Source organism: Bifidobacterium sp. B4081 (assembly GCF_026537335.1).
GTDB lineage: Bacteria > Actinomycetota > Actinomycetes > Actinomycetales > Bifidobacteriaceae > Bombiscardovia.
This window is the reverse complement of sequence record NZ_JAFNMM010000006.1, coordinates 57,672-115,342: the sequence shown is the minus strand read 5'-3', so window position 1 is coordinate 115,342 and position 57,671 is coordinate 57,672. Positions and strand designations below refer to the sequence as shown.

Annotated in this window: 36 protein-coding genes and 1 pseudogene (2 of these 37 cut by a window edge); 11 read left to right on the top strand and 26 right to left on the bottom strand. The window is 64.3% G+C overall.

Annotated elements, in window-relative coordinates:
• Both J3T92_RS08970 and J3T92_RS08965 read left to right on the top strand, forming a co-directional pair.
• A protein-coding gene (locus J3T92_RS08970; protein WP_267401176.1) for a GntP family permease crosses the window boundary here: on the top strand, nt 1–40 show its final stretch. 1,259 nt of this gene lie to the left of the window's left edge; 40 of the gene's 1,299 nt are visible here — the last part of the coding sequence; the start codon falls outside the window, past its left edge; its stop codon occupies nt 38–40.
• A 27-nt stretch (nt 41–67) separates the two neighbouring features.
• The gene (locus J3T92_RS08965; protein WP_267401175.1) at nt 68–1,198 is read left to right on the top strand and encodes a glycerate kinase; all 1,131 of its coding nucleotides are present in this window, start codon (nt 68–70) and stop codon (nt 1,196–1,198) included.
• Between the two features lie 132 nt (nt 1,199–1,330).
• On the opposite strand, the gene J3T92_RS08960 is transcribed toward J3T92_RS08965, so the two are convergent.
• Complete coding sequence (locus tag J3T92_RS08960; protein WP_220236959.1) at nt 1,331–2,449, bottom strand: zinc-binding dehydrogenase; 1,119 nt, start codon at nt 2,447–2,449, stop codon at nt 1,331–1,333.
• 227 nt (nt 2,450–2,676) lie between these two features.
• Between J3T92_RS08960 and J3T92_RS08955 the strand changes: the two genes are divergently transcribed.
• Complete coding sequence (locus tag J3T92_RS08955) at nt 2,677–3,408, top strand: SOS response-associated peptidase (RefSeq protein ID WP_267401172.1); 732 nt, start codon at nt 2,677–2,679, stop codon at nt 3,406–3,408.
• Here J3T92_RS08955 and J3T92_RS08950 read toward each other — a convergent pair.
• The 3 genes from J3T92_RS08950 to pepN all read right to left on the bottom strand — a co-directional run bounded on the left by J3T92_RS08950 (nt 3,357) and on the right by pepN (nt 8,167).
• Nucleotides 3,357–4,010 (bottom strand): peptide deformylase, encoded by a 654-nt coding sequence (locus J3T92_RS08950; protein ID WP_267401170.1) that lies wholly within the window; start codon nt 4,008–4,010, stop codon nt 3,357–3,359. The two genes, J3T92_RS08955 and J3T92_RS08950, sit on opposite strands and share 52 nt — an antisense overlap.
• Nucleotides 4,011–4,040: 30 nt before the next feature.
• The gene (glmM, locus tag J3T92_RS08945) at nt 4,041–5,417 is read right to left on the bottom strand and encodes a phosphoglucosamine mutase (protein ID WP_267401169.1); all 1,377 of its coding nucleotides are present in this window, start codon (nt 5,415–5,417) and stop codon (nt 4,041–4,043) included.
• Between the two features lie 134 nt (nt 5,418–5,551).
• Nucleotides 5,552–8,167: an aminopeptidase N gene (gene pepN, locus J3T92_RS08940; RefSeq protein WP_267401168.1), complete on the bottom strand. Its 2,616-nt coding sequence runs from the start codon at nt 8,165–8,167 to the stop codon at nt 5,552–5,554.
• A gap of 212 nt (nt 8,168–8,379) precedes the next feature.
• Between pepN and J3T92_RS08935 the strand changes: the two genes are divergently transcribed.
• Together J3T92_RS08935 and J3T92_RS08930 are read left to right on the top strand one after the other, a co-directional pair.
• Nucleotides 8,380–9,138, top strand: a complete 759-nt coding sequence (locus J3T92_RS08935; RefSeq protein WP_267401167.1) for a hypothetical protein — start codon at nt 8,380–8,382, stop codon at nt 9,136–9,138.
• A gap of 115 nt (nt 9,139–9,253) precedes the next feature.
• A complete protein-coding gene (locus J3T92_RS08930) occupies nt 9,254–10,318 on the top strand; it encodes a 2,3-butanediol dehydrogenase (RefSeq protein WP_220236953.1) in 1,065 nt (354 codons plus the stop codon).
• 87 nt (nt 10,319–10,405) lie between these two features.
• On the opposite strand, the gene J3T92_RS08925 is transcribed toward J3T92_RS08930, so the two are convergent.
• The 12 genes and pseudogenes from J3T92_RS08925 to J3T92_RS08875 all read right to left on the bottom strand — a co-directional run bounded on the left by J3T92_RS08925 (nt 10,406) and on the right by J3T92_RS08875 (nt 28,885).
• Nucleotides 10,406–12,259 carry a ribonuclease J gene (locus J3T92_RS08925; RefSeq protein WP_267401166.1) on the bottom strand — a complete coding sequence of 618 codons (1,854 nt, stop codon included), beginning with the start codon at nt 12,257–12,259 and terminating at the stop codon, nt 10,406–10,408.
• A gap of 62 nt (nt 12,260–12,321) precedes the next feature.
• Nucleotides 12,322–13,233 (bottom strand): 4-hydroxy-tetrahydrodipicolinate synthase, encoded by a 912-nt coding sequence (gene dapA, locus J3T92_RS08920; protein WP_267401165.1) that lies wholly within the window; start codon nt 13,231–13,233, stop codon nt 12,322–12,324.
• 269 nt (nt 13,234–13,502) lie between these two features.
• Nucleotides 13,503–13,907, bottom strand: coding sequence for a hypothetical protein (locus J3T92_RS08915; RefSeq protein ID WP_267401164.1), 405 nt, complete (start codon nt 13,905–13,907; stop codon nt 13,503–13,505).
• 518 nt (nt 13,908–14,425) lie between these two features.
• Complete coding sequence (locus tag J3T92_RS08910; protein WP_267401163.1) at nt 14,426–14,707, bottom strand: hypothetical protein; 282 nt, start codon at nt 14,705–14,707, stop codon at nt 14,426–14,428.
• Between the two features lie 37 nt (nt 14,708–14,744).
• A pseudogene (locus J3T92_RS09555) lies at nt 14,745–14,819 on the bottom strand (hypothetical protein); the annotation flags it as partial.
• A 279-nt stretch (nt 14,820–15,098) separates the two neighbouring features.
• Nucleotides 15,099–15,860, bottom strand: coding sequence for a hypothetical protein (locus tag J3T92_RS08905; protein ID WP_267401162.1), 762 nt, complete (start codon nt 15,858–15,860; stop codon nt 15,099–15,101).
• Between the two features lie 577 nt (nt 15,861–16,437).
• Nucleotides 16,438–17,343: a 4-hydroxy-tetrahydrodipicolinate synthase gene (gene dapA, locus J3T92_RS08900; RefSeq protein ID WP_267401161.1), complete on the bottom strand. Its 906-nt coding sequence runs from the start codon at nt 17,341–17,343 to the stop codon at nt 16,438–16,440.
• Between the two features lie 40 nt (nt 17,344–17,383).
• Entirely contained in the window at nt 17,384–18,121 is a 738-nt protein-coding gene (dapB, locus tag J3T92_RS08895) for a 4-hydroxy-tetrahydrodipicolinate reductase (RefSeq protein WP_267401159.1), read from the bottom strand.
• 32 nt (nt 18,122–18,153) lie between these two features.
• A complete protein-coding gene (locus tag J3T92_RS08890) occupies nt 18,154–19,464 on the bottom strand; it encodes an MFS transporter (protein WP_267401158.1) in 1,311 nt (436 codons plus the stop codon).
• The gene (locus J3T92_RS08885; protein ID WP_267401157.1) at nt 19,451–20,200 is read right to left on the bottom strand and encodes a GNAT family N-acetyltransferase; all 750 of its coding nucleotides are present in this window, start codon (nt 20,198–20,200) and stop codon (nt 19,451–19,453) included. Before J3T92_RS08885 ends, J3T92_RS08890 begins: the two co-directional genes overlap by 14 nt.
• Before the next feature lie 118 nt (nt 20,201–20,318).
• A complete protein-coding gene (locus J3T92_RS08880; RefSeq protein ID WP_267401155.1) occupies nt 20,319–24,359 on the bottom strand; it encodes an ATP-dependent DNA helicase in 4,041 nt (1,346 codons plus the stop codon).
• Nucleotides 24,356–28,885, bottom strand: coding sequence for a PD-(D/E)XK nuclease family protein (locus J3T92_RS08875; protein ID WP_267401152.1), 4,530 nt, complete (start codon nt 28,883–28,885; stop codon nt 24,356–24,358). Before J3T92_RS08875 ends, J3T92_RS08880 begins: the two co-directional genes overlap by 4 nt.
• A gap of 155 nt (nt 28,886–29,040) precedes the next feature.
• Between J3T92_RS08875 and J3T92_RS08870 the strand changes: the two genes are divergently transcribed.
• The 5 genes from J3T92_RS08870 (at nt 29,041) to J3T92_RS08850 (ending at nt 41,360) form a co-directional block, all read left to right on the top strand.
• Nucleotides 29,041–30,594 (top strand): serine/threonine-protein kinase, encoded by a 1,554-nt coding sequence (locus J3T92_RS08870; protein WP_267401150.1) that lies wholly within the window; start codon nt 29,041–29,043, stop codon nt 30,592–30,594.
• Nucleotides 30,595–30,759: 165 nt separating this feature from the next.
• Nucleotides 30,760–36,186 carry an Ig-like domain-containing protein gene (locus tag J3T92_RS08865; protein WP_267401148.1) on the top strand — a complete coding sequence of 1,809 codons (5,427 nt, stop codon included), beginning with the start codon at nt 30,760–30,762 and terminating at the stop codon, nt 36,184–36,186.
• A gap of 6 nt (nt 36,187–36,192) precedes the next feature.
• The gene (locus J3T92_RS08860; protein ID WP_267401147.1) at nt 36,193–37,698 is read left to right on the top strand and encodes an AAA family ATPase; all 1,506 of its coding nucleotides are present in this window, start codon (nt 36,193–36,195) and stop codon (nt 37,696–37,698) included.
• A gap of 3 nt (nt 37,699–37,701) precedes the next feature.
• Nucleotides 37,702–38,952 (top strand): DUF58 domain-containing protein, encoded by a 1,251-nt coding sequence (locus tag J3T92_RS08855; protein WP_267401146.1) that lies wholly within the window; start codon nt 37,702–37,704, stop codon nt 38,950–38,952.
• Nucleotides 38,949–41,360, top strand: a complete 2,412-nt coding sequence (locus tag J3T92_RS08850; RefSeq protein WP_267401145.1) for a transglutaminase-like domain-containing protein — start codon at nt 38,949–38,951, stop codon at nt 41,358–41,360. The genes J3T92_RS08855 and J3T92_RS08850 overlap by 4 nt, the downstream gene beginning before the upstream one ends.
• Before the next feature lie 155 nt (nt 41,361–41,515).
• Here the strand turns inward: J3T92_RS08850 and J3T92_RS08845 are convergent, their stop codons facing one another.
• The 4 genes from J3T92_RS08845 to J3T92_RS08830 form a co-directional block, all read right to left on the bottom strand.
• Nucleotides 41,516–45,679 carry a DNA-directed RNA polymerase subunit beta' gene (locus tag J3T92_RS08845; RefSeq protein WP_267401143.1) on the bottom strand — a complete coding sequence of 1,388 codons (4,164 nt, stop codon included), beginning with the start codon at nt 45,677–45,679 and terminating at the stop codon, nt 41,516–41,518.
• 88 nt (nt 45,680–45,767) lie between these two features.
• Nucleotides 45,768–49,334, bottom strand: a complete 3,567-nt coding sequence (rpoB, locus tag J3T92_RS08840) for a DNA-directed RNA polymerase subunit beta (RefSeq protein WP_267401141.1) — start codon at nt 49,332–49,334, stop codon at nt 45,768–45,770.
• Between the two features lie 194 nt (nt 49,335–49,528).
• Nucleotides 49,529–50,179, bottom strand: coding sequence for a hypothetical protein (locus J3T92_RS08835; protein ID WP_267401140.1), 651 nt, complete (start codon nt 50,177–50,179; stop codon nt 49,529–49,531).
• Nucleotides 50,180–50,209: 30 nt separating this feature from the next.
• Nucleotides 50,210–51,202: an A/G-specific adenine glycosylase gene (locus J3T92_RS08830; RefSeq protein WP_416378912.1), complete on the bottom strand. Its 993-nt coding sequence runs from the start codon at nt 51,200–51,202 to the stop codon at nt 50,210–50,212.
• A 112-nt stretch (nt 51,203–51,314) separates the two neighbouring features.
• Between J3T92_RS08830 and J3T92_RS08825 the strand changes: the two genes are divergently transcribed.
• Nucleotides 51,315–51,968 (top strand): tRNA (cytidine(34)-2'-O)-methyltransferase, encoded by a 654-nt coding sequence (locus J3T92_RS08825; RefSeq protein ID WP_267401139.1) that lies wholly within the window; start codon nt 51,315–51,317, stop codon nt 51,966–51,968.
• A 15-nt stretch (nt 51,969–51,983) separates the two neighbouring features.
• Here the strand turns inward: J3T92_RS08825 and J3T92_RS08820 are convergent, their stop codons facing one another.
• The 6 genes from J3T92_RS08820 to J3T92_RS08795 form a co-directional block, all read right to left on the bottom strand.
• Entirely contained in the window at nt 51,984–53,348 is a 1,365-nt protein-coding gene (locus J3T92_RS08820) for a PFL family protein (protein WP_267401138.1), read from the bottom strand.
• Nucleotides 53,349–53,358: 10 nt separating this feature from the next.
• Nucleotides 53,359–53,631, bottom strand: a complete 273-nt coding sequence (locus J3T92_RS08815; RefSeq protein ID WP_029677784.1) for an ACT domain-containing protein — start codon at nt 53,629–53,631, stop codon at nt 53,359–53,361.
• A 116-nt stretch (nt 53,632–53,747) separates the two neighbouring features.
• The gene (galK, locus tag J3T92_RS08810; RefSeq protein ID WP_267401135.1) at nt 53,748–55,010 is read right to left on the bottom strand and encodes a galactokinase; all 1,263 of its coding nucleotides are present in this window, start codon (nt 55,008–55,010) and stop codon (nt 53,748–53,750) included.
• On the bottom strand, nt 55,007–56,290 hold the full coding sequence (gene galT / locus J3T92_RS08805) for a galactose-1-phosphate uridylyltransferase (RefSeq protein WP_267401134.1): 1,284 nt from the start codon (nt 56,288–56,290) through the stop codon (nt 55,007–55,009). Before galT ends, galK begins: the two co-directional genes overlap by 4 nt.
• 82 nt (nt 56,291–56,372) lie before the next feature.
• Nucleotides 56,373–57,224: a DeoR/GlpR family DNA-binding transcription regulator gene (locus J3T92_RS08800; protein ID WP_267401133.1), complete on the bottom strand. Its 852-nt coding sequence runs from the start codon at nt 57,222–57,224 to the stop codon at nt 56,373–56,375.
• Between the two features lie 219 nt (nt 57,225–57,443).
• Nucleotides 57,444–57,671 carry the 3' end of a polyprenol monophosphomannose synthase gene (locus tag J3T92_RS08795; protein WP_267401132.1) on the bottom strand. 477 nt of this gene lie beyond the right edge of the window, so 228 of the gene's 705 nt are visible here — the last part of the coding sequence; its start codon lies off the right edge, out of view; it ends in the stop codon at nt 57,444–57,446.

Below are 57,671 nucleotides of genomic sequence, written 5' to 3'. Positions count from 1 at the left end.
CATGACCCTGGTGGCCATGCTGGTCTATCTGGTCTTCTGAAATGACGAGTCAGGAAAGGCAACAACCATGAAAATCATCATTGCGCCCGACTCCTTCAAGGGCAGCCTGACCGCCAAGGAGGCTGCAAAAGCCATCGAACGCGGATTGCGACGCAGCCCCCTCAAGGCCGAAATGGTCCTGGTGCCCATGGCCGACGGCGGCGAGGGCACGGTCCAGTCCCTGGTCGATGCCACCGGAGGCCATATGATCCAGGCCCAGGTCACCGGACCCTTGGGGCAGACCGTGAACGCCAGCTACGGCATTCTGGGCGACGGACGGACAGCCGCCATCGAGATGGCTGCGGCCAGCGGCATCCAGTTCGTCAACGAACAGACCCGCGACCCGCTGACCGCCACCACTTACGGCACGGGCGAGCTGATCAGCAAGGCCCTGGACCAGGGAGCACAGGAAATCATCGTCGGCCTGGGCGGATCGGCCACCAACGACGGTGGCGCCGGCATGGCCCAGGCCCTGGGTGCCCGGCTTCTGGACGCCCAAGGGCATGAGCTGACCCAGGGTGGAGCGGCGCTGGCCCGGCTGGACCGAATCGACGTCTCCGGGCTGGATTCCCGGCTGGCCCGCACCCGCATTCGTCTGGCCTCGGATGTGACCAACCCCCTGACAGGCCCCGAAGGAGCATCGGCCGTATTCGGCCCGCAAAAGGGTGCAGACCCATCCATGGTGGCCACCCTGGATGCAGCGCTGGCCCACTATGCAGCCGTCATTCGCAAGGACCTGCATCGGGAGGTGGAGACCAAGCCGGGCGCAGGGGCCGCCGGTGGTCTAGGCGCAGGGTTCCTGGCCTTCACTCCGGCCGTCATGGCCTCGGGCGTCAACATCGTGGTGGAGACCACCCGTCTTAAGGAGCTGGCCTGCGGCGCCGACCTCTGCTTCACCGGCGAGGGCGGCATCGACTTCCAGACCGGTTTCGGCAAAACCCCCATGGGCACAGCCCAAGCCGTCAAGGAGTCCTCCCCCGGCTGCAAGGTCATCGCCCTGGCCGGCAACGTGGGCGCCGGGACCGAAGAGCTCTACAAGGTGGGCATCGACGCCATCTTCAGCATCAGCCCCGGGGCCGTCAGCCTTGAGGATGCCATGGCCAAGGCCGCCGACAACCTATCAGCAGCGGCCGAGAACATCGGTAGGCTCCTGTCCTAATCCAGTTCGGATCAGCTGAACAGCAAAGGGGGTTCCGGATGCCTTGAGCACCCGGAACCCCTGCAGTCGGAACCCCTGTCAGGGCCCCTGCTCGGCATGACCTTCAGCAGCCATGCCGCCAGTTGAAGGAGATCAGTCGAATTCGGTGATGACCGAACGGATGACTTCGCCGTTGACCAGCTGCTTGTAGGCCTCATTGATCTGGCTCAGCTTGATGTCCTGGCTGACGATGTCATGCATGTTCAGCCGTCCATCCACAGCAAAGTCCGCATACATGGGGATGTCATGCTTGATGTTGGTGGAGCCCATCCACACGCCCTTGAAACCGCGCTGGTGGACCAGCAGATCGGCCGGGTTGATCTCCAGGGAGACCGTGGCATCCGGCTTGGTCAGGCCGATCGGATAGGCGGTGCCGCCCACGCCCAGCATGTCCCAAGCCTGCTTCATGGTGACGGGCAGGCCGATGGCCTCAAAGGCCTGATCCACGCCGCCGTCAGTCAGCTCGCGCACCTTGGCCACAGGATCCTCGTTCTTGGAGTTGATGACATCGGTCGCACCGAACTTGCGGGCGAATTCCAGCTTGTTGTCCAGCAGGTCGATGGCGATGATCCGCTTGGCCCCGCAGATTCGGGCTCCTGAGATGATGTTCAGGCCGATGCCGCCGGTGCCGATGACGGCCACGGTGTCGCCGGGACGCACATGGGCGGTGTTGATGGCCGCGCCGGCTCCGGTGATGGTGGCGCAGCCGATGCAGGCGGCCTCATCCCACTTGACCTGGTTGTTGACCACAGCCAGCTGGTTCTCGTGAATCAGGGCCTTCTCGGCGAAACCGCCGGTGCCGAAGGCCTGGGTGATGGGCCGGCCGTCAGGGAAGGACAGACGGGGCTTCTCGCCTTCGCCGCGCACGCACTCCTGCTGCTGAGTGCAGGACTGGGGCTGACCCTTGAGGCAGTTGGCGCAATGGCCGCAGACCTGCTCCAGGGAGGCCACCACATGATCACCCACCTTGATGCCGGACACTTCGGGGCCCACGGCCTCGACGATGCCGGCGATCTCGTGGCCGATCACAGCCGGGAAGGGGAAGAACTTGTCATCATCCTCTACCAGATGCAGATCCGAATGGCATAGGCCGGAGGCCTGCACATCCACCAGGACCTCCGCGCCGATGGGATCGTCAATGATAATCTCTTCGGGCTGGGCAAACCCCTTGCCGATTCCATAGGCAATCGACGCTTTGATCTTCTGAGGCATAAACCATCTCCTAATCACAATGCCGCCGCCGGTTTCATGCCAGGCAGGGCAAAAATACATCGTTGGATACTCTGCTGCGGCCACGGCGGTCCTCAATGCATGCACCGCTGCCACAGACCATTCTCATAATAGCAGGGAGGAGACGGCAATGGCCATTCAAGCCAGTCCGGGGAAAGGCTAGCGGCGTTTCCTCGACTGGGGCTCAGAACATCCATAGAATGGGGTCCATGTGCGGACGATTCGCAGCTGACCTGGACTACTCCAAACTGGCCGAAATCTATGGTGCCCGGCAGGCTCCGGGGCTGCCCAGGCCCTCCTGGAACATCAGCCCCGGGTCGGCCATCGCCCTGGTGGCCCAGGACCGACGTGGACAGCGGCACCTGCATCCGGCCCGCTGGAATCTGGTCCCCTCCTGGTCGGACAGCAGCCAAATGGCCTATCCTACCCACAATGCCCGGGTGGAGAGCGCCCTGACCAAACGGACCTACTCGGACTCTGCCAGGAGTCACAGGGCCATCATTCCGGCCAGCGGCTACTACGAGTGGACATCCGACCACCGACCCTACTACTTTCAGGCTCCCGACGGCCATACCCTGAGCATCGCCGGCCTTTACTCCTGGTGGAGGGCTCAGCCAGGCCAACCCTGGCTGCTGACGGCCACCATCCTGACGACACAAGCCACGCCAGAGGCATCCCGGGTGCACGATCGGATGCCCTTGCTGATCACTGATGCGACCCTGGACTCCTGGCTGGACCCAAACGTAGATGGCAGAGCAATCCTGCCCCTGGCTGCAGAGTCTGGCCGCCATGCCTCCGAGGCGCTGATCATGCACCCAGTGGCGCCCCTGAAAGGGGACGGGCCGGAGCTGACTGAGGGCATGGCCCTGGATCAGAGAGTCAAAACGGCTCAGAGGGTGAATCCCAACTCCCGTGCCGCATCGGTGGGAACCGGGTCGTAGGCCCAGTACTCGCTCAGGTTCTCATCGGAAGACAGGCTGCGAATCTCAGCCTTGTCGATGTAGACTTCGCCGGACAGATGGTCGGTCTCGTGCTGGAAGATGCGGGCCGGCCAGCCGTGCATGCGCTGGCGGTGCTTACGCCCTGAACGGTCCTCCCAGCTGGCCGTGATGTCCAGCCAGCGCCGCCGAACCGCCTGGAATCCTTCCAGGGACAGGCATCCCTCGTAGAAGGCGGCCGTCTCCTGCCCGATAGGCTCATAGGAAGGGTTGATAATGACCCTGAAGGGCAGTTCGTCAATCTGGCGGGGGTCGTCCTCATCGTCATGGACATGATCTTCGATGACTGCGATGGCCAGGCCCAAGCCCACCTGGGGTGCTGCCAGACCCACGCCCGGAGCCTCAAGCATGGTGGCACGCATGGCCTTGAGCAGCCTGTTCAGCGTCTTGGCTGCCAGCTGACCCTTGTAGGGCCGGGCCTGCTGACGCAGGACTGGCTCGCCCATCTGCACGATGGGCAGGAGCTCTTCCCTGCCAGCCTCGCCCAGCATGGACTCCACCCGGTGATTGAGATCGGCATCGAAGGCCGTTTTCCTGCCGAACATGAACGATTCCGCCTTTCCTGGGTCGTCGAATCAGATGGCCAGCTCGTCGGCCACGACTCCCGCCAGCCGCTGGCAGACCTGGTCGGCCTGCTCCTGGGTGGCCGCCTCTACCATGACCCTGACCAGGGGCTCGGTTCCCGAAGGCCGCAGCAGGACCCGGCCAGTGCTCCCCAGCATCCGCTCCTCCGCCTCGACCGCGTCCTGGACCTTGGCATTGGTGCGGGCTGCGTTCTTGTCCACCCCGGACACGTTGATCAGCCGCTGGGGCAGCTGTGGGAAGTCGGCGGCCAGCTCCTTGAGACTCTTGCCCGAACGCACAACCTCCTTGGCCAAGGTCAGGGCTGTCAGGGTCCCGTCGCCCGTGGTAGCGAACTCCCTGTTGATGACATGCCCGGACTGCTCGCCGCCCAGGGTGTAGCCGCCGCGCAGCATCTCTTCAAGAACGTAACGGTCGCCCACGGCCGTCTGAACGGTGACGATGCCCATCTGCTTCAGGGCCAGCTTGAGTCCCAGGTTGCTCATGACGGTGACCACCAGGGTGTCGTTGGCCAGCTTGCCCTCACGCTGCTTAGCGCGGGCCAGAATACCCATGATCTGGTCACCGTTGACCATGTGTCCCTCTTCGTCCACAGCCAGGCAACGATCGGCATCCCCGTCAAAAGCCACGCCCATGACCGCGTCCGAGGCCTTGACCATGGCCTGCAGCTGCTCGGGATGGGTGGATCCGGCATGCTTATTGATGTTGTAGCCATCGGGAGAGGCGTTGATGACCACCACATCCGCCCCAGCCCGGCGCAGAGCCTCGGGAGCTACCACCGAAGTCGCCCCGTTGGCGCAGTCGGCCACGATCCGCAGACCGTCCAAGGGCTTGGGCTGGGTCTTGTCGGGGGCGACAGGGGCCACAGCCTCCACCAGGTGGTCGATGTACATGTTGGTGGCGGTGACCGTGTCATGGGAGACGCGGCCCACGCCCTCGCCCACTGGACGCTCCCAGTCCTGGCCCAGGACCGATTCGATGTCGTCCTCCTTGGAATCCTGGAGCTTGAACCCGCCCCGGGCGAAGAACTTGATACCGTTGTCGGGCATGGGGTTGTGGGAGGCGGAGATGACTGCCCCCATCTCTACGTTGAGCACGCTGGTCAGGTAGGCGATGCCTGGAGTGGGGATGATGCCCACGTCGATCACGTCGAAGCCGCCCGATGACATGCCGGCGGCCAGGGCCGAGGCCAGAAAATCGCCGGAGACCCGTGTGTCGCGGCCGATCAGCGCACGTCGACGGCCAGCGGACCGATCCGCGCCACGACCCAGGACCCGGACCGCGGCATCGCCTAGATCCAGGGCCAGCTGTGCAGTTAAGTCTTTATTGGCCAAACCACGTACACCATCGGTACCGAATAATCTGGGCATTGCTCTCCTCCGAACCCGGCTGCCAGGCCACTGAAGGCCCCGCCGATCCTCACGTACCATCCTGCATGCAGGCGACAGGTTCATTATGGACCCGCCCCTGACCCGTCGCCACTCGGGGCGGGGCGGGCAGGGTGCTAGCGCAGCCGCTCGTTGTATTCGCGAACCTTGAGGATGCGCCTGGATGACTCCGTATTCTGGATGATCATTCCCCGCAGGGCCTTGGGAGCCTCGGCATGGTCGGCCAGCCAGGCATCGCCCGCCTTGACCAGGGCGGCCGGGTCGGCCTTGGACGGGTAGAGCCCGCCTGCCGACAGCGGGTTGAGCAGAGTCTCCGCGATATGGAAGGTTTTCTGGGCCCAGACCTGGTCCACGGCAGCGAAGAAGCGGTCCACGTAAGGCGCAAAGAGCTCCTGGTCCCCCGAGCCGGAGAAGCCGTCTGCCAGGGCCTCAATCTGTGAGTTGGTCAGATCCTCGTTATGCAGGGCCTGACCCCAGGCCCAGGCCTTGGCCTCGACCGTCGGACAGGCAGCCCGGGAGCCCATGGCGAACTCACGATTTTCAGTAGTGTCTCGCGCGGCCAGCTCCCGGTCGATCTCCCCGTCAGCCAGCAGATCGTGGGCGGACAGGGCGTGGATGATCAGCCAACGGGTGTTGTTGTCGACGGTCAGCCCCTCCAGCTTCAGGTCGCCGCTCAGCAGCCCACGGGCGTGTTCCTCGAAGTCAGTATCGTCCCCGTAGCCCAGGTAAGCGCGGACCAATTGGAACTGCTCGTCCGAACCGGGCTGGGCCTTCACGGCAAGGTCCCAGAGCGTTCCTGCCACCAGCTGCAGCATGGGTTGGCGACGACGGGATGCGGTGAAATGGTGGGCGGCCGTGGAGATCTGGGACAGGGCGTAGCGGAAGGTGGTGGATTGGTGCTCAGTGGCCAAGGCCTTCAGGCTCAGGCTGATGAAGCGTTCGGCAGGGAATTGCGCGTCCCGGGTCATGTCCCATAGGCTGAGCCAGACCACGGCCCGGGCCAGACGGTCCTCGATCCGGTACAGGTTCTGCGCAGCATACTCCAGGGAGTCCCGGTCCAGACGCAGCTTGGCGTAGGTAAGATCGTCGTCGTTGATCATGACCAATGCCGGACGCTTCCTGCCGACGACCTGGGGCACCTCAGCTCCTTGGCCGTCCAGGTCCAGCTCGAACTGGTCCGTGCGCACCACCTTGCCGGACTTGTCTTCGTCGTAGAAGCCCACGGCCAGTCGGTGCGGACGCAGGACCGGATGCTCCTCGGGAGCAGTCTGATCAATCCTCATGGCGGTGATGGCCCCCTGCTCATCGGTCTGCACCTGGCAGGTCAGGGTGGTGATGCCGGCCTCTTCAAGCCAGAGCCGGGACCAGCTGCCCAGGTCGCGGCCGCTGGTCTTCTCCAGCTCGGTCAGCAGATCCTTCAGTGTGGCGTTGCCATGGGCATGAGCCGTCAGATAGTTGTGAATGCCCTGGAAGAAGCGCTCACGGCCCACATAGGCGACCAGCTGCTTCAACACGGAACCGCCCTTGGCGTAGGTGATTCCGTCGAAGTTGACCTCGGTGTCGTGCAGGTCGCGGATGGGGGCCACCACCGGATGGGTGGTGGGCAGCTGATCCTCGGTCAGAGCCCAGCTCTTTTCGCCTGAGCAGAAGGTAGCCCAGTCGTCGGTCCACTCGGTGGCCTCGGCAGTGGCCAGGGTCGACATGAACTCGGCGAAGGATTCATTCAGCCACAGATCATTCCACCACTTCATGGTCACCAGGTCGCCGAACCACATGTGGGCCAGTTCGTGCAGGACAGTCTCCACGCGGCGGTTGATCTGCGCCCCAGTGGCCTTGGACTCGAAGACGTAGGAGTCGCGGAAAGTGACCAGGCCGATGTTCTCCATGGCGCCTGCATTGTATTCTGGCACGAAGATCTGGTCATACTTGGCCCAGGGGAAGGGCAGGTCCCAGGTCTTGGCATAGAAGGCGAAGCCTTTCTTGGTGATGTCGAAGAGGTATTCGGCATCACCGGCCAGGGAGTCCTTCAGCGCCTGCCGGCAGTACAGGCCCATGGGGATGGTCCGTCCGTCCTCGTTCCGATACTCGCTGGTCCATCGTGCGTAGGGCCCGGCGGCGAAGGCGGTCAGATAGGAACTCATGACCGGGGTCGTCTGGAAGGTCCAGCGGGTCGCGTCCTCGGCGCGGCCGCCCTCCAGGGTCCCTTCGGCGGTTCGGCTGTCCAGGTCCTGGTGGGAGGCGGGAGGCATATTGGAAAGAACCGTCCAGGATGCCGGAGCATCCACAGTGAAGTCGAAGACGGCTTTGATGTCCGGCTGGTCGAAGACGGCATAGACTCTGCGCGCGTCGGGCACCTCGAACTGGGAGTAGAGGTAGACGTTGCCATCCGAAGGGTCCACACTGCGGTGCAGCCCCTCCCCAGTGCGCGAATAACGGCATAGGGCCTCCACCCGAAGCTGGTTATGCCCCATCAGGTCGTCGAGCTCTATCCGGTCATCCCGGAAGGCCAGGGCCGGATCCAGACGCCGGCCGTTCAGCTCGATCAGGCTGACCTGGTCGGCTATCAGATCAACAAAGGTGGACTCCCCAGGCCGGGCATCAAAATCGATCAAGGCCGTGGAAGGGAAAGTGGCAGGCCCCTTGGTCAGGTCCAGATTGACCTTATAGCTGACATTGGACACGACGAGGGCTCGTTCTTCGGCTTCCACACGAGTCAGATTGGCTCCGGGCATAATTTCCTTTCACGCATGGATGCCGGTGCCCCCACCGGCATCAGCATAGGTCCTGTACGGATATGGCATTCCAAGTCTAATGCGGACACCCGCCGACGGGCCAGAAGGACGATTCGCCTCTTTCCTTACGGCGCAGTCCGGACGGGAATAACCACGCATCCAGGCGGTTGATCAAGGCCGATGGCTTACCAGCCGGGCAGAGAGGAGGCGCCATGCAGGTTCGGACCGGATTCACCACGCATCAGCTCAACATGCTCTGCCAATACTCTTATGGGATCGGCAGAGGGGACGTCAAGACCCGGCCGGGCCTGCACTGGTTCGAGGATCCAGCTCTGGGCATCTACTGGGTGCTGCGCTCCCGCTACTGCCCTGAGAACGGCTTCGAGGGCATGATCGCCGCCCAGGACCTGGATGGCGGTCCGGACTATGCCCATATGGCCGTAGTCTATGCAGGCACCAATCTGCGCGACGACCCCCGGCACGACATCCATGCCGCGCTGACCTGCTTCCTGCCGCCGCTGAACGGGGAGCCAGGACAGACGCAGCAGGCAGGCATCCTGGCTCAGCAGGCACTTGACCTGGCCCGACGCAAGGCGGGAGCCGTGCGCGGGGTCCTCTTTACCGGACATAGCTTGGGCGGAGGTCTGGCACTGATCCAGGCGGCGGAGCAGGACCTGCCCGCCAGGGTCTTCTGCGCCGCCGACCCCTGGCGGGTGCTTGACCAGGAGCAGCGTCAGCGGGTGACCAGCCACTACGGGGACGGCAAGTTCCTGGATTACCGCCTGGGCAACGACAGGGTGACCGGAACCGCCAACCGCCTGCTGAGCGGACAGGCTGACCGCAGCGCCTGTGTGGTCTGGTGCGGCAAGGGGCCCAGCAGGTTCGGACACTGGCTGGGCGACTTCGACTTCGGCCAGGACGGTGAGGTCCTGGCCGAAAGCCCTCTTATGCCAGCTGCATATACGCGTTAGTATATAGATGGGATGGTCCCCAAAGAAGGGGCGCCACCCATTCGCGAGGACGGGAAGCTGGGTTGTCAACTCCGTCCATACCGTACCGGCATGCACGTCAGAAAGGGTTTACGCCATGAAAGCACTTATGTACTACGGCAAGGAAGATGTACGTCTGGAGGACGTGCCCGAGCCTGAGCTCAAACCGGGAACCATCAAGATCCATCCCGCCTTCACCGGCATCTGCGGTTCCGACCTTCACCTCTACTACGACGGCGAACAAAACGGCGGCAACTCCAAAAACACCCCGCACCCTCTTTCCGGGGAGACCCTGCCGGTGGTCTTTGGCCATGAAATCTCGGGCACAATCGAGGCAATCGCCGATGACGTGCACACCGACATGAAGGTGGGCGACTCCGTGGTAGTCGAGGCCGAAATGGCCTGCGGAGAATGCCCGGCCTGCAAGGCCGGCAACTACAACGACTGCTCCAAGCTGGGCTTCATCGGCATCAACGGCTGGGGCGGCGGCATGAGCGAACACATGGTGGTGGCCGCCGAGCGTGTCTTCCCTGTGGGCGATCTGCCCCTGGATCAGGCAGCCCTGATCGAACCCTTCTCAGTGGCCTACCACGCCGTGCGTCTGATCCACACTGAGCCCGGGCAGACCGCCCTGGTCGGCGGGGCGGGGCCAGTCGGCCTGCTGCTTGGAACCGTGCTCAAGGCCAAGGGACTCAAGGTCATCATGTCCGAGCTCTCCCAGGCCCGCAAGGACAAGGCCCTGCAGTCCGGTGCCGCTGACCTGGTCATCGACCCCAGCAAGGAGGATCTGCTGGAGCGGGTCAATGCCGAGACTGACGGCCGTGGCGCCGATGTGGCCTTCGACGCAGCCGGCGCGGAACCGGTGGTCCACCAGCTTCTGTCGGCGCTCAAGGCCCAAGGCAGCCTGGTCGTCGTGGCCATCCACGTCAAGCCCATCAACTTGAACGTGACCATGGAGATGGGCTTCGGCGAGAAGCTGATGTCGGGATCCATGGGATACGCCAACGATCATGCCGACGCCATCAAGCTGATCCATGACCGGAACATCGACCTGTCCACCTTCATCACCGACCGGATCAGAGTCGAAGATATCGTGGACAAGGGCTTCCGTCCGCTGCGTGAGGACGCGGAAAACCACGTCAAGATCATCGTGAGCATGTAAGCGCTGATGCCTACTGATAACACCAAAGGCTCCGGCCGTCCATCTGGGCGGCCGGAGCCTTTGGAATCAGCATGCAGGCAGTGACAATCAATCCTGCGGTTGCACGTCGGTGGCGATGTCTGCCACTACGGGCACGATCATGGGCCTGCGGTGCAACTTGCGGGAGATCCATCCGCCCAGAGTGCGGCGCATCATCTGCTGCAGCTGGTAAGTGCCTGTGGTTCCCTTGGCCATAGCATCCTCAAGCTGATCGACTATCTGGGTGTTGATGGACTTGAATTCGCTCTCGTCCTCGGCCACAGCGTTCAGATAGAGCTTGGGGCCGGAGACGACCTTGCTGGTCTCGGTGTCGACCACGGCAAAGGCGGAGACGAAGCCCTCGGTGCCCAGAATCCGGCGTTGCTCCAGCTCGTCGTCGGTCAGCTGGCCCACGGAGTCGCCGTCCACATAGACGTATCCGCAGGGCACGGACCCGACGACGGCGGCCTGGCCATGGTAGAGATCCACCACGTCGCCGTCCTCGGCCAGGACCACGTTCTGCGGATCCACGCCGGTCTTGACGGCAATCAGACCGTTGGCCACCAAGTGCCGGTTCTCGCCGTGGATGGGCATGGCGCACTTGGGCTGCACGATGTTGTAGAAGTGCAGCAGTTCGCCCTCGTCTGAGTGGCCGGAAACATGGATGGCCGCGTTGTCGCGGTTGACCACCTTGGCCCCCAACCGCACCAGCTTGTTTATGACCTTGTAGACCTCGTGCTCGTTGCCGGGAATCAGCGAGCTGGCCAGGATGACCGTATCGAATTCGTTGATGGTGATGTCGCGGTGGGTCCCGTCGGCGATGCGGCCCAGAGCCGCCATGGGCTCGCCCTGGGATCCGGTGCACATGTAAACGATCTTCTCGTCGGGGATGCTGTGGGCATCCTTGAGGTCGACCACGGTGTCTTCGGGCAGGTGGAGGTAGCCCAGGTCGGAGGCAATGGACATGTTGCGGACCATGGACCGGCCGGCGAAGACCACCTTGCGGCCGAACTTATGGGCGGCATCGACCACCTGCTGCACCCGGTGGACATGGCTAGAGAAGGAGGCCACGATGATCTTGCGCTGGGCCTCGGCAAAGGCCTTGTCCAAGGCAGGAGCAATGGAGATCTCGGGCTTGACGAAGCCGGGAACCTCGGCGTTGGTGGAGTCCACCATGAGCAGATCCACGCCGGACTCGCCCAGCTTGGCGAACTCGCGCAGGTCGGTAAGGCGATGGTCCAAAGGCAGCGGGTCGATCTTCATGTCGCCGGTGTCGATGATATGACCAGCCGGGGTACGCACCGAGACAGCCAGGGCGTCAGGAATGGAGTGGGTGACCGCCACAAACTCCAGGTTGAAGAGGCCCACCTTGAGCTTGTCGCGGCCCTTGACCTCAACCTCGGTGGGCTTGAGATGGTGCTCCTCGCACTTGGCGTCGACGAACCCTAGGGTCAGCTTGGAGCCAATCAGAGGGATATCCGGACGCAGCTTGAGCAGGTAGGGCACGCCGCCGATATGGTCCTCATGCCCGTGGGTCAGCACCAGGGCATCCACCTGGTCCAGCTTGTCCTTGATGTAGCTGAAGTCGGGCAGGATCAGGTCCACGCCCGGCTGTTCCTCCTCTGGGAAGAGCACGCCGCAGTCGATGAGCAGGATGTGGCCGTTGTACTCGATCACATTCATGTTCCGACCGATCTCACCCAGGCCACCCAGCGGGACGATGCGCATGGAACCCTTGCGGTACTTGGGGGGCGCCACCAGACGCTGCTCGGCCTGAGTGCCCTTGCCGCGGGCGATGGCGCCGTTGCGGCGGTTGCGGGACTCGCCCCGGGACCTGCCTGACCCCTGCTTGCCGTTCTTGGAGGAGGACCGACGATTTCTACTCTTGCCGGTCGTGTTTGATTCTTCTTGTTTTCTTGCCATTCTCACTTGTGTTTCTATTATCTGTACCCCCGTCTGATACAGGGGCGACGCTTGGTTGCTTGTCAGGAACGCATCAGCCCTGCGGCCTTCATGCCTTTCTCGGCTTGGATCAGCTGGTCCTTGCCAGGCCCAAGATTAGGGAGCCTCATCGTCGTGCTGTCCAAGACGCCGGCCACTTTCAAAGTGGCCTTGGCCATGACCGCCTGCTGCCCTTGGCCGTTCAGAGCCTGGACCAGCGGCGCCAAGGCGGTCGACAACCTCTGTGCCCCTTTCAGGTCGCCTTGATCGAACCGAGTCGCCAGGTCCTGCATAGGACCGCTGGCCACATGGGCCATGACCGATATGATGCCGACGGCACCCAAGGCCAGGAAGGGCAGGTACAGCCCGTCATCACCTGAATACCAGATCAGCCCCGTCTCCTTGCGCTTGATGGGAACTGCGGCCAGGTCACCAGTGGCATCCTTGACTGCCTCGACATGCGGCAATTCGGCAAGGCGACGGTAGGTATCCACAGTCACGTGCAACCCGGTGCGGCCAGGTACATCGTAGAGCACAATGGGACGATCCGCAGACTGACAGACGGACCTGAAATGCGCTACAACCCCATCCTGGGAGGGTCTGGAGTAGTAAGGCATGACCACCAGGAGCGCATCCGCCCCGGCTTCCTGGGTCATCTCGGCCATGCGTACCGTATGAGCCGTATCATTGGAGCCTGCTCCAGAGATGACGGGCACATCGACGGCATCCTTGACGGCTCGCACCAAATCGACTTTTTCTTCCATGTGGGTGGCCGGAGATTCGCCGGTTGTGCCGTTGACCAGCAACCCATCCGCCCCATCAGCGACAAGCCTGCGGGCCAGTTTGCCAGCGGCCTCAAAATCCACGGACCCGTCATGGTTCATGGGGGTGACCATGGCCGGCACGACCCGCCCAAACGGGGCCTTGTCCAACAGATGGGTTTGAAGCTCAGACATACTTCAACGCTACTTGCAGACGGGGACTCATCACCCTCGCGACACCCTCCCCCTCACACTGTCAGTCTTGGACAAGCAACGTGCGCTGAACCTCCACGGTCCCTGCCCAAATCAACAGAAGGAGAAAGAGGCGGTTCCCAGTAGCATAAGCCAGAAGGCAGGGCAAGCCAGGCCACCCTGCCGCCTCCCACGCTGTGCGTTCGATCCGCGTCTATCCATCACCTGGCACTACTCAGCCGGGCAGAGAGCAGCATCCCCCCGGGGCAAGCTCATTGCCCTTGTGCGGCGGTGCCGCCGCGATATAGTGCGGCCACCAGGGTCATCAGGTCGAAGATCAGCGCCCAGGCCGCCAGCCACTCGAAGGAGGCGTCACGATTGTCGCCCGCACAATAATCGATCGCCCACAGGTCCTGCAGAAACCACAAGGCGCCCGTCGCGCCCACCGCTATGCACCAGGGCAGGCACGACAAGGGGGAGCCCCCGAACAGCAGGCACAGCATCCACGACGGCACCACGCACGAAGCGGCCGAAGCCGCCCAGGCCGCCACACGGACACGCACCAGATCCGACACGAACCGAAGCCAGGTCACCCCGGCCACCACCAACACGGCCACCGACACGAACACCCAGCGCATCACCCCCGGATGCATACCAGTTGCCGCGCCGAACGCCACCCCCCAGCAGGGCATCATCGGCATCGTCAGCGCCAGACACCAAAACCCAGGACGCCCCCCACGGCTCTCGAACCGACTCAAAAAACCACCACATCGCAAAAATCGAGAACAGGCCCACCAGAAGAAACTGGATGCAACGGCCGCGCACCCACTGCTCCTCCTGGTCGTAAAGGAACGCCCAGCCCGGCACAAACCCCGCCAGGAAGGCCGCACCGCACACCGCCAGCTTGCGCACCACACCGGCACACGAAAAGACACGCTCACCCGCAGGCGCATGACGCGCACACCCCGCCACCCGCGACATGACCGAAGACGCGCTCTGCAGCCAGGACCTCCCCACAGGAAGCCGCAAAGAGCCGGAAACACCAGCCATCACTCACCACCATCCCGCTCAAAGCATCGAATCCGCCACTCGGCCCGCCAGACCGTCGATTCCGGTCCTGCATCAGTGCCGTTCATGCAGGTCTCTTTCCATCCCGCATCGTCGAGGTTCACCCTTTCCTGTTACAGGATAGGGGTCACTGTCCGTTCGGGTCCTCTGGATACTGCGCCGTACCAGTCCGACTCACACCGAGGCTTCCGTTATCGACAACTGGATGACGGCGACGCGAGGGAACGCACATGATGGCCAGCCGGACTACCACAGCCAGAAGGAGAATGATGACCCCCACGGGCGAAGGGCCGGACGGATCCAGCCCTTTCAAGGTATCCGACACCATCGGACCGACAATCAGACCCACGCCCACCACCTCCAGCACATAGGGGACGAGCGCCAACCACCCCGACAAAGCCAGGATCATGCAGACGCCGCACCATCAGGGCATACATAGGCACCAGCACTGCCAGGGAGAACAGCCCCGGTATGACGGCCAAGGAACCCGAGGAGAACAGGCCGGTCATAGCAGTGGACATGACCCAGATGAACGCGGCGAAAATCCATATCTCCTTGCGACAGGAACGCCCTTTCCCCTCGCGTACAGGTAGAAGGGCCGCTGCAAGCACTCCTGCATGGTCGCGTCGTACATGGGCTCGTACCCTTTCATCACATCCACACGACGCGGCCTCTTCGAGAACAAGGCACTGGTCATAACCATCACCTTTCCTTTCTTCATAAACACGTCCCGACGGTCCGTCAGAACGGAACATCCGATATTGATGTCAACGACAGCATGCCCATGGCGCCGTCCGGCGTCACCGGCTGGCGTCATCGTCATTATTGGAGGCTCCCAGGAGGGAGGCGATCAGCACGATCAGATCGAACACCAGCGCCCAGGCCGCCAGCCATTCGAAAGCCGCGTCACGATGCGTGTCCGCGCACTTCTCGATCGCCCACATGTCCAACACGAACCACAAGGCGCCGACCACGCCCACCACACAGCACCAGAACAAGGAAGCGCCAGCCGACCCCGTCACCCTGGCCAGCATCCAGGACGGCACCACACACAACACCACCATCGCCGCCCACGACAGGAACCCATTGCGCACCAGCCGCATCAGCAGCGGAAACACCAGCACCCCGAAAGCCACTAACACAGCCACAGACACCAGCACCCACCGGAACACCCCACCAGAGGCACGGCCGACAGCCCCGAAACCCACGCCGAACCCCGGAGCGCACGGGAAAGACAACACCACGAACCAAGGCCCCGGACGCCCCTTCCCATCCTCATACCGTCCCAACAGGATCCACACAGCCAACACGGAAAGCACAGCAAGCAAAATAGACTGAATTTGCCACATGCGGATCCAATCCTGGTCCTGGTCAAACAGGAGGAACCAGCCGCAGGCGAACCCGGCCATATAGGTCATCCCATAGAGCGCCGTCTTCCACAGCACCCCGCCCAGGGAGAACTCACGGGCGCCAGGCCGAGCAAGCGGCACGCTCCCGACCACACACGACATGACCGACGACAGGACAAACGCATCAACCCGATCATCAGCGCCATCCGACACCCCCCGGCACCGGCACGCCTGCCACTCGACTCAGACATCACCACCACCCATCCTTCGCTCTACATCTGCGCAAGCACGGAACCCAAGAACCCTGCTAACGGCGAGAAAGGCTTCAAATAACCAAGGGCCTCAGACAACGACGTCTTCCACCCGACACCACCTTTATTCTGATTATAGACCTGAGGCTTTAAGGCATCGACCTCGTCTTTAACCACGGATCGGATTTCATAAGAAACGAATTTCAACCTCTTCGAAACCGGCAGGATGCCGTTCTATTTACCCAGCATCATCGAAAAGTGGGAAACCAAATAACCACCTTGTTACATAAGGTCACCCAAAAGCCTCAGCTTTGGAATAATTCAAGCCCTATTGAAAGACTCTTACCCACAACCTTCAAGCCAAACACTGCTGAACCTCCCCCGGCACAGACCCCCTTTGCCTTAACAGCCGGCGGGGGCGGCCAACAACCAGCAACGGTTTGCTCCCACCTGCTGTACCCGGTGGACGTGGCTGGAGAAGGAGTCCGCGATGATCTGTCCAAGGCAGGGGCAATAGCGCCATTGCTCTCAGGAGTAATTCAGATCAGTCCGGCAGCCTTCATGCCCTTACGAACAAGAGCCACCTGATCCTCATCGGGACCCAGATTGGGCAGCCTCATGGCGGTCTGATCCAGTCTCCCGGCCGCCTTCAGAGCAGCCTTGGCCATGACGGCCTGCTGACCCTGGCCATTCAGAGCCTGAACCAGCGGATCCAGACGTGCGGCCAAATCCCTTGCGCCATCCAGGTCCCCGGCATCGAATTCATCGGCCAGGCGCTTCATAGGCCCGGAGGCTACATGGGCGATCACCGAAATGATGCCGACCGCACCCAAGGCCAGGAAGGGTAGATAGAGGCCATCGTCACCTGAATACCAGGTCAGGCCGGTCTCCTGGCGCTTGCGAGGCATGGAGGCCAGGTCGCCCGTGGCATCCTTGACGGCTGTTACCCCGTCCAGCTCGGCCAGCTTCCGGTAGGTGTCCAGCTCTACGTGCAGTCCGGTCCGTCCAGGCACATCGTAGAGAATAATCGGCCGCTGAGCCGACTGGCATACCGAACGGAAGTGGGCCACCACCCCATCCTGGGAGGGCCGTGAGTAGTAGGGCATGACCACCAGCAGGGCATCGGCCCCGGCCTCCTGGGTCATCTCCACCATCCGTACTGTGTGCGCCGTGTCGTTGGAACCCGCTCCAGAGATGACAGGCACATCAACGGCATCCTTGACGGCCTTGACCAGGTTGACCTTCTCCTCCATATGGGTGACAGGAGACTCGCCTGTTGTGCCGTTGACCAGGATGCCGTCGGCCCCATCGGCCACCAGGGTCCGGGCCAGATTGGCGGCAGCCTCGTAATCAACGGATCCGTCTTTATTCATAGGCGTGATCATGGCGGGGATCACCCGGCCAAATGGGGCAGGAGGAAGCAGATGGGCACCAGTCTCAGTCATATCTTCACGCTACTTGCAGAAGGGGGCGCTCTTGCGGATATCAGAACAGATAGTGGTCCAGGCCCACGGTCAACCCGGGAATGCTCCCGGCACGGCGCACGGCCAGGAGGACTCCGGGCATGAAGGAGACACGCTCGAAGCTGTCCGCGCGGATGGTCAGCTGCTCGCCGGGGTTGCCCATGAGGATCTCCTCGTGGGCGTTCAGGCCCCGCAGCCGGACGGCATGGACGTGGACACCGTCAACCACCCGGCCCCTAGAAGCATCAGCCTGCTGGGTCGCGTCGGGCATGGGACCCATGCCAGCCTGGCGACGGGCTTCGGCGATGGCGGAAGCGGTTCCCAGAGCCGTGCCGGAGGGGGCGTCGACCTTGTCGGGATGGTGCATCTCGACCACCTCGGCCGACTCGAAGTAGCGGGCAGCCATGGCTGCGAACCGGTCGGCCAGCACTGCGGAGATGGCGAAGTTGGGAGCGATGAAGACACTGAGCCCAGGATGCCCGTCCAGGGCCTGCTTGACCTGGTCCAGACGCTCCTTGGTCCACCCGGTGGTGCCGATGACGGAGTGGACCCCCTGCTCTATCAGGGTCAGGGTATTGGCCAGGACAGCATCGGGGCTGGTGAAGTCGACCGCCACATCCGTGTTGCTCGGATTAATGGCCGCCGGATCATCGTCCGGACCCAGCAGCAGGGCCGTCTGCATATCCTGCGCGCCATTCAGAGCACGCACCACCTCGGTTCCCATGCGTCCGTCTGCGCCCAGCACCGATACCCGGATCATCGGCTGCCTCCTTCTCGATTGTTCATTTCATTTCACTGTGTATTTTCGGTCTTTTTCTCGACCATACCCCTCCTGCGGCTCCTGGCCCAGCCCAGCAGGGCCAGAGGGACAGCGCAGCAGGTGACCACCGCCGGTATGGTCATGCCGCCGTAGGGCCCGAACTGATCCAGGGCGACCCCAGCCAGGGTGGAACCCAGGGATGTGCCGATGGATCCTCCGGTAGACAGCCAGGAGAGCCCCTCGGTCAGGGCCCGGGCATCCACGTTCTCGCGCACGATCAGGTTGCCGGTGGCGAAGATGGGCGAGACGCACAGACCGGTCAGCACCTCGGCCAGACCCAGCAGAGCCAGGTTGTCCATGACCAGGCGGAAGACCACGTAGCCCAGGGTCAGCAGCACCAGGAAGGTCGTCAGATAGCGCCAGCGGGATCCTTTGAGTCTGACCGAGCCGAAGATCAGCGCCCCACACAGGGAACCCAGGGCGAACAGGGCCAGCTGCAGACCCACAGCACCCTCGCGACCCATGGACTTGGTCAGGGCGGTCACCGAGACGTCAACGGCAGAAAAGCTCATGTTGAAGACGACGAAGATGACGACCAGCAGGAGGATGCCCGGGTAGACCAGGGCCGAGCGCGATCCCTGGTGGCCGTCAGTATCACTCGGCAGAACGGTTCCGTGGGCATCCACCGGGGAATGATCCGCTGCCGACTGATCGACGGCCTCCATACGAACGACGGCCGGGGGCTCGGTGGAACGCATGGCGAAGAAGGTCAGTCCGCCGACCAACAGGGCCAGGGCAGGCAGGTAGAGCTGGGAGACCGGGCTCACCGAGGTAGCCAGGTAGGCGGAGAGGATGGGTCCCAGGATGAAGACGCACTCGTCCAGTCCTGACTCCAGGGCGTAGGCGGTGTTGAGCAGATTGGTCTTGTCCTCGCGCAGCACCCAGGCCCAGCGGGTACGCACCAGGGCTCCGAAGGCGAACTGGGTCAGGCCCATCAGGGCCGCCAGCACGAAGAGCACTCCCAGCGGAACCCGGCGCATGGCCCCCACAGCGAATCCCAGGATGGCCAGAGCCTGTACGATCAAGGCGGTCACCCCGACCCGACGCTGGCCGAACCGGTCGAACAAGCGGGCGTAGAAGGGGGTGACCAGGGCCGCGCAGAGCGTGTAGACGGCGCTCATCAGACCGGCCGAGGTCCAGTTGTCATAGATGTTGTTCAGGGCCAGCACGATGCCTAGACCCATCATGCCCAGGGGCAGACGGGCCAGAACGGCCGACAGGCAGAAGCCGGCGGCGCCCGGGTAGGTGAACAGGCGCAGGAATGGGGATTTAGCGGCCGCCACGGTCACCGTCCTTGCCCAGCTGGTCGCTCACACGGCCTCCGTAAATGAAGATGTCGTCGATTCCCTCGAAGAACTGCGGGTCGTCGGAGGGGTCACGCCCGGCGAAGGCCGCATGGTCCCGCCCCTTGAGCTCGGCCAACCGCTCCATGCCCTTGTGGTCGTAGAAGCCCACGTCGCAGGAGGAATCCGTATGCAGGTAGAAGCGCTCGATACCCGCCTGATCCAGATGCTCCAGGGTGTCCCGCCACAGGGCGCCGCCCACACCGCGTCCCCGGGCACGGCTGGAGACCAGGAAGAGCCTCAGCTCAGCCTGGGGTGGGACAGCCAGATCGCACTGCTCCTCCAGCTTGACCTCGGTCAGCTGCCACTGGCGGGCCCGATCCAGGGTCTGAGCGCCCAAGGTTGTGGCAGACAGCTGTTGGTCCACTTGCTCCAGCTCCTCCTGGGCCTGGGGGAAGCACAGTTCGCCACGCCCCTCGGCCAGCAGGGTCACCCCCAGAAAGTCCTGCCCATCAACAGCTATCCGGGCCCTGGTGGTACCCACCAGGTAGTGCAGGATGAAGTGGGCGGCGCTCAGCCGGGACACGGTGCCCTCGGGATCCTCCTGCACCTTCCAAGTAGCGTCGAAAGTCCCCACCAAGTCGGGCATATCCGCCCAGACCATGGGTCGTATTTCCACGCTCCCCCTCCGCCGGGAGGCCTGGTCGTGAATACTGGACGTTGTCATCTGTCTCATTGCTCCATTCGGGCGTACCCGGCCCAACGACGGCACTTGGCCGTCTGCCGATCGCCTGCTGTTCATGATTGCTGATGCGCGGCACCCATCGCCTTATCTTGCGGGGTCTGCCACAGACTCAGTCCTCGTCCGACTGCTCGGGTATGCCCTCGGCCAGGGATGCGAGAATTTCTTCTTCGGTCCTGGCACGGGCCCTGATGAGTCGATCCTGGGGCCGGTCTTCGCTTACATAATAAAGGCAGGCGTCGATGGTCGACAGGCCGATACCCTCCAAGCGTGACAGGAGCAGCCGGTAGAAGTCCAGCTGGACCAGACGGCGGTTGGTCGACTCCTCTCCGTGCGGTCGGGCACCGGTCTTCCAGTCCACGATGGTGTAGCGCAGATCCGAGCGATCAGGGTCCAGTCCGCCTGCGAAGACGGCATCCAACTTGCCCTTGACAATCTGGCCTGCCAGCACCGCCACGATGGGCCGTTCCACCCAGACGGGAGTGCGCTGGGTCCAGTCAGACTCGGCCAGCCGTTGCTCCCAGGTCAGCAGACGGGCCTGCACGGGATCGGCCTGGGAATCCAGGGACTCCCGCTCCTGGTCAAGCCCGGCCAGCATGCGGGCCCGCTCGGCCATGGCCCCGGGACCAAGCGGACCATCGAGCAGATTCGGCGATTCCGCCTGATCGGGCAGGTCCACCAGTCCTTGAGGGTCGGAAATTTCGGGCAGGATGAAGCGCCTGGCCCAGTCATGGAAGCGGGTGCCTGCCTCGGCCTGCGGGGAGGCCACCTGAGGTATGGGTCTGACCAGCCCCTGCCAGTAATCCCTCTCCATCTTGGGGTCGCCCCCTGCCGAACCAGCCTGGATTGCGGTGACGCTGCTAGCCCCATGCCCCAGGATCCGTCGGCCGGTGCGCCGCAGCAGATCCAGGTCCGTGAGCAGCTGGTCATCGGCGACACCCAGACGACCCGTGCTGACCTGCAGGACGCGGACCGCATTGGCGTAGAGCCCGTCATCGCCCTCCTCATCAACTGCGGGCTCGCCCGGTTCCCCGGCGTGCACCCAAGCGGCCGAACGATCCAGGGCTTGGCGTGTGCGCGCACTCAGCACCGGAGGCCAGAGCGCCTGGTCACGTTCGCCGTCGCGGGCGGCGACCTGATCCACCTGATCCAGCGCGCGGTCGACAATGGACTGGCGGTAGGGCTGGGCGTTCTCACCGACAAAGAGCCCCAAGGGCGGCGTCAGTTCGCCCTCCTGCGCATCCTCTGCCTGCTGCAGCTTGACCGCATCGGGCTCTTCCTGGAAGAGCTCCACCAGCTCGGTCCAGAAGTTGGAGGCCTTATCCGGGTCTGGAGCCGGCGTGTTCAAAGCGGCAGACTCCGCCTGGGAATCCTGGCTGAAGGTCAGCAGCAGGTCATGTCGGGCCCTGGTCGCCGCCACATAGATCAGCCGCCGCTCGTCGTCCAGCAGCCGACGGCCGTACTGTTCGCGCTGAGAGGGGGTTATGGCATCGGCCCGGACCGGGCGGGCCTGGTCGTCCAGCCCGCTCTCCCGAGACAGGCCCATGGCCTCCTCCTCCAGGCCCGCAAGGTCAAGCCGACCCAGCAGGTCTTCAGGGTCAGCTCCCAGGGGGGCATCGTGAGGAAAGCGGGGCAGAATCATGGCATCAGCCCGCACCGGCACCGGCACGGACTCGGGATCGACCAGCCAGGTACGGGCCGTGCAGTTGTACTGGTAGACCGGGCCGTCCGGGGATTGGGCCACCGGCTGGTCCGAGGCGGGCTTGACCGTGAGCCGATCGCCCTGGCTGCTGGGGAAGGCGCCACGCTTGAGCCCGACAACCGCGACGGCATCCCACTCCAGACCCTTGGCCTGGTGGACGGTCATCAGGGCCACATCGGCCTGCCGGTCGTCCCCGTCAGTGGGCATTTCGGGACTCTGGTCCAAGGAAGACAGCCAGGAGACGAACCCGCGCAGGCTGGGCCCCAGACCCTGGGGCAGCTCGGACAGGTAGACATCAACCTGATCCAGCAGGGCTTGGATGCCCACCTTGGCCTGGCTGGGCTCCAGAGGACGTTGGGGATTGGCCAGGGAACGAGACAAGACCAGGTCCACGTCCAGATCCAAGGCACGGATGGCGGCGATGACCACCTGGCGCAGGGGGGCCGAGGACTCGGCCTGGACCTGGCAGATGACCCGGGCGGCCTCGGCGGCCAGAACCCTTCCCCTGGCAGAGAGCCCGGAGCCCTTCAAGAGGTCTGACAGGTCGTCGCGCAGGAGCAGGTCCACCAGGAAAACGTCGTTGGGAACCTGGTCACGGTAACGGTGCAGATCCTCACGACGGCGGCGCGGATCGGGGTCAGACTCGACCAGGCCGGCACGAATCAGGGCCCGGTACTGACTGTCCTCGTTGACCTTGGCGGCCAGGGATGCCAGAGCGCTCAGGTCGGCCGCGTCCATGCCGAACCGGGCCGAGGCCAGCAGACGCATCAGGGAATCACTGTCGGTGTGGTCGCAGATCAGGGAGAGCAGGGCTCTAAGGTCCATGACCTCGGGTCGATCAAAGAGGGAGGAGTACCCGACGACCTGGCAGCTCAGTCCTGCAGCCTCCATGGCCTCGCGGTACCTGGGCAGGGCAGCCTTGGAGCGGAAGAGAACAGCCACGTGCGGCGCGTCACCGTGATTGCCATAAAGCTCACGTGCCTTGAGGGCGAACCTGACCACGCCATCAATCTCCTGGCCGCCGGTGCTGTAGCCCAGGAGGCCCACGGTACCCGGGTCGGCATCCTCACGGGGACGGAGCCTGGCCACATCCACCTCGCGCAGTTCTACTTCGGACCGGCTCTCCTGGCCCCGATGGCGTAGGGGGACGGTCAGCTGGTTGGCGGCCTTGAGCACCCAGCTGGAGTTGCGGAAGGTGCGCGACAGGGTCAGCGGGTCCTGATCCTGCGAGCGCCCAAAGGCCGTCACGCCAGACAAGGGACCATTGCCGGAGGCGGGTCGGTCGGCCAACATGCCGAACTGGGCCTGGAAGGTGCGGAAGGCCCCGGGACTGGCCCCTCGCCAGGCATAGATGGACTGGAAGGGATCACCCACGGCAGTCACTGCGGATCTGCCGGGAGCCTGGTCCGCACTCCCCTGATCCTCCTGTCGATTTTGCGGATGGAAGATGGCCGCTAGAAGCAGCGCCTGGGTGGTGGAGGTGTCCTGGTATTCGTCCAGAAAAACGTGGCTATAGCGGCGACGCAGCTGGGCACTGATGGAGGGAAAACGCTCGACCAGCTGGAAGGCGGCCAGGGTGAAGTCGCCGAACTCGGCCATGTTGGCCTGACGCTTGGCCCGCTGGTAGTCCTGGACCAGGGTCAGCAGCTTCTCTCGTGTCAGAACCGCCCGGCGCATAGCATCCACCCGGTAAAGGCGAATGCTCTGCCTGGCGTCTCGAAAAGCCTCGATTTTGCCTTGATAGTGCTCGTCGGTCTCCTTCTTGCTTCGTTTGGGTGGCGTCTTGCCGGCCCTGGGCTCGGTGTCCGGCACGGGCTGGTCACCGATGAGCTGGTCCGCGCGATCCACAAAGGCGCGGTCCCAGGCACGGATCCGCTCCACAGCCTGGTCGAAATCAGGGCAGTCGCTGCTGATCATGGAGGTGGTCACTGCCCCGGTCAGCCCCAGGACCCGGTTGACGGTCGTCGAGAAGGTCGCAGAGCCCAGGTCGTCGGGTTCACCATCCTGCGCCGAGGAGCCGGCGGAAAAGATCAGATCCAGATGGTCGGCAACCACCTGGGAGGCCAGCTGGTGGGCCCCTGCCGAACTCAGGGGACGGGTGTCCTGGTCCATCCCCACCAGCAGGCCGTACTGGCGCACGATGGACTGGAAGAAGGCGTCATAGGTGGACACGGTCGGCTTAAGAAAGTTGCGTTCAGGGTCCACAGCCGAGGTGCCTCTGCCCTGATCGCGTCGGATGACCGCCGCCCCCACCCTGGACTGGAGTTCGGATGCGGCCTTGCGGGTGAAGGTCAACCCCAGAATCTGCTCGGAGGGCACTCCCCGACGGATCAGGGCGATGACCCGGCTGGTCATGGTCATGGTCTTGCCCGAGCCGGCGCCGGCCACCACCAGAAGATCCTCATTGACATCCGCATCGACGATGGCGGACTGTTCGGCAGTCTGCTTCATTCCTGATCCTCCAGTAGATTGGGCGCCACCAGTTGCCATGCCTGACATTCCTGACCATTGCCGGCCCGATGGCAACGGGCAGGGTCGAAGACCGCGTCATCCCGGCCAGCCGTCAGCTTGACCCCGGCAGCGAAGAAGACCCTGGCTATCATGGTCAGCCCCCATACAGCCTGGGAGGAGACCCGGGCGGCTCGGACCATGCCCCACAGGTCCGCATCCACCCCAGGCGGCACCTGATCAGGCAGATCCGCAGGCTCAGCCTTGGACTTGAGCGGGGAGGGCATGCCGGTTCTGGGCTGAGCGATGGTGACCAGCCTGTCACGCTCGAACAGTGGCGGCTGATAGGCCATCTCCTCCCGGCGCAGCCCTGTTTGCGCATCCTTGGGCGGGGCCTGCAGCTGCAGGAGCAGGGACTGGCTCAGCTTCATCCCCTCGGTCCTGTCCAGATCGGGAGCCTGGGGCAGGCTCCAGGCCGCCCCCACCTCCGGGCTGCTGCCGGGCGTGGGCGGGAAGGCCAGTCCCAGCTGATAGCAGACCAGCTGCAGGTCGTTGAAGAGCTGCCCCTGGGTATAGGGGACCCTGCCGGTCTTGTAGTCCACCAGCCGCAGACGGATGCCCTCGGGCAGGGACCTGACCTCCAGACGGTCGATGCGGCCGGTCAGCCTGACCGTCGTCCTAGAATCCAGAGCTGCTGGGAAGCCGTCGACCAGGCCGGACATCAGGGCGAAGAGCCCATCGGCATCCAGAGGTCTGTCGGGGAAGGTGGCTTTCCAAACAGGAACCAGGTCCTCCACAGACAGGCTGACGTCGAAGGAGCGCTCGCTCTGAACCCCCAGCAGGTCGCCGACCGGGACCGGGCTCTTGCCATCAAGGCCGTATTGGGAATCTGATGAGCGGACGAAATAAGAGGCCAGGTTATCCAGGATGGGCTCCACCCGGCTCCTGCGACCACGCTGGTCATAGAGTTCGTCGGGGTCCCGCAGGCGCTGTTCCTGAGGGGCCAGTTCCTGGTAGGTGTCCAGGAGCGCATCCCGCACCTGCTGCTGGCGGGCGTCCGGATCACCCTGGCCGGGACGGTCCAATCCCTGGGCTGTGCCCTCGCTGGCCACCTTGTGAATCAGGGAACCGAACTCCGTGGGCACCCTTGACGGGGATGGGCCGGAGAACTGGTCACCCAGGGCCCACTCCAGGGGGCAGTTCCAGATGGCATCGACCGCTGAGGGCGAAAGAAGGACCACCTGGCGGTCGGACCGGTGCTCATGGCGATGGTCACGACCCTGGTCACGGTTTTGTATTCGATCCGCCTGACCGGCTTGATTGACGGAAGCATGTGCAGAACGAGGGGCATGGTCCCTTTCAGTAACCGATGTGACACCTGAGGCGGCGCCTACGGCCCTTGACTCGGCGGCCTGTGCAGTATGAACTTCTTCCGCCGAGGCCGGTTCAGCAGCGCCCTCCTGGTCATGGTCATAGAGGAAGGGCCAATGCCTGGGATCGGCCGAATCCTGGCTCTGGTCGGCCAGCAGCCGCAGGGCTTGCACGGCATCGTCCACTCGCTCACGGTCGACTTGATCTTCCGGGAGCAGCGCTTGAACAGCCAGGATGGACCGGGCGGCCGCCGTCAGCCCCCTAGCAGACACCTCCAGCCCCCCATAGCGCTCACTGCCGCCGGAGCCAGCGCCGACCATGCTGAACTCGGCCTGGCTCATATCGGCGGTGCGTGGATAGCGTTCGGGCAGGTAGCCGTAGAGGAAGTCCGATGGAACCAGGTCATCGTTCCAGACCGCGCTGATGCGTACCTGGGTCCGGGCCCTGGTCAGCGCCTCCAGGAAACCCTTCTTCTCGGCGTAGAGGATGGAGCGCAGGGCAGGATCGTGGCTGAGCGTGTCCGCCAGGGGGTCGCCGATGCGGTCGTGCAGGACCAGGTCGGCCAGCTCCTCGGCCCCGAACATGGTGTCGCGGGGGATCAGATTAGGCCAGACCCCGTCCTGGACGGCGGGCAGCCAGACCAGCGGCCAGTCGGTGGCCAGGGCGGCGGCGCCGGCGGGTGTGGTCAGGGTGACGGCGTGCTCGATGGGCCCGATTCGCGCCAGGGAGTCGGCCTCGATCTGCATGGTGCGCACCTGGTCCATGAAGGCCTCGACCGTGGGGAAACGACGGGAGCCAGCCGCGTACTGGAAGAGCCGCATGAGCGCGTCCAGACGGTCGTTGGCCTCCTCCCCCTCCTGGGTGGCCATCAGGGCTCGCCGCTGCCAGTCATCGGCCAGGTCCAGGCTCCGCCAGGCCTCCCAGAGCACGTATTGGGGCTGACGGTCCTCCAGGGCGCTGATGCGGGTGGCGGTCAGATGCAGAACCTGCAGGGCCCTGTCCAGGACCTGAACGTCAGGGTCCTCCCGGCGACCTCCGGCGATAGCGGTCATGGCCTCCAGAATGATTCCCGAGGATCGGTCATCCGGATCCAGCACCAGCAGGGTCTCCAAAGCCTGAACCGACAGAATGGCTGGCTGTTGAGCACCCCGGTCTCCCAGATCCACCGGCTGGTCCGGGGCCGAGGCTGTGGAGAAGGGACCAGACCCGTCCCCTGGCTCGGCGCAATCGTGCCTGGTCAACAGGGAGTCATCGACGCTGATGCCGGATGAATGGTCCCTTTGAGCCCGCCGCTCGGCCAGGTCCTCGACCCAGGTCTGCCAGGCCTGTCCCAGGAGCGGCAGGTCCTCCAAGGAGCCCGATGAGTCCGGGTCACTCCCCCGCTGGTCGGACAGGGGAGCCAATGCGGCCATGGTCTCCATGATGGACTCCAGGCGTTCCATTCTGACGGGTCGCTCTGCGCGAGCGGCGGTGGCGGGAACACGGAAGAGCGGCCCAGCCATCAGGGTGCGCAGGCGAGAACGGATCCAGGCGGCCACCTGGGCAGGATCGTCCGGGTCGCTTCCGGCGGCACCAGGGTCCAGCACCGATTGGGCCAGCTCGACCAGGGCGAAGAGGCCCTGGATGGCGGGCTCCTGGCTGAGCGGACGGGTCACCGAGGAGAAGCGCACCGGCACACCCTGAACACGCAGCTTGCGGCCCAGGGTACGCAGGGTCATGTTGTCGTGGGCGATGACGGCCATGTCGTTCCAGTCACGCTGATTGGCCAGAAACTCATGCTTGATCTGCCAAACCAGGTCATCGTCCTCCTGGTCGGGGGTGTGGAAGAGTCTGGTCTGTACGCTGCCATCACGGATAAGACCGTCGCCATCGGTCAAGGGTGCCACAGGTCCGGCACCGGGCCAGGCGGGCAGCTTGCCAGGCCTGTCGGGCAGGGGGGTGTCGTTCTCCTCGACTCCGGCGATGCCCAGGCTGACCCTGGCAGCCACCAGATCAGCGTAGGAACCTGGAGCCGCCGGGTCGGAACCCCGGCCGCTTTCGGTATGCTCTGCAACTGCTTCCGGAACCACCATTCTCCGGGGTTTCAGGGTCACGGTGGCGGCGTCCAGGCAGGCGAAATCCTGGGCCAGCAGGGGGGCTGAGGCGCTTGGCATGGGCTTGGACAAGGCCGTCAGGCGAGTGGCCAGAAATTCCGGGTAGGAGCCGCGGAAGGACTGGACCGACTGGTCGGGATTGCCCACCAGAAGGAGTCGGCAGCCAGCCTGGTTCAAGCCCTGCAACAGGCCCATCCCGGCCAGGGTGATGTCCTGCCAGTCGTCCACGACCAGCAGGTCGGGCAGGTCGTCATCGGCCAGACCGTCCAGGCTGCGGGAGGCTTCGACCATGAGCATGGAGGGGTCCAGACGGAATTCGTCCGGGTAGCTCTCGGTGATGCTCTGGCGATACTCATCCTCCAGGGCGAAGGCCAGCCGCCACTGCAGGCCCAGCCGGTCGCGGCGGTCGGGATCCATGGGTTGGACGGCCAAAGCATCCAGAAGCTGATCCCGGTCATCCCTATCCAGGCCCAATTCCGTCATGCGGGCGAACATGTCCCGCAGCTGGGCGATGAATCTGTCCGCGACCCCTACGACCCGTCCCTGGTCATCGCCAACCAAAACGGAGGACCAGCCCGCCCCGTTGCGAAAGTAGCGTTCCAGGAGTCGGCAGACTGCGCAGTCGTCCCCGGCCTGTACATGCTCCAGATGGACGGTCATAACCTGCCTGAGCAGGGCATCCTCCTCGGCGCCGTTGAGCAACCTAGGCAGGAGCGGATCGTGGCCCCCCTGGGCCAGCCGGGACCGTGTCAGCAGACGGAAGGCCAGGGCCTGCAGGGTGCCCACAGGCCGGGTGCGGTCGGACCTGCCCCGCTCAAGAATGACCTGGCGGCTGACCTGGTCGGCCGCGGTCCTACCTGATACGGCCATGCTGGCTCCGTCACCAAACTGCTCCATACCGGCCAGCAGAGCCCGGGTAGTCAGCCTGGTCTTGCCGCTGCGGGGAGGACCAGCCACCACCAGGGCCCGGGTAGGCCGACCCTCCTCGTTCTGGAGCCGATCGCTGATAAGGGCGCGGACCGGTTCCATGGCCTCTTGCGGATCCACCGGTGGCTGCTTGCTCATAGCTACAAGAATAGGGTCCGGCATGGTCCATCTACAGGCCCCGAAACCCGCTGGTCCGGAACCGCCGGCAGAAGGCTCAATCGATGCCTGATCAGGAACGACGTGCTGTTATCGTGGATAGCAGTTTCCAGGCAGTTCTTAGGAGGTAATGTCCCTTGCAGCAGAACGGTTCCCACCCCCAGCGCCCAGGTGCGGTTCCAGCCATGGACGATGCGCCAGCGCTGCCCGGGCTGCGGCTTATGCGTCCCTTGGACCTGGGGGGCACCGCCGCCGTCTACCTGTACGAGCAGGAGGGGCTCAACCGACCTGTGGCGGTCAAGGTGGCCCTCCAAGGAAGCATGGACCAGCAGACCCATCAGCTCTTTCTGCGGGAGGCCAAGACCCTGGCCAAGCTCTCCACCCACCCCTGCATCCTGAGCATTTACCAGGCGCTTGTCAGCGATGACGGACGGGATTGTCTGGTGCTCGAATACGCTCCAGGCGGCAGCTGCAAGGCCATCATGCTCAAGGGAGGCATGGATCAGGAAGGCGTGCTGGACCTGGGAGTGCGCATGGCCTCGGCCCTCTACTGCGCCCATGAACGCGGAATCCTGCACCGGGACGTCAAACCCAGCAACTTTCTGATCACCGACCAGGGCCTGCCCGTCCTGGCCGACTTCGGCATCTCCTCGGGCATCTATGGAGGCGAACGGGCCGGCGGCCTTTCCATACCCTGGGCGGCTCCAGAGGTCCTGGCCAACCGCTCAGGAGGGTCCGAGGCCAGCGACATCTACTCCCTGGGCGCCTCGCTCTTCGGCATGCTGGCCGGCCGCTCCCCCTTCGAGTACGCCTACCGGGCCAGGGATGAGGATCACCTGTCACAGCTGATTCTGACAGCTGAGACCCCGGTTCTGCACATGGGTGAGGCCTCTCCTATGCTGGCTGCGGTTCTGGAGAAGGCCATGGCCCATGACCGGGACGACCGCTACTACTCGGCACTTGAGTTCGGCCGCGCCCTTCAGGAGGTCCAGCAGCAGCTCTACGGCCATGCGACGCCTTTCATCGGCGAGGGAATCGACCCCTATCCCAAGGGGGATGTACGCCCGCACGCCCATACCGGAGCCATTCCGGGCGGGACGGAGAACAAGGAGTCCGGTCACACCTGGACCGGGACAGGGACCAGTTCCGAATCGCGTCTGCAACCAGACAGGGAGGCGGTCGCTGACCATGGAGACAGCCAAGCCAGGCGGTTTCCTGGCGGCCGCCGCCTGATTCTTCTGGCGCTGATCCTCGCTGCCGTCCTGGCCGTTGCCTTGGTCTGGGCCTTCGTTGTCGGCCTGCCAAACGGATCCGAGCGAGGTTCACAGCCGACTACAGGAGCCTCCCAGATCCAAACCCAGCAGGCGCAGTCCCCGGACCCGACGGATTCGAGTGGCCCCCAGGATCTGCAGGAGGGCGCGGTTCCCTCGCCCACCCAGGGTCAGGGCCGTTACCAGGGCACCACGGCAGTTTTCACCTGGGCCAATCCCGACCCCAAACCGGGAGACAGCTACGTTTGGCATCCCCTGGACCAAGGTGGCAACGACGACCGTGGCCGCAGCGTGCAGACCCGACAGCCGACCGCCCGCATCGACGATCCGCAGGGGGGCCAGACCTGCATCAGCGTCACCCTGGTGCGGGCCGACCGGAGCATGTCCCAGGAACCGACCATCATCTGCGCTGTTCAGTAAACCCTCGGTGGATGAATTTTCACATTCGACCACCCCGACTTTCACAGACCACCAAGCCCCTGCAAACCAGCTAAAATCAGTCCTCAGAGAGAGCATTTACGGCGGTCCGGGACGAGTTAAGAAGCTAAGCCTGTGTGGCAGGACAGGAAAGGAACCTAGGGGATTATGGACTTGCAGGGAGGATTCCTGCGGATGCGCCGGGCCGGGCTGCGCCTGCGGCATGCTCTGGCCGTCCGCGCCAAGAACCCTGCCGCCATCCTGGCCGTCACGCTGACGGCGCTGGTCCTGCTCATCCTGGGCGTCTTATTCGTGCATGGGGTGGACCGCCGTGCCGTTCAGGTGGATGACGGCAGCATCTGGATCACCTCCCAGAACGAGCGTAAGGTCGCCCGGTTCAAGCCCGACATCGGAGAGGCGGACGTGGCCCTGTCGACGGGCACCGACCACTTCGACCTGGCCCAGAGCGGATACGCGGTCATCCTGGGCCGGGAGGGAGGCATGGCACCCATAGCGGCCTCCACCGCCACCCTGGGGGACACCACCCGTTCGGATGCCAGGGTCCAGCGGATGGTCAACGGACCCACACTGGTTCTCTTCCAGGCGCGGACCGGCAAAATCTGGGTGGGCCGGGCCGCTTCGCCGGGAGATCTGGACCCGCAGCGCCGGGACCCTGTGCTGACCCTGGGCTCCGGGGCCTCCGTCACCGTGGATGCCTCCGGAGCCGTCTACGCCTACCGGCCCTCGGACGGGGTCGTGTTGAGGATCGACGGACCAGACTCCCGGGCCCACCGTGAACTGGACTCCCTGACAAACCACATCCCCGTCCGGGCCACTGCCTTCAGCGTCATCGACGGAAGGCCCGTCCTTTTGGCTGGCGACCGGCTTTACTGGCCCCAGGGATCCATCCGGATACCGCACCGGGGAGACCTGCAACTCCAATCCACTCCAGTGGATATGGACCGCCAGGGACCCTGGGTGGGCCTGACCGATCAGGAAAGCGTCCACCTGGTTGATCTGGATCACCCCAGCAATAAGGTTGAGACTGTAGACACCGGCGGCAGCGGTCAACCCGCTCAACCGGTCTCCTCTGGCGGATGCCTTTGGACGGCCTGGGCCTCTTCGGGGAACAATTTCCTGCGATTGTGCGCAACAGGGACAGCCATGCCGCAGGTTCGGTCACCGCAGCCGCGTGCCTCCACCCTGGAGGCCATCGGCCCCACCTCGGATCTAGTCTTCCGAGCCAACCACCGGAGGGTCATCCTCAATGACGTACTGACCGGCGATGTCTGGAATCCCCGAACCTCCACCAAGGTGATTCGGCCGCAGTGGCAGACCATGGAGGTCAAACACACGGACAGGACCGATCAGCGTCAGGACTCGGCCGACAATCGTCAGCGGTTCGCGGCCACCTGTCGATCAGGATCCCAACCCATCCAGGCCGAGGACGACAGTCTGGGCATTCGGGCCGGATTCAGAGCCCTGCTGGATCCCCTGCGTAACGATCACCAGACCGACTGCTCGGTTCTGCGAATCGAGGATGCACGCAGCTCACAGGGCAACCTTCGCCTGACCCCGGTCATGAACGGCCGCTACCTGCAGGTGGATGCCAGCGACGCACCTGTCGGCCGGGCCCGGATCAACTACTCCATCACCGACGGACGCGGCCAGGTCTCCTCGGCTGGCATCGACCTCAACATTGCCCCAGCCAAGATGGACCGAGGCGATCAGGCACCGGTCCAGAACGATACCCCTCCCGAGTACGAGGTGGAGCAGGGAGCCACAACCACCGTCAACGCCCTGGCCGGCTTCGAGGATCCCGACGGGGACCCCCTGACCCTGGCCGGTGCCGAGTCCGTCAATTCGGATCGGATATCCCTGTCCACCAGGGCTGACGGACAGCTGACCATGAGTGCCGGATCGGCCACCTCCGGTCAGCTGGCAGTCAAAGTCACTGTTTCAGACGGAGTCATGAGCGGTCAGGGACTCATCTATTTCACCATTAGACCCGTCAACACCTTGGCCCCACTGGTCGATCCGGTCATTCGCCAGGCCACTGCCGGCCGAGAGGCCACCGTGGACCTGAGCAGGAGCGTACACGCCAATGCCGCTCAGCCCCTCCGCCTGATCCGGGTCGACAAGCCCGACGGAATCCAGATAAAGGTCAACACCGAGAGCCTTTCCTTCACTGCCACCGCCGCCAACCCGGGCACCTATTACGTGCCCTACCGGGTGGCCCAGGGTGACCGGGAGACCCAAGGGCTGGTCAGGCTGGAGGTAGAACACGACCATGGCGGATCCGCGCTGCCGGTTCCTGTCAACGATGTAGCCCTACTTGGGACCGACCAGACCGCCATCGTCGATCCGCTCGACAACGACCTGGATCCCATGGGCGGAGTGCTGGCCCTGACCGATGTGCGGGTGGATCCGGACTCCGGCATCAAGGCCGGCATCGTGGACCACCGCCGGGTCTACCTGTCTGCCAGAAAAATCCCCACACGGCCGCTGAGCATTGCCTACACAGTTGCCAACGCCAGCGGCAGCGCCCAAGGGACCATCGTCCTGCAGCCTCCCTCCCTGAGCAGGGCAGCCTCAGCGCCCAAGGCCCCGAATCTGACGGTAGGGGTCCGCTCATCGGGCCTGGTCACGGTTCCAGTCATGGACAAGGTCACCCACGCTGACGGGACCAGCGTCACCCTGGACCAGCAGCTGACTACGGATCAGCGGGTCTTTGCGGGCCTGACCTTCGTATCCGGGGATACGGTCAGATATCAGGCCAGCGAGCGCACCGGGGACTTCACGGCCACCTATACGGTCAGGGACGATCTGGGCAACGCGGCCTCAGGCACCATCACCTTCCGGGTGCATGCCTCCGACCCGGCCAGCAAGCCCGCGCCTACACCCAAGGATCTGCGGGCCCAGGTGGCTGCCGGGTCCAAGGTGCGCATCCCCGTTCCCCTGACCGGCATCGACCCGGACGGAGACTGCGACACCCTGTCCGGCTTGGGCAATCAGGCACCCAGGCTGGGCAGGATCGTCAAAGCCGGTGCCGACTACCTGATCTATGAGGCCTATCCCGACTCGCATGGCACTGACGAGTTCACCTACGCCGTGGAGGACTGGATGGGGCAGCGCGCCCAGGCACACGTGCGCATCGGCGTCTTCCCCGACTCCTCGGTGACCGGGGTCTTCGCCCGGGACGACAAGGTCAAGCTGCGGCCCGGGACCGTGGCCGACGTGCCGGTTCTGCTCAACGACATCTCCGGGGATGACGACTCCTTGAGCCTGGACCCCCACCTGGAGCGCCAGGGCCTGGACCAAGCCAGCGTAAAGGACGACATGATCCGGCTGACCGCCCCCTCACAGCCAGGCACCTCCTATCTGGTCTACCGGGCTCACAACCGGGCAGGGCTGAGCGACCAGGCCACCCTGACCGTGGTCTCGGATCCCCAGGCCCCCATCCAGCCGCCCATAGCGCAGGATTACCAGGTGGCTCCCGAGGATACGGTGGACAAGCGCAGCGTGGAAGTCAATCTGGCCGACTCCATCAGCAATCCATCCGGCACCCTCGATGACCTGCGCCTGGGGACTCATCCTGGGGCCAGGGCCCATGCCAGGACCGTAGGCGAAACCGGCTCCACCAAGCTGGTCATCGACCTGACCAACCAGGCCAGGGCCGTGCCTTACACCGTCACCAACACCCGGTACAAGATCACCTCAATGGCCTTTGTGAAGGTCCCCGCCTATGGGGTATTCCCCCCGGTCCTAAGACCACGCGCTCCGGCCCTCAAAGTGCGGGCTGGTCAGAGCATCACCATCGACATCGCCGATCAGGTCAGGGTGGGCGCAGGCAAGACCGCACGGATCACCTCCCGCCAGTCCGTTTCCGCCACCAAGTCCGACGGGTCCGACCCCTATGTGGACGAGCACACCCTGAGGTTCACCGCCGCCAAGGACTATGCCGGTCCAGCCTCATTGACCTTTGCCGTCCGTGATGGGGATCCAGGCAGCCAGGCCATCGTCAACGAGTCGGTGCTGACCCTGCCCATCACCGTAACAGGCGGCAGAGCATCCCCGCCTGTCCTCTCGGCACCGGTCATCGATCTGGTGGCCGGGGAGCCGGCACAGACCATCTCCCTGCCTGCCATGACCCGTTGGCCTCAGGGAAGCGACCCAGCAGACAGCACATTCTCTTCCGGGGACCCCCAGGGGCCGATCCATGCCAAGCTGAGTCCTCGGGGCCAGCTGAACGTGTCCGCTGACAAGACCGCAACGCCTGGCACCAAGGCCACCCTGTCGGTAACCATCGCCGGTTCATCCGGCCAGGTGCATACGGTCCTGACCTTCCGCATCGTCGCCACCACCCGGCCTCTGGCTTCGGTCCCCTCACGCCAGGTGGGGCTCAAAGCCGGTCAGAGTCTGGAATTGAACCTATTCGACGATGCCCTCAACCCCTTCCCCGACACCCCGCTGCGCGTGGTCGGCCTGGTCAGCGACGACACCTCACGTCTGACAGCCAGCAACCTGGGCGACGGGAGGATCGCCATCAAAGCCGATCGTGACATCGGCGCCTCCACCAACACCATTCTGGCCACGGTCGAGGATGGCAGCCGGGATCCGGGCCGCCGGGTGAGCGCCACCATCACCGTGGGCATCATCGACCGCCCTCAGGCCCCCAGAATGCTGTCGGGCGCGGCCCAGGCAGGCGACGGAACGGTTCTGCTGGCCTGGGAGCCGGGTGCAGCCAACGGCAGTCCGGTGGACGAGTATCGAGTCTCCTACACCTCATCGGCAGGCTCGGGACAACGCTCCTGCGGCAATGCCGTCACTTGCCGGGTCGACGGGTTGGACAACGGCCATGATTACTCCTTCACTGTCCAAGCTCATAACCAGGTGGGCTGGTCCCCCGCCTCCTCGCCGGCGGCAGCAAGGCCAGACGCACTTCCCGGAGGCGTGCAGGCACTGACTGTGGACGGCGGCAGCAAGGAAACCCTGACCGTCACCTGGCGTCCGCCAGAGAATCATGGCTCACCCATCCAGGGCTATACGGTCCACGGGGAGGGTTCCGGATGCGGTTCGCCACGATGGCGGTCGGCCACCTCCACCAAGGCGGTCTTCGATGTGGGTCATGACGAGTCCGGAGGCACCTGCACAGTGAGCGTGACCCCAGCCAATATGGCCGGATCAGGACCTGTGGCCTCAGCCTCTGGAGCCACCTGGTCGCACCCGGATCCGCCTGCATTCCAGACTCTGGAGTACCAAGGCAAGGATCAGGTCAAACTGGTCCTGAACCCTGGTGCCGAACACGGCCGACCCTGCGCAGACATCCAGGTGAGCATCGATGGCCTCGACCCCGGCAAGGCTTCCTGGACCCTGCCATGCGGTCAGCCGGAGGTCAGTGATGTCATCACCCTGCCCGCCGGATCAGTCAAACCTGGTGCCAGGCTGAACTTCCGGGCGGTAGCTCGCATCCGTGGAGTGGGGTCCGAAGGCCATTCGCCCGCCGCCACCAAGGAGCTGACCCTGCCCGAGGATGCCGACAAACCAAGCGACAAGACCCTTACCCGTCAGGGGTCCCTCAGCAGACAAGGATGAATGACCATGGATGATCGAAGCGCACAGGAACCCATCCAGCAGGACGGCACCATCCCGGATGACGCGACCAGGAGGAGTACCCCCAAGGCCGCCCGCGAGGCAACCAACGAAGGCCGACGTATCCCCGCCGACCGACTGGATGTACTCAAGCGACAGCGCCAGGCCCTCATGGCCGGTCTGGGGCAGCAGGAATCTGACTCGGCGGCGAACGACGACCGGACCAGGCCCGGCCGCATCCCCGTGGCTGCCGGACAAGAAATGAATCAGAAATCCGGGACGGAATCTGCCCCATCGGACCGCACCATGGTGGAAGACGGGACTATCCCCGGTCATCAGCCAGTCCGTGACCTGTTCTCCCGGTCCTCCTCAGCTCCTGCAGGGCCTGACCTCGTCGACGCCACCGATCAATCCCGTCACCCACAGCTGGAGCGCACCTCAGTTCCCAGATACGAAGTCGAGACCGGGCAGAACCAACGGCCTCCCACCGAAGCAGGAGGTCAGGCATCAGAGACCAGGCAGCAGCGACGTTCAGGCCATGCCACAGGCAAGAACCAGGCCCCCGTGGATGTGTCGACCTTCGCCAACCTCTTCCGCTCCATCGTGGACAACGTCGGCCAGGCGGTGCTGGGCAAGGAGGAAACCGTCGCCTTATGTGTCACCGCCCTGATCGCGGGAGGCCATGTGCTCCTGGAAGACAATCCGGGCACTGGCAAGACCCAGCTGTCACGCGCCCTGGCTGCCTCCATCGCCGTGGACTGCAAGCGGATCCAGTTCACCCCGGACCTGCTGCCCTCCGACCTGTTGGGTGTGACCTTCTATGACCAGGCTCAAGGACAATTCTCCTTCCGGCCCGGCCCGGTCTTTGCTTCCCTGGTTCTGGCCGACGAGATCAACCGAGCCTCCCCCAAGACCCAGTCGGCCCTGCTGGAGGTCATGGAGGAGGGCCAGGTGACCGTGGATGGCCGCACCTACCGCCTCCCTCGGCCATTCATGGTGATGGCTACTCAGAATCCCATCGAACAGCTAGGCACCTATGCCCTGCCCGAGGCTCAGATGGACCGCTTTCTGATCCGCACCTCGCTTGGGGCGCCTGGGCACGATGCCAGCATGCGCATTCTTGAAGAAGCCGACATCCGCGACCGGGCAGGCCTGGTGGAACCGGTGGTCGACGCCGCCCAGGTGGAGGCCATGGCTGCCTGCGCCTCCAAGGTTTTCTGCGATTCCTCCATCATGGAATACGTCATCCACATCATCGAAGCCACACGGCACAGTCCCGCCATCCGGGTCGGCTCCTCCATCAGAGGCGGGCTGGCTCTGGTCCGTTGCGCCAGGATCCGGGCCTGCGCCCAAGGCCGTGACTACGTGATTCCCGATGATGTCAAGAAACTGGTCGACCCCATCCTGGCCCACCGGCTGATCCTGACCTCCCAGAGCAGGCTGGCGGACATGGATGAACACCAGGCGCTGGCCGAAGCCCTGGCCAAGGTCCCCGTCCCCACAGGAGAGCAGTGAGCCATGACCGCCTTCGCCAGCCGAACTGCCCCGAAAGCTAGACCGACATCCTCGACAGGATCCGAACAGAGCCTGCAATCCCGGGCCGCCGGCCTATGGCAGTCGATCACTGCCCTGGGCCGGGCTATGGCTCTGGCCACGCTTCTGTGCGTTCTGGCCTTCGCCCCTACAGGCTGGCGTGAACTGCTGGCGGGCGCTCTGCTGGGCGTGGGCATGCTCCTACTGGGGTTGTTGATGAGCCTGGGCAACCTGTCCTGTAGCGCTGAAACGAGCCTGGACCAAGGCCACCTGGAGGTGGGTGGCCAGGCCGAGCTGATCCTGGTGCTGACCAACCCAGGCAGCCGCTCCACCCGCCGCGGCCGAATCGGCCTGGCCCTAGGCCAAGGAACCGTCATGGCACCGCTGCCAGCCCTGACACCCGGTCAGAGTCACCAGATCCGCTTGAAACTGGAGGCCAGGTCCCGTGGCGTGATTGACCTAGGCCCGGTGACCATGGAGGCTGGGGATCCGCTGGGACTCATCCGTCGCCGCCGAATTCTGAGCGGCGCCCGCAAACTCTATATCCATCCCCGCACGGTGGCACTGCCGCCCCTCGAAGCCGGATTGGAGCGCGACCTGGAGGGGAACCCTGGCCCCGGCATTGTCGACGACGATCTGGAATTCCATGCCCTACGCCCCTACGTTCCGGGCGACGACATAAAACGGGTTCACTGGTTATCCACCGCCCGGGCCGGCACCCTGATGGTCCGCCAGTACGAGCCCACCCTGCGCACCAGAATCAAGCTGATCCTGGACGGCCAGGCCATCTCCTACAGGAGCGCGGATGAGTTCGAGCTGGCAGTCGAAATCTATGCCTCTCTGGGCTGCCGATGCCTGCTTGACGGCCGTCGGCTGCAAGCACTGGCCCCAGAACCGGACGATCCCGATGCCCATGGGACCACCACCCTGCCTACGGAGGATCCCCGAAGCTTTCTGGATGCCTGCAGTGCCATCCGCCCCCGCCAGGACAGCTACGACAAGCCCGATCTGGCTGATGCTCCCGAGCAAACCAGTCTGACCATCCTGGTGACCGGTCCGCTGGGTGACCGCCAACCCTCAGTCCTAGCGGACGGATCGGCCCAGAACGCATCCCCGGTCATGCTGCTAGCTGCTGACCTGGATGCCCATCCAAGCCTGCAGACGCAACCGGGGTTGGTCAACGCTGTTGTGGGCAACAGGAAGGACCTTCCCATCCTCTTGGAGAACCAGCCATGAGCACATCCGCATCATGGATGGACCAAGCCCAGAGGGAACCTATCCGCCTGATCGACCGGTCTGGTCTGCAATCCACTGTCGACCCGACCAGGCGCCGCTCCCCCGCTATTCTGGTCGCCGCATTGGCCCCACTTGATCTGCTGGCCGGACTCCAGCTGCTGCCGGTCTATGGCAGCCTGCCCTTCTGGCTGACAGTGGGAGCCGCCGCCTGTCTGACCGGACTGCTGATCGCCATGCTCCCCCGCCGTGGGATCGCCACTGCCCTTCTCCAGCCTCTGCTGCTGATTGCCGCCCAGTTCCTACTAGGACCTATATTCGCTCTGAACGGGACCACCATGGCCCATGTCCTGCCCACTCGGGCAACCCTGGCACAAGGATGGTCCGCCACCTTCGGCGCGTTCAAGACCCTGGCAGCCATCGACCCGCCCCTTGGACAGGAGGCAGGCGGACTGATGGCCCTGTGGACGCTGATGCTCTGGACCTGTTACCTGGCCGTGCTGCTGGCCCGCCATGGTCTGGGCCGCAACCTGGGACGGCCGGCGCACCCCGTAGCCGTCCTGACAGCCACCCTGCCCATCCTGGCCACCATGGCTGTGTCAGCTGCCCTGGGCACCAGCAGAGGCCTCTATCCGGCATTGACAGGTGGCATCCTCTGGCTGCTCCTGCTGATCTGGTGCGCCAGTGGTCTGGGGCTGCTGCGTCTGCAGGGGCCCGCATCCGCCCTCCTGACCCTAGCCCTGGCAGCCGGACTGATGTTCTCCGCTGGGCTCCTGCCCGCCCCGACCCGACTGGTCATTCGCGACCACTACCAGCCGCCCATAGACCCCTACCAGTTCACCAGCCCCTTGAGCGATTACCGCGCCTACATCAAACGTCACCGCGACGATACCCTAGTCACGGTCCGCAACCTGCCCGCTGGCACCCCAGTCCGTATGGCCGTCATGGACCGTTATGACGGCAAGGTCTGGAATCTGTCCGACTCCTCAGGTGCAGGAGCCGCCGACTACCGGCGCATCGGCGTTCAGATCCGCACAGAAACACACCAGGAGAAGGCCAAAGACACCAAATCGACCGGACGACCTTTTACAGCAACCTTCCAGATTCGAGAGGGATTCAACCACGCCTGGTTGCCTTCCGCTGGACAGGTCAACGGTATCGATACGGATAAGGGCCTGCAAAGGGAGGATCTCTACTTCAACAAGGCCACAGACACTGTCCTGACCGATCAGGCCCTGCAGAAGGGAACCAGCTATACAGTGCATGGCCTGGCCGAAGATAGACCAGCAACCCGTCGCATCGCCGACAGCGATCCGGGAGATGTGCAGGTGCCTCCCCTGGCGGATGCTCCAGAGAGCCTGCCCAAGGCGGCTGCCTCCATGACCTCCATGCAGGTGCGCGGCGGTGCCAGGGCTCTGGCCATCGAGGAACGGCTGCACCGGGAGGGGTGGTTCTCCCACGGTCTGGCCGGCGATTACCCCTCGGCCTCCGGCCACGGCGACTATCGAATCAATCAACTCCTGCAGGGCCAGGCCATGGTGGGCGACAGCGAACAATACGCCTCAGCCATGGCCCTCCTGGCCCGGCAGATGGGTCTGCCATCCCGGGTGGTCTTGGGATTCCTGCCCAAGAACCGTGACGGCTCCATCAGCAGGGAACGGACCAGGACCCAGGCGGACGGCAGCACCAGAATCGACTTCACAGGACGCGATGCCCAGGCCTGGGTGGAGGTCAACCTAGAGGGTCTGGGATGGGTCCCCTTCTACCCCACGCCACCGGAGACCAAGACCCCTGACAGGTCCCTGGACTCTACGCCACCCAACCCGCGTACCCTGGTTCGCCAGCCACCGCCCCCGCTGGTCGATCCTCCCCGCGACGACCGGACCGCCCAGGGTCGGACTACCGTCGGCGGGCAGGAAGCATCCCGGCAGTCTTCACCCTCCTTCTGGAAGCGGTACGGCCCTTTGATAGCCAAAGTGGCGCTCTGGACCATGCCGGTCTGGCTGCCCGCTCTCCTGGCTCTGCTCCTGCTGGCCGTCAAGGCTTGGTTGCGCCGACGGGCCCGGTCGACCGGCGATCCGAAGACACGCATCCGCGCCGGCTGGCGACAGATCGGCAACCTGGGCAGACAGACCGGCCTGTCCTTGGATGGCACCCGTAGCGAGCAGGCAGCTCTGATCGCCCAGACCCTGCTGACCGACCCCCCAGGGTCCTCGTCGGCTGGGCTGCATCGGGATCTGGATCGACTGCGCAACATGGCCGATCAGGCCTCGTTCGACCGTCACCCTTCAGATGAGCAGGAGGTCGAAGACTGCTGGCAGCTGGTAGACAAGCTCAGATCCGCCATCCTGGCATCCCTGCCGCGAACCCGACGCTGGCGCACCCTGCTTTCCCCTAGGCACCTGCGTTGACCTGTCTGCAGCCTGGACCGCGAGAAAACAAGGTGAGGGCCCGTGCAATCGCTACGATTGCACGGGCCCTCATCCTTTATCACATCCGGCAGCCGAATCCGCCAGGCCGGGTCATCCGGCCCAAGCGTATCTACGGCTACCGGTTGCTCAGACGCTCACTGGTTGGAGTGCTGATCCTCCGAAGAGGAGAAGGTGGCCGAACCGGACTGCTGGGACGGATTCTGGGCGGAGTCACTGCCATCGGCGGCATCCGAAGATCCCGTGTTCGTGGTGGCAGCCGTCTGATCGCCGGCCTCAGCTGACGGATCCTGCACGTTGGGGGTGCCCAGATGGCTCTGGCCGCCCTGGTCATTGAGGAAATCGTCCGGGTTGAAGTCGTCGCCCAGCTTCAAGTCCCCGAAGTCGATGTTGGAGAAGTCCACATCGTTCAGGTCGGCATCGCTCAGATCCACGTCGCCGCCACCCAGACCGAAGTTGGGGTAGATGGTGTCGCGGATGGCCTTGTCGGGCTCCACAGTGGCGTTGCGGTACCTGGCCAAGCCGGTGCCTGCCGGGATCAGCTTGCCGATGATCACGTTCTCCTTGAGGCCCTTCAGGTCGTCGACCTTCTGGTTCAGGGCGGCCTCGGTGAGCACGCGGGTCGTCTCTTGGAAAGAGGCGGCCGACAGCCAGGAGTCGGTGGCCAGGGAGGCCTTGGTGATGCCCATGAGCTCGGGGCGTCCAGCGGCCGGCTTGCCTCCGGCCTTGACGGCCTTCATGTTGGCGGCCTTGAACTTGGCCTGGTCAACCAGCTCGCCGGGCAGCAGATCGGTGTCGCCCGAGTCGATGACCGTCACGCGACGGAGCATCTGGTGGACGATGACCTCGATGTGCTTGTCGTGGATGTCCACGCCCTGGGAGCGGTAGACCGTGTGCACCTCATTGACGATGTTCACCTGGGCGGCGCGTGGGCCGAGGATACGCAGGATCTTCTTGGGGTCTACGGAGCCCTCGATCAGCTGGGTGCCGGCCTCGACGTGCTGTCCATCCTTGACCATCATGGGCGCACGGCGGGTGACCGGGTAGGTCAGCGCCTCCACGGAGGTGTCATCCGGGGTCAGTGTCACCTGACGGCCGCGGTCGGTGTCCTCCACCTTGACGGTTCCAGGGAACTCCGCAATGGGTGCCTCGCCCTTGGGGGTACGGGCCTCGAAGAGCTCGGTGACACGGGGAAGACCCTGGGTGATGTCGGAGGCCGAAGCCACGCCGCCGGAGTGGAAGGAACGCAGCGTCAGCTGGGTGCCAGGCTCGCCGATGGACTGCGCGGCCACAATGCCCACGGCCTCGCCAACGTCCACCAGCTTGTTGGTGGCCAGGGACCAGCCGTAGCACTTGGCGCACACCCCGCGGGTAGACTCGCAGGTCAGGACCGAGCGGGCCTTGACCTCCTCCACGCCGTGGGCGACCATGTCGCGAAGCACGTCCATGGACAGGGCATCGCCGCGCTTGTAAAGCACGGTCTTGCCGTCCTTGGGGTCGATGACGTCGGCCGCCAGGAGGCGGGAGTAGGGACCGCCGTCGGCCGCCTTGACCAGGACCAGGTTGCCCTGCTCGTCGCGCTCGGCCACCTTCATGGTCAGACCGCGCATGGTGCCGCAGTCCTCCTCGCGCACAATCACATCCTGGGAGACATCAACCAGACGACGTGTCAGGTAGCCCGACTCGGCGGTACGCAGTGCGGTGTCGGCCAGACCCTTGCGTGCGCCGTGCTGGGAGATGAAGTACTCCAGCACCGAAAGACCGTCATGGTAGTTGGACTTGACCGGTCGAGGGATGATCTCGCCCTTGGGGTTGGCCACCAGGCCTCGCATGCCGGCGATCTGGCGAATCTGCATCCAGTTGCCTCGTGCGCCGGACTGGACCATGATGTTCACGTTGTTGTCCGGAGTGAAGTGCTCCTGCATGGCGTCAGCCACCTTGTCGGTGCACTCGGTCCACAGGTTGATCAGCTCCTGACGGCGCTCTTCGTCGGTCAGCAGACCCATGTCATACTGGGAGTTGACCTTGGCAGCCTGTCCCTGGTACTCGTTGACGATCTCGCTGCGCTCGGGTGGCACCACGATGTCGGAGAAGGCCATGGTCACGCCGGACCACTGGGCCCGGGTGAAGCCCAGATCCTTCAGGGCATCCAGGGTGGCCGCGACCTGGGCGGTCGAGTACCGGGTGGCGATGTCGTCCACAATGCCGGACAGCTTGCCCTTGGGCACCTGCTCGTTGATGAAGGGGTAGTCCACAGGCAACGTCCGGTTGAACAGGACCCGCCCGTAGTTGGTGGCGAACAGACGGGAGCCGTCCTTGAAGACCTCCTCCTTGACCACGTCGGGGCTGCCGGGCTCGGGCTCGACGACCTTGAGGTCGCCGGGCTTCCAGTCCTTGGGCATGACGAAGTCGGCGGGGACCCGCAGCAGGATCTTGGCCTGCATGTCGATCTCACCCAGGTCCAGGGCCATCCGGGCCTCAGCCAGGCTGGAGAAGATCCGGCCCTGGCCCTTGGCGCCGTCAACCACCGTGGTCAAGTAGTACAGACCCAGAATCATGTCCTGAGAAGGCATAGTGACCGTGTGGCCGTCGGCAGGCTTGAGGATGTTGTCGGAGGCCAGCATGAGCGAGCGGGCCTCAGCCTGGGCCTCAGCCGACAGGGGCAGGTGAACTGCCATCTGGTCGCCGTCGAAGTCGGCGTTGAAGGCCGCGCAGGCCAGCGGGGGCAGGTGGATGGCCTTGCCCTCGACCAGGATGGGCTCGAAGGCCTGGATGCCCAGACGGTGCAGCGTAGGCGCACGGTTGAGCAGGACGGGATGCTCGGAGATGACCTCCTCCAGCACGCCCCAGACCTCGGGGTCGCCACGGTCCACCAGGCGCTTGGCGCTCTTCATGTTCTGGGCGTAGTTGAGGTCCACCAAGCGCTTGATGACGAAGGGCTTGAAGAGCTCCAAGGCCATGGGCTTGGGCAGGCCGCACTGGTGCATGCGCAGGGAGGGCCCGACTACGATCACGGAACGGCCGGAGTAGTCCACACGCTTGCCCAGCAGGTTCTGACGGAAGCGGCCCTGCTTGCCCTTGAGCATGTCTGCCAGGGACTTCAGGGGACGGTTGGAGGCTCCGGTGACGGGACGGCCACGGCGGCCGTTGTCGAAGAGGGAGTCCACAGCCTCCTGGAGCATGCGCTTCTCGTTGTTGAGCATGATCTCGGGAGCGCCCAGCTCGATCAGGCGCTTGAGCCTGTTGTTGCGGTTGATGACGCGTCGGTAGAGGTCGTTCAGGTCGGAGGTGGCGAAACGGCCGCCATCCAGCTGCACCATGGGGCGCAGGTCGGGCGGAATGACCGGGACGACATCCAGGACCATGGCCTCGGGCTTGTTGCCGGTGTTCAGGAAGGCGGAGACCACCTTGAGCCGCTTGAGGGCACGGGCTTTGCGCTGGCCGGAGCCGGTATCGATCTCGTGGCGGAGCTCCTTGGCGGCACCCTCCAGGTCGAAGTCCTGCAGGCGCTTCTTGATGGCCTCGGCACCCATGCAGCCCTCGAAGTAGTCACCGTAGCGGTCCTGCATCTCCCGCCACAGGTCCACGTCGCCTTCCATATCGCCGGGCTTCAGGGTCTTGAAGCGGTCGAAGACGGCGGTGATCCTCTGAATCTGATCGTCGTAACGCTTGCGGATGGCGGTCATGTCCCGCTCGGCACCGTTGCGCAGACGTGCCTTCATAGAGCCTTTGACCTCGTCGGTCTTCTCCAGCTCGGCCAGGTCCTCTTCCAGCTTCTTAGCGCGCTTGTCTATCTCCAGGTCGCGCTTTTTCTCCAGCTGGGAGATTTCGTTGTCGAACTCGTCCTGCAGGTCAGGCAGATCCTTGTGGCGCTGCTGCTCGTCCACCTTGGTGACCATGTAGGCCGCGAAGTAGATGACCTTCTCCAAGTCCTTGGGCGCAATGTCCAGCAGGTATCCCAGCCGGGAAGGCACGCCCTTGAAGAACCAGATGTGGGTGACGGGGGCGGCCAGCTCGATGTGGCCCATACGCTCGCGGCGGACGCGGGAGCGGGTGACCTCCACGCCGCAACGCTCGCAGACGATCCCCTTGAAGCGCACGCGCTTGTACTTGCCGCAGGCGCACTCCCAATCTCGGGTGGGTCCGAAGATCTGCTCGCCGAACAGACCGTCCTTCTCGGGCTTCAAGGTACGGTAGTTGATGGTTTCGGGCTTCTTGACCTCGCCATAGCTCCAGCCGCGGATGTCGTCGGCGGTGGCCAGTCCGATTCTCAGTTTGTCAAATGCATTGACGTCCAGCACTCTGTGTCCTGTCTCTGATCTTGTAACTGCTCTGAAGTTTGCCTCTTGGCGGGATGCCCGTCAGACGGGCATCCCTGTGACTGGTGGTTCAGCGGTACTCCGGCTCGGGAGCGGACTGGTCTGCCTTGGCTGCAGCGTCCGGACGGGCGCCGATGTTGAAGCCCAGGTCGTCGGAGGCAGCGCTCGGGTCGTCGTCCTCGTCCTTCATCTCGATCACGTTGCCTTCCGCGTTGAGCACTTCCACGTTCAAGGAGAGCGACTGCATCTCCTTGAGCAGCACCTTGAAGGATTCGGGGATGCCGGCTGCCGGCAGGTTCTCCCCGCGCACGATGGCTCCGTATGCCCGGACGCGGCCATCCACGTCGTCGGACTTGGTGGTCATCATCTCGTGCAGGGTGTAAGCGGCGCCGTAGGCCTCCAAGGCCCAGACCTCCATCTCGCCGAAACGCTGGCCGCCGAACTGGGCCTTACCGCCCAGGGGCTGCTGGGTGATCATGGAGTAGGGGCCGGTGGACCGGGCGTGAATCTTGTCGTCGACCAGGTGGTGGAGCTTGAGCATGTACATGTAGCCCACGGAGATGGGCTTGGTGAAAGGCTCGCCGGTACGGCCATCGTAGAGCACGGCCTTGCCGTCGTCGCCCACCAGGCGCTCGCCGTCACGGTTGGGCAGGGTGGTCTTGAGCAGACCGTTCAGGGCATCCTGACGCACGCCGTCGAAAACCGGGGTGGCCACGGCGGTGCCGGGCTCGGCCTTCTCGGCGCCTGCCGGGATGTGCTTCTTCCACTCCGCTTCCAGGTCGGGGTCCAGGCTGATGTCCCAGCCGGAGTGGGCGATCCACCCCAGGTGGAGCTCCAGGACCTGGCCCAGGTTCATACGGGAGGGCACGCCCAGGGGGTTGAGCATGATGTCGATGGGGGTGCCATCGGCCATGAAGGGCATATCCTCCTCGGGCAGGATTCTCGAGATGACGCCCTTGTTGCCGTGGCGGCCCGAGAGCTTGTCGCCCTGGGTGATCTTGCGGTGCTGGGCGATGTAGACCCGGATCATCCGGTTGACGCCGTTGGGTAGCTCGTCGCCGTCCTCCTCGGCATCCTCGCGGGTGACCTCCTTGACCTCGATGACCGTGCCGGTCTCGCCGTGGGGCACCCGCAGGCTGGTGTCGCGCACCTCGCGGCTCTTCTCGCCGAAGATGGCCCGCAGGAGCCGCTCCTCGGGGGTCAGCTCGGTCTCACCCTTGGGGGTGACCTTGCCGACCAGGATGTCGCCGGCCTCGACCTCGGCACCGATGCGGATGATGCCGCGCTCGTCAAGGTTGGCCACTGCATCCTCGCCCACGTTGGGCAGGTCGCGGGTGATCTCCTCGGCGCCCAACTTGGTCTCGCGGGCGTCGGTCTCGTACTCCTCGATGTGGATGGAGCTCAGGGTGTCGTCCTGGACCAGACGCTGGGAAATGATGACGGCGTCCTCGTAGTTGTAGCCGTTCCAAGGCATGAAGGCCACCAGGAGGTTCTTGCCCAGGGCCATCTCGCCCTTCTGGGTGGCGGGGCCATCGGCGAGGACCGTGCCGACCTCGACCCGCTCCCCATCCTTGATCAGAGGAACCTGGTTGTAGCAGGTGGTCTGGTTGGACCGCTGGAACTTGGCCAGCTTGTAGGAGGACTGGGTGCCGTCGTCATTCATGACACGAATGATGTCGGCGGAGACGTAGGTGACCACGCCTGGCTTCTCGGCCAGGATGACGTCACCGGAATCGATGGCGGACCGCCACTCGGAACCGGTACCCACCAGGGGACGCTCGGACTTGACCAGGGGGACGGCCTGACGCTGCATGTTGGTGCCCATCAGTGCTCGGTGGCCCTCGTCGTGCTCCAGGAAGGGGATTAGGGAGGCACCCACCGAAACCATCTGCCGGGGGGAGACATCCATCAGATCCACCTGGGAGACGGGCACATCCTTGGCCTCGGCCTCGGCATCACGGACCAGGGCCTCGTCCTCGACGAAGTGTCCGGTCTCGTCGATCTCCTGGTTGGCCTGGGCGATGGTGTGCTCGGACTCCTGGTCGGCGGTCATGTAGACCACGTCGTCGGTCACCTGGCCATCAATGACCTTGCGGTAGGGGGTCTCGATGAAGCCGAAGGGGTTGACGCGGGCGAAGGTGGCCAGGGAGCCGATCAGACCGATGTTGGGACCTTCAGGGGACTCGATGGGGCACATGCGTCCGTAGTGGGAGGGGTGCACATCGCGCACCTCCATGGAGGCACGGTCGCGGGACAGGCCGCCGGGGCCCAAGGCCGAAAGACGACGCTTGTTGGTCACGCCGGCCAGCGGGTTGTTCTGATCCATGAACTGGCTCAGCTGGGAGGTCCCGAAGAACTCCTTGATGGTGGCGTTGACCGGGCGGATGTTGATCAGGGACTGCGGGGTGATGGCCTCGGCGTCCTGGGTGGTCATCCTCTCGCGGACTACACGCTCCATACGGCTCAGGCCGGTGCGCAGCTGGTTCTGGATCAGCTCGCCCACCTGGCGGATGCGGCGGTTGCCGAAGTGGTCGATGTCGTCCACGTCCACCCGCAGCTCGATGTCCTGGCCGTCGCGGCGGCCGGGGAAGGTCTGCCCGCCGGCATGCAGGGTCACCAGATACTTCAGGGTGGCGATGATGTCCTCGGGATGCAGGCTGCGGTCGTTGAAATCGGCCTCAAGGCCCAGCTTGCGGTTGATCTTGTAACGACCGACCCGGGCCAGGTCGTAGCGCTTGGTGTTGAAGTAGAAGGAGTCCAGCAGGTTGCGGCCGGCCTCGGGAGAAGCGGTGTCAGCAGGCCGGATCTTGCGGTAGAGGTCGGTCAGGGCCTCGTCCTGGGTCTCGATGGTCTCCTTCTCCAGGGCATCCAGCACCAGCGGGTAGCCCTTGAAGGCCTTGCGGATCTGCGGCTTGGTCATGCCGATGGCCATGAGGAAGACGATGGCGGACTGCTTGCGCTTGCGGTCCACGCGCACGCCCAGCACATCGCGCTTGTCGATCTCAAACTCCAGCCAGGCACCCCGGCTGGGGATGATCTTGGCCCCGAAAATCTCCTTGTCGGAGTTGCGGTCCTGGGTGCGGTCGAAGTAGACACCCGGGGAGCGAACCAGCTGGGAGACGATAACGCGCTCCGAGCCCCCGATAATGAAGGTGCCGTGAGGGGTCTGCAGCGGGAAGTCGCCCATGAAGACGGTCTGCGACTTGATCTCGCCGGTGTCCCCGTTTTCGAACTCGGCGTTCACATACAGAGGAGCCGAGTAGGTGTAGTCCTTCTCCTTGCACTCCTGGACCGTGTGCCGAGGCTCCTCGAAGTAAGGATCCGAGAAGGTCAGGCTCATGGTCTGGGCGAAGTTCTCAATGGGAGAGATCTCCTGGAAGACCTCATCCAGGCCGGAGACGGGGGCCACGGTATGGGTCCCGTTGACCTGATCCTCCTCGACCCGCTTCTTCCAGCGGTCGTTGCCGACCAGCCAGTCGAAGCTATCGGTCTGCACACCCAGGAGGTAGGGCACCTCGATGGGTTCGCGGATGGATCCGAAGTTGACACGATCGGTGGCCTTGTGCAGTTTGATGTCGTGTTCGTCAGCGCGTGCCTGCGTAGTGGTGGTACTTCTTACAGCTTTATTGGCAGCCAAAATGGACGTTCCTTATCGCTCGCCGTACTCGATCATTCCTGTTACCCCAGGGAGATGCCGAATGGCCGCCATATGCCTATTCGCGGGCACCTCCTCGATGATGCATGCCCGCTATATGACACACCTCATGCAAAGCATCAAGAATACCAGCTAAGAGCCCCGGAAGCAATCGGCGTGTCGTTTTAGAGCAACTGCTATTGGACCATGACCGGCACAGGCTGGGAAACCACTCGGGGATTGGCCTTGAGGACCAGCTTGGCCTGGTAGGAGCCGGCATTGACGCGGGGCAGCTGATCGTCGGACAGGCAGCTGTCCTGACTGCTGTCGGCATTCCAGGTGATGGTCTGCACGTCCTTGTCGCCGGTGGCCATGAGCAGGGTGCGAGCCCCAACCGGACAGGCATCGGAACGCCAGATGGTCTCCTCGCCGCTGGTGATAATCAGCACCCGGCCGCCGTCGGAGCCGTCCACCAGACAGGAGCCCGTTCCCTTGTGACGAATGGTCGCCGTAAAGTCGATGGATCCGCCGACCCCGGTACTGGGATCGGGCGCGGCCAGCTCCAAGGCCAAGTCCTCCTTGCCGCAGTCAGGAGCTCCTGAGGAACGCTTCTTGCCGGAATCCTTCTTCTGCTTGTCTTTGTCCTTGGATTTGGTCTTTGAGCTCTGCTGGACACTGGTCGAGGTTCCCTGGGCCCCATTGCCTCCACGCAGTGCTCGGATGCCGGCCCCCACGCCCCAGACCAGACCAGCGCAGACCAACAGAAAAAGCACCGCCAGCAGGGCAGCCGCAATCCTCCGGCGACGGTACATCCGCCGCTTCTTCTCGCTCATGCGTCGCTTGGCCATACTTCTCCAGTCTAATCGTCAGGGCTGCCTTCACTGCGGCAGACTCAGGAGGCCATCTGGGCCGATCTCCAGAAGGCCGTCCTCGTCCAGGGAGGCGATACACCGATCAAGTCGGATTTCGTCGTCGCACAGGGATTTCAGGTCCTTCCTGGAGACGGGCGCGCCCGAAGCCTGTCGCAGTGCCTGGAGAATGGATCCGCGAATCTGCCGATCGGTGCCTGCGAAGCGCTGCCGGGGCCTGGTCCTGCCTGCACCCAGACCGGGCAGCCCAGCCTTGAGGAAACGGCAGTGGCCGGCCAGAGGACAGATGTCGCAGACCGGCTTGCGGGCCACACAGACCGTAGCCCCCAGCTCCATAACGGCCTGATTCCATCGGGCCGAGGGCGGCTCCCGCCAGGCTGCCGACCGGATCTGCGGGTCAGCCGTTCCCAAGCTGTCGTCACCATTCACGTGATGATCAGAAACTTCTGAATCTTCGTCCTCAGGCAGGACCTGCCAGGCCAGCTGGTGCTCTTCTCGGCTGGCAGCACCCCCTTTGGATTCACGTCCCAGAAAGACCCTGGAGAGCACCCTGCGAATGTTGGTATCGATGACGGCGATCCTCTCGCCGTAGGCAAAGCTCATGACAGCGCTGGCCGTATAGTCGCCGATGCCAGGCAGGGCCACCAGCTGGTCGTAATCCCGGGGCAGCCGGTCTGCGTGCTGACTGGCCACCTGCCGCGCGCACTCCTGCAGGCGCAGGGCTCGGCGCGGGTAACCCAACCTGCCCCAGGCCGTAATGACTTCAGCCTTGGGGGCGGCGGCCAGTGAGGCCGCATCCGGCCAGACTTTCATCCAGGCCGTCCAGTAGGGCACCACCCGACTCATCTGGGTCTGTTGGCTCATGACCTCGGAGACCAGGACCCCCCAGGGCGTGGTTCGCCCGAAGCGCCAGGGCAGGTCGCGGGCATATCGGCTCCACCAGTCGAACAGCCGCAGACGGATGGGCTCCGTCTCCGCCAAGGTCATCTCCGCACGCTCCATGGGTCACACCGCCCCTCACCATCCGATTCCGCCTCATTCAACCGCCGTATTCTGCCCGACGGTGCCGACCGGCACTGCCTGGCCTGTCGTTTGGCGACGGTAGGTTGGCCTCATGAACAGGCAGGAACAGGAGCGGTCCGGCGACCCCTCGAAGGCCGTCGAAAGCATGTACGAGTACGGATACCGCAAATCGAACTATGGTCCCGACGAGCTGGTCACCGACGCCCACGGCAACCCCATATCGGTAGTGGATGCCATGATGAAGGCCGATCAGGCCAGCCGTGTCAAGACCTCCACGCCCCACCTGTGCTACTACTCGCCGCGAATCCCCGGCAACACCGGCTCGGCCATCCGCCTATGCGCCGTGACCGGCACCATCCTGCACCTGATAGAACCCCTGGGCTTCAACCTCAAAGACACCAAGCTGCGCCGGGCCGGCCTGGACTACCACGACATGGCCCATGTGGTCCTGCACCCGGACTTCGACGACCTGGTCCGCTCCATGCCCGACAGCCGAATCATCGCCTTCACCGCCCACGCCGACAAGCTCTACACCGAGGTCAGCTACCGGCCGGACGACATCCTCCTGTTCGGCCCCGAACCGGGCGACATCCCCGACCCCATGGAGATCATGGCCGACCCTCACGTGGCCGAACAGGTCAGGCTGCCCATGCGACCCAGCCTGCGCAGCCTGAACCTGACCAACTGCGCCTCCATCGCCATCTACGAGGCCTGGCGGCAACTGGGATTCCAAGGCGGTCGCTGAACCCCGCGAGCGCACTCAGTTCTTGAAGCTGTGAATGGGTGCCGGGATGTGTCCGCCTCGATTGACGAAGTCCGCGCAGGAACGGGTATTGACCGGCACGACCGGCCCGCCGCCCATGAGCCCGCCGAACTCGGCCCACTCGCCCACCTGCTTGCCGATGACAGGAATGACCCTGACAGCGGTGGTCTTCTGATTGATCATGCCTATGGCCGCCTCGTCGGAGATCAGGCCGGCAATGGACTCAGCAGATGTATCCCCGGGGATGGGGATCATATCCAGCCCCACCGAGCAGACGCAGGTCATGGCTTCAAGCTTCTCCAGGGTCAGGCTCCCCTCCTGCGCAGCCTGGATCATGGCGGCGTCCTCGGACACGGGGATGAAGGCCCCAGACAGCCCGCCCACCGAGCTGGAAGCCATGATGCCGCCCTTCTTGACCTGATCATTGAGGATGGCGAGAGCAGCGGTGGTCCCCGGTGCGCCCACCTGCTCCAGGCCCATGGCCTGCAGGACCTCGCCCACTGAATCCCCGACGGCAGGGGTGGGCGCCAGGGACAGGTCGATGATCCCGAAGGGCACGTCCAACCGACGGCTGGCCTCCTGGGCCACCAGCTGCCCCACCCTGGTGATCTTGAAAGCCGTGCGCTTGATGGTCTCGCAGAGCTGCCCGAAGTCCGCCCCTCGCGCGGATTCGAGGGCGGTCTTGACCACTCCAGGACCGGAGACCCCCACGTTGATGACGGCCGACCCCTGGCTGACCCCATGGAAACCGCCGGCCATGAAGGGGTTGTCGTCCGGAGCGTTGCAGAAGACCACCAGCTTGGTGCAGCCGGAGCTGTCCGAGTCGGCGGTGCTCTCGGCAGTGGCCTTGACGACCCGGCCCATCAGGGCTACGGCATCCATATCGATGCCCGTTCTGGTGGAGCCCACGTTGACGCTGGCGCAGACCCGTTCCGTCTGGCTCAGCGCCCTGGGCAGAGACTTTATCAGCAGCCGCTCGGCCGGGGTCATGCCCTTGCCGACCAGGGCCGAGTAGCCGCCGATCAGGTTGACGCCGACCTCTTGGGCCGAGCGGTCCAGGGCCTTGGCCACGGCCACATAGTCCTCCACGGTGTGGCAGGCTCCGGCGGCCACCAGAGATATGGGGGTGACGGTGATCCGCTTGTTGACGATGGGAATGCCGTATTCGCGGGCGATGGAGTCCCCAGTGGGCACCAGGTCGCCGGCCAGGGAGACGATCTTGCGATGAATGTTTCGGCAGAGCATGTCCACATCCTGGCTGGCGCAGTCCAGCAGGCTGATGCCCATAGTGATGGTGCGCACGTCCAGGCGCTCCCGGTCGATCATGTCGTTGGTCTCCAGGACCTCGTCACGTGTGATCATGGCTGCCTCCTCAGACCCGGTGCATCCTTGTGAAGATCTCCTCGCGTTGGCAACGGATGGAGACTCCGATGTCCTCTCCCAGGGATTCCATCCTCTGACTCAATGCATCGAAATCATCCCGGCAGGCGGTGCAGTCCACAATCATCATCATGGTGAAGAAGCCGTCCAGAATGGTCTGCGAGATGTCCAGCACGTTGATACCCTGCTGGGAAAGGTCTGTGCAGACCTTGCCGATGATGCCGATGGCATCCTTGCCTACCACCGTGATGATCGCCTTGTCCATGACCGTCCTCCTCATCCACCTCGCCCTTGACCGGATCCCATGAAAACCGGATCCCCGCTCCCCCAGCTTAGAGGAGCGCCGGGAGAAGCAAGGTCGTAGAAGTCTACAGTCCGGATTCAGGATTCGCGCGCAGCAGCCGAGGAGGGCAGGGCGATCAGGGCCCTTGGGGCCTTGAATCCTTTGGAGGCGAATCGTTCGGCGATGTCACGGGCAAGATCGGAACCCTTGCCGGCATCAGCCAGGGCGATGATGGATCCGCCGAACCCGCCGCCAGTCATGCGAGCCCCGTAGGCCCCGCCCTGGCGTGCCGCATCTACGGCCTCATCCAGCTCCGGGCAGGTAACTTCGTAATCGTCCCTGAGAGAGTCATGGGAGGCGTTGAACAGGCGGCCGGCCAGGACGTAATCGCCCCTGCCGAAGGCCTCGATGAAGCGGTCCACCCGTCCAATCTCGCTGACCACGTGACGGACCCGCCGACGCATGGTCTCCTCAGGCAGCTGCTCCAGCAGGACAGCCAGGGCGGATGGCGGATCAGCAGCCCCATTGACCTGATCGGCCGCCTGACGCAGGTTGGCCACCCCCAGCAGATGCGCGGCCTGCTCGCAGGTGGCCCGTCGCTGATCGTATTGGCCGTCGTTGAGCTGATGCTGGGCCCTGGTGTCGACGACCAGCAGCTCCAGGCCCGCAGCTTGCAGGTCGAAGGGGACCTGGTGCACGTTGCTCATGGCATCCAGCTCTGGCCGACAATCCAGCCGCAGGGCGCAGCCGGTTCGACATCGCATGGCGGCGCTCTGATCCATGCCGCCGGTGGAGGCGCCGGCCATATCGTTCTCAGCCGTGATGGCGGCCTGGATCAGCCTGACCCGGCCAGCCTCGTCACCGCCCAGCCCCAGACCGAAGAGGTCATCCAGGGCCAGGGCCACGGCACAGGTCATGGCCGCCGAAGAGCTCAACCCTGACCCGACTGGCACACAGGAGGCCAGGGCCAGGTCAAACCCTCGAACCCCAAGGAAGCCGTCCCGCTGCAGGGCCCAGGCCACCCCGACCGGGTAGGCCGCCCATCCGCTCACTCCCCGAGCCTGAAGACCATCCAGGTCGGCCTGGACCGGATGCTCCGGATCCATGGTGGAGACCAGACGGACCCGGCTGTCCGTCCTGGGACTGACGGCCACATAGGTACGAGTGGGCAGGGCGATGGGCAGGCAGAGCCCGGCATTGTAATCCGTGTGCTCGCCGATCAGATTGATCCGGCCCGGAGCGCTCCAGACGCCCTGGGGATCTTCGCCATAGACCTTTTGGAAAAGCTCCCGGGCCTTGGTGGCCCCCTGGCCGTGGGCGCCCTGGGTCCAGGCCTGCATGAATTCCACTCTCGTCGTCATTGATTCTCTCCATTCTCCAGATCCAGGGGTCCCAGCTGGCGGAAACGGTCGGCGATCCGCTCGGGGGTGGTGTCCGACACCCAGGCAGCCATGCCTGACTCGGATCCGGCAAGATACTTGATCTTGTCCACGGCCCGACGGAAGGAGAAGAACTGCAGGTTGAGCCGGTAGTCCTCCCGCCGCGGATCGTGCAGCGGTGCCTGGTGCCAGGCGGCGATGTAGGGCAGATCCATCCCCCTGCCGTCGCCCTTGTCGAAGAAGGCGTTGCCCCTCTTGAGCAGGGTGGAATACATGACGGCCAGGTCCCAGCGCTCCTGGTCGTTCAGCTGATCCAGGCTCAGGATCCCGTCGCGGATGGGGGCCAGGTGGACTTCCAGGGGCCAGCGAGCGGCGGCAGGCACATAGGCCACCCAGGTGGCATTGCGGAAGACCACCCGCCGCCCGGAGTCCAGCTCGGCCTTGAGGATGTCCGCCAGGAGGTTGCCGCCGGTGCGCTCCCGGTAGTCGGCGCACTGCCTCAACTCCTGCTCCAGCCGGGGGGCGATGAAGGGGTAGCAGTAGATCTGTCCGTGGGGGTGGGCCAGGGAGACGCCGATCTCCTGGCCATGGTTCTCGAAGGGGAAGATCTGTTCGATGCCCTCCATGGTCGAGATCTCAGCAGTACGGAAGGCCCAGGCCTCCACCACCGTCCGCAGACGGGAAACCGGCAGATCGGCGGGCAACGCGTGCTCATCGGGGTCGAAGCAGACCACCTCGCAGCGCCCGTTGGCCTCGCGCACCGGCCAGAGTGGGTTGCCGTCCACCAGGGAGGGCTGGTCGACCGCCTGGGTATTGGGCACCTGCATCATGGAGGGGAAACGGTTCTCGAAGACCGCCACGTTGTAGTCCACATCGGGGATCTCCCCATCCTGGTAGGGGTCCCCGGGCTTTCTGGCGGCCAGGGGGTTGCCCTTGGCGGTGGCCTGCGGGCCGGCGGTGATGGGCCGGTTCATCCGGGCCGTGGCCATGGGAATCCAGTCGCCGGTCAGAGGGTCCCGACGCATCTGCGGCGGCTGGAAGGGCACCGTCCTGCCCTCCTGGTCCTGATGGGGGGCGAACCGGTCGGTCAGCGGACGGGGATCGTCCAGACGCCTGGTCTTGCGGCCGGAGACGTACTCAGGATCGTCGTCCAGGTAGAAGAACCGGCGTCCGTCGGCCAGCCTGGTGGGGGTGATGCGGATGTGCTCCCTGGCATACTCGCCGGGAACATACCGTTGGGGGACATACTGCTCTGACTTCATGCTGCTCCTTCATCGTCCGTGATGATTGACAATCCATGGCAACCAGCTATGGCAACCCGCACACCCCAGTGTGACCGGCCGCTCATTGAACCTGATCCTCAGACCCATCGGTGGGTTGAGCCTGGCCTTCCTCGGGGTTTACCGGCACCAACGCCAGCCGCTTGACCAGGGACCGGGTGGCCTCGGCCGACTCCTGGTCCAGCTGGTCGTCGGTGATGACGGTGTCTACCTGGTCGAAGGAGGCGAACAGGGACAGGGAGGTGCAGCTCCACTTGGTATGGTCGGTCAGGATGATGGTCCGGTCGGCGATGTCCATCAGCGCCATATCGGTGGCCGCCTCCAGGGAATTGGGCATCAGGAAGCCGCGTGGGATGGAGACCGAGTGAGTCCCCAGAAAGACCGTGTTGACCCGCAGGGAGGCAATGACCTTATCCGCAATGGGGCCTACCAGGGAGTTGGACCGGGTGATGACGCCGCCGGTGACGATGACCTCGACGTCCTTGCTCTCCATGGCCTGAACCAGCTCGGCCACGGGGATGGAATTGGTCAGCAGGGTCACGCCGGCACACTGACGGCTCTCCAGGAGGTGCTGGGCGAAGACATAGGCCGTGGTTCCGCCGCCGATGGCGATGACGTCGCCCGGGGAGACATAGTCGATGGCGTGACGGGCGATGGTGTCCTTGAGGCCCATGTCCATCTGCGACTTGACCGAGAAGAGCGGCTCAGCCAGCAGCGAGCTGGTAGTGACGGCCCCTCCGTGGACCCTCTTGAGCAGGCCCTTGTCCGCCAGGTCGGCAATGTCCCGACGGATGGTCATGGCGGAAACGCCCAACTCCTTGGAGAGGGCGGTGATACGGACTGCGCCACGAGTACGCAACCGGTTCAATATCAGGTGTTGGCGTTGTGACGATATCATTCGAACATTATCGCACACATTCGCCCAAATTGGCAAGCCGACCATTGGACTGTGGTCGCGGTCCAAAAACAGGGACGAGCAATCGATGTTTCTTCGTTACCCGGACCATTCTTCCATATGCCAGAAGCCTGCCGAGGTTATTGCAGCAATCCGTCAACCCAAGCGCAACCTGTCTTCAAGTCGCCTACAAGGGCCTGAGGAGTCGCCGGAGAAAGCGAACACGATGGCGATGCAATGTCAGTTTCGATGGGTCAACCGTTCAAGTCCCCACAGGGTCACCTGGACCATGGCCTCCAGTACGATCCCGGCATCCATCTTCGAGCTGCCGCGAACCCGCTCCACGAAGACTATAGGCACTTCGACGACGCTCAGACCCATGGCCTGGACCCGACGCAGCATATCCACCTGAAAGACGTAGCCGCTGGAGCGAACCTTTCCCAGATCGATGCGCCTGAGCACATCCGC

What these genes read in the sequence shown, in the direction of transcription:
- J3T92_RS08950 (WP_267401170.1), bottom strand. Translation starts at nt 4,010, where the DNA reads ATGTTCGGCAGGAAAACGGCCTTCGATGCCGATCTCAATCACCGGGTG.
- J3T92_RS08820 (WP_267401138.1), bottom strand. Translation starts at nt 53,348, where the DNA reads ATGATCACACGTGACGAGGTCCTGGAGACCAACGACATGATCGACCGG.
- J3T92_RS08965 (WP_267401175.1), top strand. Translation starts at nt 68, where the DNA reads ATGAAAATCATCATTGCGCCCGACTCCTTCAAGGGCAGCCTGACCGCC.
- J3T92_RS08855 (WP_267401146.1), top strand. Translation starts at nt 37,702, where the DNA reads ATGACCGCCTTCGCCAGCCGAACTGCCCCGAAAGCTAGACCGACATCC.
- galK (WP_267401135.1), bottom strand. Translation starts at nt 55,010, where the DNA reads ATGACGACGAGAGTGGAATTCATGCAGGCCTGGACCCAGGGCGCCCAC.
- dapB (WP_267401159.1), bottom strand. Translation starts at nt 18,121, where the DNA reads ATGATCCGGGTATCGGTGCTGGGCGCAGACGGACGCATGGGAACCGAG.
- J3T92_RS08815 (WP_029677784.1), bottom strand. Translation starts at nt 53,631, where the DNA reads ATGGACAAGGCGATCATCACGGTGGTAGGCAAGGATGCCATCGGCATC.
- J3T92_RS08925 (WP_267401166.1), bottom strand. Translation starts at nt 12,259, where the DNA reads ATGGCAAGAAAACAAGAAGAATCAAACACGACCGGCAAGAGTAGAAAT.
- galT (WP_267401134.1), bottom strand. Translation starts at nt 56,290, where the DNA reads ATGAAGTCAGAGCAGTATGTCCCCCAACGGTATGTTCCCGGCGAGTAT.
- J3T92_RS08955 (WP_267401172.1), top strand. Translation starts at nt 2,677, where the DNA reads ATGTGCGGACGATTCGCAGCTGACCTGGACTACTCCAAACTGGCCGAA.
- J3T92_RS08910 (WP_267401163.1), bottom strand. Translation starts at nt 14,707, where the DNA reads ATGATCCTGGCTTTGTCGGGGTGGTTGGCGCTCGTCCCCTATGTGCTG.
- dapA (WP_267401161.1), bottom strand. Translation starts at nt 17,343, where the DNA reads ATGACTGAGACTGGTGCCCATCTGCTTCCTCCTGCCCCATTTGGCCGG.
- J3T92_RS08880 (WP_267401155.1), bottom strand. Translation starts at nt 24,359, where the DNA reads ATGAAGCAGACTGCCGAACAGTCCGCCATCGTCGATGCGGATGTCAAT.
- J3T92_RS08860 (WP_267401147.1), top strand. Translation starts at nt 36,193, where the DNA reads ATGGATGATCGAAGCGCACAGGAACCCATCCAGCAGGACGGCACCATC.
- J3T92_RS08960 (WP_220236959.1), bottom strand. Translation starts at nt 2,449, where the DNA reads ATGCCTCAGAAGATCAAAGCGTCGATTGCCTATGGAATCGGCAAGGGG.
- J3T92_RS08930 (WP_220236953.1), top strand. Translation starts at nt 9,254, where the DNA reads ATGAAAGCACTTATGTACTACGGCAAGGAAGATGTACGTCTGGAGGAC.
- dapA (WP_267401165.1), bottom strand. Translation starts at nt 13,233, where the DNA reads ATGTCTGAGCTTCAAACCCATCTGTTGGACAAGGCCCCGTTTGGGCGG.
- J3T92_RS08865 (WP_267401148.1), top strand. Translation starts at nt 30,760, where the DNA reads ATGGACTTGCAGGGAGGATTCCTGCGGATGCGCCGGGCCGGGCTGCGC.
- J3T92_RS08875 (WP_267401152.1), bottom strand. Translation starts at nt 28,885, where the DNA reads ATGAGCAAGCAGCCACCGGTGGATCCGCAAGAGGCCATGGAACCGGTC.
- J3T92_RS08935 (WP_267401167.1), top strand. Translation starts at nt 8,380, where the DNA reads ATGCAGGTTCGGACCGGATTCACCACGCATCAGCTCAACATGCTCTGC.
- pepN (WP_267401168.1), bottom strand. Translation starts at nt 8,167, where the DNA reads ATGCCCGGAGCCAATCTGACTCGTGTGGAAGCCGAAGAACGAGCCCTC.
- J3T92_RS08885 (WP_267401157.1), bottom strand. Translation starts at nt 20,200, where the DNA reads ATGAGACAGATGACAACGTCCAGTATTCACGACCAGGCCTCCCGGCGG.
- J3T92_RS08825 (WP_267401139.1), top strand. Translation starts at nt 51,315, where the DNA reads ATGAACAGGCAGGAACAGGAGCGGTCCGGCGACCCCTCGAAGGCCGTC.
- glmM (WP_267401169.1), bottom strand. Translation starts at nt 5,417, where the DNA reads ATGCCCAGATTATTCGGTACCGATGGTGTACGTGGTTTGGCCAATAAA.
- J3T92_RS08835 (WP_267401140.1), bottom strand. Translation starts at nt 50,179, where the DNA reads ATGGCCAAGCGACGCATGAGCGAGAAGAAGCGGCGGATGTACCGTCGC.
- J3T92_RS08830 (WP_416378912.1), bottom strand. Translation starts at nt 51,202, where the DNA reads ATGGAGCGTGCGGAGATGACCTTGGCGGAGACGGAGCCCATCCGTCTG.
- J3T92_RS08850 (WP_267401145.1), top strand. Translation starts at nt 38,949, where the DNA reads ATGAGCACATCCGCATCATGGATGGACCAAGCCCAGAGGGAACCTATC.